The organism is Mycetocola sp. 2940, assembly GCF_040548835.1.
Classification (GTDB): Bacteria; Actinomycetota; Actinomycetes; order Actinomycetales; family Microbacteriaceae; genus Mycetocola_A.
On record NZ_JBEPSK010000016.1, the window covers coordinates 1 to 57,305 of the forward strand.

A 57,305-nucleotide genomic window follows, 5' to 3' on the forward strand; every position below is an offset into this window, starting at 1 on the left:
ACGACATCGCCCAGCATCCGCTCCGAGAACCTCGGACTCATCTCGATCAACACCCTTCAATAATCAGGTGTTGCTCTAACCGTTAGAACCCGCGGCCTGTAAGCGTGCTCTTGCGTCACTGGAACGCAACTGCCGGGCCGTGGCATCCGTTCCGGTGACGCTGAGGCCCCTTATGGCGCCTGAAAGCGTGCGTTTGCGTCACCGGAACGCAACTGCCGGGTCGTGGCATCCGTTCCGGTGACGCTGAGGCCTCCGCTCAGAGGCTGCCGAGCACATCCAGGCGCAACTGGGCGAGCACCGCGATCACGACGTAGCAAGCGAGCGTGAGCACGACGATCCAGCCCGACAGCACAACAGCGACCCGGCGCACACCGCGCGGTGAGGGCAGGATGCCACTGGCGAGGTTCCCCAGGGTGACGACCCAGAAGACGGGGATGGTGACCGCCCAGGTGACGATGCACCACGGGCAGAGCGTTCCGAGCACGAAGATGCTCTGCGAGATGAGCCACACCACGAAGGCGAATGCTGCCGTCACCCCGAGCTGGAACGCCAGCCAGAACCAGCGGTCGAACCGCGCTCCCGCGAGGACCGCGACGCCGACGACGACCGGCGCGACCCAGCCCGTCAGTCCCAGGATCGGGTTCGGGAACCCGAAGACAGAACCCTGCGGCGAGTCGAGGTTCGCGCTGCACTGCACGAGCACGCTCACGTCGCACGACAACGCAGCACCCGGCGACGCGAGTGAGGCGAACTTCTCAAGAGTCAGCGCGAACGCGGCGATCCAGCCCACGACACCGGCGACAACCAGGAAAACTGCGAAGCCGACCGGGCGACTCGGGTTTTCGTGGGAGCTCACCCTCCGGATTATGGCATGGCGGATGCCACAACTGCCGGGTCGGCGCACGGCGACGGCCCGGTCCGTGCGATAATGGCAAGACGAGGACAGGGCCGCGCCCTGGACCCGTGCAACAGAAGGCTTATCGGGTTGGCAGTCGTAACGAAACGGCCGAGACCCGGTGTTCGAAGGAAACAGTGTTTCGTCGGTCACAACGATCGACAGAGAAGGTGTGGGGCTAGAGCCAGAGGGCCGGTCACTCACATACAGGATTTGCGGGGGGAACGCGCAAGCGGCTCACCGCTCGATATTTCCCGAAAGGGCGGCGCGGTCGCCCCGCCGGATGAGGAGTCCACCAGTAATGGTGAATAAAAATTCAGACAGCACCAATGACCAGCTAACCGACGAGACGAGCCAGGACGCGGCGGAGACGCACACGTCCGCGGCGGATCCGACGGCCGAAGCGCCCGTCGAGACGCCCACAGCAGCGGATGTCGCTGCCTCGGTCGCCGAGCCGGCCGACAGCCCTGTCGCAGAAGAGGCGCCGTCCGCACCGGTTTTCACCGGCCCGCCGACGACCGCTCTGTTCTTCCAGGCTCCTGACGTCAAGCCGCTTCCGGCGCGTTCACGCATCGACGATGAGGATGACGAAGACGACGACGAAGACGACGAGCCGTCGACCGTGCGTCGCCGAGCGCGTCGTCGCTCGAACGACGACCGCCGTTCCACTTCGAACGACCCTGCCAACACCGTCGTCAAGGTGCGCCAGCCGCGCGAGGTCCGTGAACCGCGCGAAGCTGAGCTGATCACCGAACCGCAGCGGATCAAGGGCTCCACCCGTCTGGAAGCCAAGAAGCAGCGCCGCCGTGACGGCCGGGATGCCGGTCGCCGCCGGCCCGTCGTCACCGAGGCTGAGTTCCTCGCCCGCCGTGAGTCGGTCGACCGCAAGATGGTCGTGCGCTCCAAAAACGGCCGCATCCAGATCGGCGTGCTCGAGGACGGTGTGCTCGTCGAGCACTACGTTGCGCGCAACCAGGAAGCGTCGCTCATCGGCAACGTGTACCTCGGTCGCGTTCAGAACGTGCTCCCGAGCATGGAAGCCGCCTTCGTCGACATCGGACGCGGCCGCAACGCCGTGCTGTACTCCGGTGAGGTCGACTGGGACGGCGTCGAAACCGGCAACCAGCCGCGTCGCATCGAACTCGCTCTGAAACCCGGCGACCGCGTGCTCGTGCAGGTCACCAAGGACCCGATCGGCCATAAGGGCGCACGCCTCACCAGCCAGGTCTCACTGCCCGGCCGCTACCTCGTCTACGTGCCCAACGGCTCGATGAGCGGCATCTCGCGCAAGCTGCCCGACACCGAGCGCGCCCGGCTCAAGAAGATCCTCAAGGATGTCCTCCCTGACAACGTCGGCGTCATCGTGCGCACCGCCGCCGAAGGCGCGACCGAAGAGCAGCTCACGCTCGACGTGAACCGGCTGATCAGCCAGTGGGCCGAGATCAGCAGGCAGATGGAGACCGTCCAGGCACCCGCCCTGCTCCACAGCGAACCCGACCTGCTGATCAAGATCGTCCGGGACGTCTTCAACGAAGACTTCCAGAAGATGCTCATCGCCGGCGACGAGGCGCAGGAAGTCATCGAGAGCTACCTCCGCGGTGTCGCTCCTGACCTGCTCGAGCGCGTCGAGCGCTACGAAGGAACGAAGGATGCCTTCGACGAGTACCGGATCACCGAGCAGATCGAGAAGGCGCTCGACCGCAAGGTCTGGCTCCCCTCTGGTGGCTCGCTCGTCATCGACCGTACCGAGGCGATGACCGTCGTTGACGTCAACACGGGCAAGTTCGTCGGTTCCGGCGGAAACCTCGAAGAGACCGTCACGAAGAACAACCTCGAGTCGGCGGAAGAGATCGTCCGCCAGCTCCGCCTGCGCGACATCGGCGGGATCATCGTCGTCGACTTCATCGACATGGTGCTCGAGTCGAACCGCGACCTCGTGCTGCGCCGGCTCATCGAGTGCCTCAGCCGTGACCGCACCAAGCACCAGGTCGCCGAGGTCACCTCGCTCGGTCTCGTGCAGATGACGAGAAAGAAGCTCGGCCTTGGGCTGCTCGAGTCCTTCAGCGAGCCGTGCGAGGTCTGCGCCGGCCGCGGCGTGGTCATCCACCACGACCCCATCGTCAAGCACCGCCAGAGCCCCCAGCCCGAGACCAAGCGTCGCGGCAAGGGTTCAGGCGGCGACGCGCGGAGCTCGTCGGGCAACGGGAACGGCAACGGATCCACTGTGAGCAGCGCGCCGAAGGTGCCCACGCACGCCATCACCGACGACGCCAAGAACGCCCTCGCGAAGATTGCAGCATCCACCATCGGGCACCACAGCGAAGAGGAAGCCGCCGTCGAGGCTCCGGCAGTCGAGACTCCCGAACGGCGCACGGACACCCGCAACGAGCCGCGCACCGACACCCGCAACGAGTCGCGGAACGAACGCCGGAACGACCGCCGCAAGTCACAGCAGCGCTCACAGGGCGCCGCTGAGACGACTTCGCCGGCCCAGGATGAGACCGCCGAGAAGCTGACGGATGCCCCGGCACTGGCGATCCTCGACATCCCGATCGAACCGGCCCGCCAGCCGCAGCGCGTCAACGCCCGCGCGGCCGAAGACCTGCTTGGTTCTGTGCTCGACGCCTTGCCGGAACCCAAGCAGCCGGGCAAGGGACGCGCCCGCCGTCGGCGCGTGACCACTGCCGCCCTCACCGGGACGCCGGTCGTGCACGACGCCGACACGGCTCACACCACGGGTGAGTAGGAACCCTGCCGACGAGAACCGCAGTTAGGAGCGGCGGCTGTCTCCCTCGGGGGAGAGCCGCCGTTCCGCACGTTCGCGTGCGGTGATCCGGAGCCCGCTCCCGATCAGCCGGCGAACCAGCTCATGCCCGTCCACGGGCACGGCGCCCGCCTGCACGAGATCATCGTGCCGTGCGGCGGGAACGTCGTAGTGGTCAAGGTCGAAGCCGCGCCGCGGAACGTTGTTCGCGTCGGCGAACGCGTGCAACTCATCGAGCGAATCGTCACTGACCAGGTGGCTCCAGAGCGTGTCGTGGGCAGGCCAGCGTGGAGGATCGATGAGGATGGCCATGGGAGAATTGTAGGAAGTCGCGACACGGCATCCGTTGCATTTGTGGGATTGGGTGCGATGAAGTAAAGTTTCCTGTTGGCGCACGTTGGCTTATCACCCGTTTGCCCATGGTTTTCTGTCAGCTTGACCTCCCTTCCCGCTGGGGTCTACCGCACAGTGAATTTTCCTTTGACAGATTGAGCTCGCGAGCGTGCAGCTCCACAGAGAAGTAGGTACGAGAAGTGGTTTACGCAGTAGTGCGCGCCGGTGGCCGGCAGGAAAAGGTAGAGGTCGGAACCATCGTGACGATGGACCGGGTCAAGAACATCAAGGACGGCAAAGTCGAACTGGCTGCCGTTCTGCTGGTCGATGGTGACAACATCACCACCGACGCCGAGAAGCTTGCCAAGGTCAAGGTCACCGCTGAGTTCCTCGAGAACCTCCGCGGCCCCAAGATCCACATCCAGAAGTTCAAGAACAAGACCGGTTACAAGAAGCGTCAGGGGCACCGTCAGGAGCTCACGCGCGTCAAGATCACCGGCATCAAGTAAAGCCTGAGGGAGAACAGACATGGCACACAAAAAGGGCGCGAGTTCCACTCGCAACGGTCGCGACTCGAACGCACAGCGCCTCGGCGTGAAGCGCTTCGGTGGTCAGGTCGTCTCTGCGGGCGAGATCATCGTCCGCCAGCGCGGCACCCACTTCCACCCCGGCGTTAACGTCGGACGTGGCGGCGACGACACCCTCTTCGCCCTCGCGGCCGGTTCGGTCGAGTTCGGCGCCAAGGGCGGCCGTAAGGTCATCAACATTGTGACGGCAGCAGCCGAATAGGCATCCGTTGGTTTCATCTCAGGGGCGAGCTTCGGCTCGCCCCTGAGTTGTTTCAGACACTGCGTTGTTCAGATACAGCGCTATTTTCGAAGTACTAGGTTTTTTGGAGGGCTCTCGTGGCCACATTCGTTGATCAGGTGACACTGCACCTGCGTGCTGGAAACGGCGGTAACGGATGCGTGTCTGTGCGTCGGGAGAAGTTCAAGCCGCTCGCCGGCCCTGACGGCGGAAACGGCGGGAACGGCGGCGACATCGTCCTCGTCTCCGACCCACAGGTGACGACTCTCCTGGCCTATCACCGTTCGCCGCACCGCAGCTCCCAGAACGGTGGCCCCGGTATGGGTGATCACCGCAGCGGAACGCTGGGCGAAGAACTCGAGCTTCCGGTGCCCGTGGGTACCGTGGTCAAGGATGCCGACGGCAACGAACTCATCGACTTCGACGAGCCAGGAATGCGCTACGTCGTGGCGCAGGCCGGTCAGGGCGGACTGGGCAACGCGGCCCTGTCGACGACGAAGCGCAAGGCACCCGGCTTTGCCCTGCTCGGCACGCTCGGCTGGGAAGGTTCCGTCACCCTCGAGCTCAAGGTCGTCGCCGACGTCGCTCTCGTCGGTTACCCGTCTGCGGGCAAGTCGAGCCTCATCGCGGCGATGTCCGCGGCGAAACCGAAGATCGCCGACTACCCCTTCACCACCCTGCACCCCAACCTCGGCGTCGTGCAGGCCGGTGACAACCGGTACACCGTCGCCGACGTTCCCGGCTTGATCGAGGGCGCCAGCGAAGGCAAGGGGCTTGGTCTTGAGTTCCTGCGCCACGTCGAGCGGTGCTCGGCGCTTGTCCACGTGCTCGACTGTGCCACGCTCGAACCCGGCCGCGACCCGATCAGCGACCTCGACATCATCCTCGGGGAGCTCGGTGCCTATCCGGTTCCCGAAGGCCAGCTGCCGCTGCTCGAGCGCCCGCAGTTCATCGCGCTGAACAAGATCGACGTGCCTGAGGGCCGCGACCTGGCCGACATGGTCAAGCCCGACCTCGAAGCCCGCGGCTACCGTGTGTTCGAGATTTCCACCGTCAGCCACGAAGGGCTCCGTCAGCTCTCCTACGCCCTCGGCGACCTCGTCGCCACCGAGCGTGAGGCGCGCCGGGTCGAAGCCGCCGAGAAGCCGCGTATCGTCATCCGCCCGCGGCCCGTCGATGAGTCCAAGTTCTCCGTGGTCGTCGAGGGCGGGAGCTACGGCGACATCTACCGGGTGCTTGGAGCCAAACCTGAACGCTGGGTGCAGCAGACCGACTTCACCAACGACGAAGCAGTCGGCTTCCTCGCCGACCGGCTCGCGAAACTCGGTGTCGAAGACGGCCTGTTCAAGGCCGGCGCCGTCGGCGGCTCCACGGTCATCATCGGCAAGGGCGACGGCGTCATCTTCGACTGGGAGCCGACCCTGACCTCCTCGGCCGAGATGATCACCACACCCCGCGGGCTCGACGCGCGACTTGACGCGAACAACCGGCCCACGCGCAACCAGCGCCGCGAGGAGTACTTCGAGCGCATGGATGCGAAGAGCGCCGCCCGGGCGGAACTTCTCCGGGAGAAGGCGTCCGGCATGTGGACCGAACAGTATGAGGCCGACGAGCAGGCTGCAGCGGACGCCGCCGCCGCGGCGCGGGCGACAGCCGCGTCCGGTGCTGACGAGGACAAGTAGGACATGGCGTTAACCGGCCGCGACGGCATCCGTTCAGCACGCCGTGTCGTCGTCAAGGTGGGTTCGTCGTCGATCAGCGGCAAGAACGCGGGTCAGATCGCCCACCTTGTCGACGCCCTCGCGGAGGCGCACGGCCGGGGCACCGAGATCATCCTCGTGTCGTCGGGTGCGATCGCGATCGGGATGCCGTTTCTCCAGTTGACGTCGCGGCCCACCGACCTGGCAACCCAGCAGGCCGCCGCGGCGGTCGGCCAGAACGTGCTTATCTACCGCTACCAGGACAGCCTCGACCGCTACGACATCGTCGCGGGGCAGGTTCTGCTGACTGCCGGTGACCTCGAGATCGACTCTCACCGGAGCAACGCCCAACGCGCGATGGAACGCCTGCTTGCCCTGCGCATCCTGCCCATCGTGAACGAGAACGACACCGTGGCGACCCATGAGATCCGGTTCGGCGACAACGATCGGCTCGCCGCCCTCGTCTCGATCCTCGTCACGGCCGACGCACTCGTGCTGCTCAGCGATGTCGACGCCCTCTACACGAGGCCGCCGTCTGAACCGGGGGCCGAACCGATCGGCACGGTTGCCGTGGGCGATTCCCTCGGCGGTGTCACGTTCGGCGACATCGGCGCAGCTGGTGTCGGAACCGGGGGAGCGTCGACGAAGGTCTCCGCGGCGCGACTCGCGGCCGATGCCGGCGCTGGTGTGCTCATCACCTCCACCGCGCAGGTGGCGCAGGCGCTGAACGGCGACGACGTGGGTACGTGGTTCGAACCGACCCCTCGGCGGTAAGGTCGGGCAGCGCCCGCCGTTCCGGCTAAAATCGCAGTATGACCACAACAACTGAGGCTGCACCCGTCGACGCCGGACTGGTGAACGGCGTGCACGACCGGTTGAGGCGAGCGCGAGTAGCCTCCCGCGCCCTGGCCACGGCGAACGGCGACGTCAAGAACCGCGCACTCGAAGCCCTGGCCGTCGGCGTCGTCGAGGGGACCGGCCGCATCCTCGCCGCGAACGCAGTCGACCTGCAGAACGGGGACCGAGCCAAACTCGCCGCCGGACTGCTCGACCGCCTTCGTCTCGACGAAAGCCGCGTCCTGGCCCTCGCCTCCGCCGTGCGTGAGATCGCGGCCCTGACCGACCCGGTCGGTCAGACCCTCCGCGGATCCCGCCTGCCCAACGGCGTGAAGATCGACCAGGTGCGGGTGCCATTCGGCGTCGTCGGCGCGATCTACGAAGCTCGCCCGAACGTCACCATCGACATCGCCGCCCTCGCACTGAAAAGCGGAAACGCTGTCGTCCTGCGGGGTGGAACGGCAGCCGAGAACACGAACCGGGAACTCGTGTCCGTGATCCGGGATGCCCTCACCTCAGCAGGCCTGCCGGCCGACGCGGTGCAGACGGTCGATGACTTCGGTCGCGACGGTGCCACGCAGCTCATGCAGGCGCGTGGACTCGTCGACGTGCTCGTCCCGCGGGGGAGTGCTTCACTGATCCAGGCGGTCGTCACCGAATCGCGCGTGCCGGTCATCGAGACCGGGGCGGGTGTCGTACATATCTACCTCGACGAGACCGCGCGTCTCGACTGGGCGACCGAGATCGTCCACAACGCCAAAGTGCAGCGGCCGAGCGTGTGCAACGCCGTCGAGACGGTGCTTGTACACCGGGCAGCGGCAGAGCGGCTCCTGCCGTCCGTGCTCGACCGGCTGGCGGCATCCGGAGTCACCATCCACGCCGATGAGGCCGTCGCGGCGCTGTTCCCCGGCTCCGTGCCGGCCACCGACGAGGACTGGGCAACCGAACACATGAGCCTCGACATCTCGGTGCGCGTCGTCGACGACCTCGATGACGCACTCGACCACATCCGCCGGTATTCAACAGGGCATACCGAATCCATCCTGACCGAGGACGTCGCGGCGGCGGAGCGATTCCTCGCCGAGGTCGATTCCGCAGTCGTGATGGTGAACGCGTCGACCCGGTTCACCGACGGCGGCGAGTTCGGTTTCGGCGCTGAGGTCGGCATCTCCACGCAAAAGCTGCACGCGAGGGGTCCGATGGGAGTTACCGAGCTGACCAGCACAAAGTGGACGGTCCGGGGTACCGGGCAAGTGCGCGGTTAGTCGGTAGACTGGTTTCCGCGCCGACGCGCGCAGAGAATCGAATGGAGTACAGATGTCGATTGCGACAACCCTGATCGCTGAAGCAGTGCATCACACGGAACTGCCGATGCCGGCCTTCATGTACGGTGTCGTGGCGCTCATCGTCTTCGTGTTCCTTGCTGTCGCGACCTTCAGCTACCGCGATGTCTCCAACCGCCACGGCGGTCGGGTCGCGGCCCGGGAACGCACCGGGTCAAGCCAGGGAACCGGTCACTAGCCAGTAATGGCAGATCTGCCACGCCCACCTCGGGTCGGAGTGATGGGCGGCACCTTTGACCCCATCCACAACGGCCACCTTGTGGCAGCCAGCGAAGTCGCCCAGTCGTTCGACCTGGACGAGGTCATCTTCGTGCCGACGGGTCGGCCCTGGCACAAGAACGTGGTAACCCCGGCAGAACATCGGTACCTGATGACCGTGGTCGCGACGGCATCCAACCCGCGATTCACCGTGAGCCGGGTCGATGTCGATCGGGAAGGCACGACGTACACGATCGATACGCTGCGCGACCTGCACGCGTCGCGGCCGGACGCGGAACTCTTCTTCATCTCGGGAGCCGACGCCATCCAGCAGATTCTGAGCTGGAAGGACGCAGACGAGCTCTGGTCGCTGGCCCACTTCGTGGCTGTGAGTCGCCCGGGACACCCGCTCAATATTTCGGGATTGCCGCAGCAGGACGTAAGCTTGTTGGAAGTTCCGGCCCTGGCGATTTCTTCCACTGACTGTCGGAGCCGGGTGAGCCGGGGATTCCCGGTCTGGTATTTGGTTCCCGACGGTGTCGTTCAGTACATCACCAAACACCACCTATATCGGAGTAATGCATGACCCCGCTGCCCGACGAGCAACCGCTCTCTCGTCGCCAGCTGCGAGAGCAGCAGCGAACGACCGAGACCAGCAGTACCCCTATCGAGACGCCCTCACGCCGGGCGTCGACCACGTCCGCCGTCACCGGCGGCGAGATCTTCGACGGCAATCCCGCACCGGGGGAACCCGAACTGTCCACCGACGAGGTGGCCGAGTTGGAAGAAGCGGAGGCCGCAGGTCTTCCGCTCACCCGCCGCCAGGCGAGAGATCTCGAGCGAGTGCGCACCGCATCGCTCAGTGTGGTTACGCCCGCGCTCGAGGAACCGGAGACTGCGGATGCCGCCGCGTCCGTTCCCGACGCACCTCGCGATGGGGCTGAAGCGTCCGTCGGCGGCAAGGGCAAGAAAGGAACGCCGGCGAAGCAGGTGTCGAAGAAGAACCCCAAGCGGGGACAAACGCCTTCGAGCAAACTGCCGTCCTTCGTTCCGTCATCGGCTCCCGCCACGGTCGCCGAGCCTGACGTCGTCGACGCCGAACTCGTTCCGGCCGACGTCGAGGACGAGGCCCCGTCGAGCAGCGCTCCGGTTGTGCTGCCCTCCCTGCCGTCCGAGTCGGCCTTCGGCCCAGCCGTCACCGCTCAGGTGGCCGGCAAGGGCGACGCGACACCGAAGCTCTCCAGCAGCTTCGGCCAGGCTGTGCTCGCGGAGGACGAGGGCGCCAGCGCTGCAACGGTCGCCCAGCCGTTCGACCAGATCATTGCGCGCGGACTCGAGGAAGCCGGCAACGGTGTCAACACGAGTTCGATCATCCTGCCGTCGATGCCGAATTCGCACCCGCTCACCGGGCCGCTGTCCGCGAACGGAAACGTCGTGATCACGGGATCCATCGACCTTCCCTCCGGCTCCACCGGTGCGAACCCCGACCACTTCGATCGCTCCGACATCGACGCGATGTTCGACGCGGAAGACGAAACCCGACCCGCTACTGCCGGAACGCCGGTTTCGGCGAGCAAGGCGGTCAGCACCCACACGGCAACCCGCGATGTCATCACACCGCCGGCGCCCGCCCGCAGCAACAGGCTGCTCCTCATCCTGGCCATCACCGCCGGCGTCCTCGCCGTTGCAGTGTTGTCGGTCATCATCGTCGGTATCGCGGCCGGCGCATTCCAGTCGCGATAACCACCCGAAAGGTAAACCATCACGTGACAGCACGAGAATCCACCATCGAGCAGCTCGAGATCGCTGCCGCCGCAGCGCTCGACAAGGGTGCCAGTGACCTGGTCGCGCTCGACGTCTCCGGACCCCTTCCGTTCGTCGACGTCTTCCTCATCGCCACTGGTCGCAGCGAGCGTAACGTCGTCGCCGTTGCCGGTGAGATCGAAGACAAGCTCATCGAAGCAGGACACAAGACGCTGCGTCGCGAAGGGCGCTCGGAAGGACGCTGGATCCTCCTGGACTTCGGCGACCTCGTCGTCCACGTTTTCCATGAGGAAGAGCGCCTGTACTACTCGCTCGAGCGCCTCTGGAAGGACTGCCCGGTCGTTCCGATCTCCGTCGCCGCTGCTGCTGCGACGGAATAGGGCCCCGGCTCGCCGGTCGTCGCCTCGATTCGTGACCGCGCGAGTTTTGTAGTAATCTAATCAGGTTGCTCCGAGAGATCAGAGCAACCGAATGGGTCTGTGGCGCAGCTGGTAGCGCACCTGCATGGCATGCAGGGGGTCAGGGGTTCGAATCCCCTCAGATCCACCAAAACCCCTGATGAACGTAGAGTTCTCAGGGGTTTTTCTCGTGAAAAAGGGCCTTTTTGGGGTCTTTTTGGGGTCCGCGATCCACAGCGGTCGACAACGGAGTATGTCAGACAGCGATGAACCAGGGTGTGTGCCGCACTCATAGGGAGTATGAGCGCACCCGTTCCGACGCCGGATACGCCCGCACGCTTCATCGAGGGCCTCGGGGACTATCTCACCGTCGACGAGCTCGGATATTGAGGTCGCCAACGGCGTAGCGCAAGAACGCCGCACGAACCGGTAGGTGAAGACCATGGCTACCACGCCAAACACCAACGTCAAGATCCCGGTGTACTCGTAGAAGTTATGCCCAGACTCTCGAGACCAGAGCTGGAAGACAGTCTCGACCACTGAACGTCGCTTCCTTCTCCGTTGCGTGTGGGCGAACGTTTCCTTAGACTCTGCTGACCGGGATTGCAGGGGAGGCGGGGTGGCTGACGACCAGAGGACTGCGCGGATCTTCGGAGTGCTGTTCATCATCACGTTCCTCACCTCGATTCCTGCGGCGCTTTTGTTTGGGCGGGTTCTCGAAGACCCTGCTGGTTACATCGCGGGTGGCGGTAATGACACGCAGATCTACCTGGCCGCATTCCTGGAGTTGCTGCTGATCATTTCGAACGTCGGCACAGCCGTTGTGCTCTACCCGATCGCAAGGCGTCGCTACGAGACGCTCGCGATCAGTTTCGTCGCCGCTCGAATCATGGAGAGCGTTTTCATTGCAGCTGGGATCATGTTCGTGCTCGCGATCGTCGCCCTGCGCCAGGAGGCTCCCGAGGCAGCCGACGTCGCTGTCTCGTTGGCAGCGTTGAAGGACTTGTCCTTCCTATTCGGCCCAGGACTTATCGTCCCCATCGGCAATGGCCTGATACTCGGCTACATCATGTACCGCTCTGGCCTCGTCCCGCGACGCATGGCCTGGTTCGGTCTCATCGGAGGGCCGCTCCTCCTGATTGGGCAGCTTGGCGTGCTCTTCGACTTGTGGGACGCAGGCGGCGCGGCGTTCATCCTTGTAGTCCCGGAGGCCATCTGGGAGCTGTTCGTCGGGTTCTACTGCGCTATTCGCGGGTTCAGGCGCGATAGTCCGATACTTACCCGCGAGCCATGACTCTGGTACCCACACCGGGTTCAGGCGACCCGTCGGCCCGGTCGACCGATGCTCTCCCCAGACGGTGGCGACAGTTGCTCGCTCTGTCCGGCTTCGCGTTCGCGGTACTCCTCCTCCTCGGTTGGTTCCTGAGCGGTGGCAACACGCCGGACTATATGGCCACCGACGAGGACTGGACGACCTGGGCGGGCGAGGTTGGGCCCAGGAGCGGCATCGGTGCGTCGCTCATCCTTCTTGGAGGAGTCGCGTTCCTGTTCTTCGCGGCGACCATTCGAGGCACACTGGGGAGCGCGGAGCCCACGGTTCGCGGGTCCGGGACGCTGGGTTACGCGGCGTTCGGCGGGGCTCTCGTTGGCATCGCGGGCATCGGGATGGCCCTCGTTAACGTCGCATCGGCGACCAGCGCGGGTGCCGACGCGGATCCAGTCGCCATTAGAGCGGTGGCAACCGCGTCCGCCGGCCCGTACCTGGTTGCCGCGATGGGCTTTGCGGCCTTCCTAGGCGCCGTCGGACTGTCGACGCTGCTGAGTGGTTCCTTCTCCCGTTGGACCGGAGTGGTGGCACTGGTCGGTGCGGTTGCTTTCCTCCTCACCTTTTTTACGGCCGTTGTAGGCCTCGGTGAAGACAGCGCGTTCGGGTATGGCTTTCTGCCTGGCATCCTGGCCCTGGTGATCTGGTCGATGGCTACGAGTATTGCTGAATACCGTGCAGTGGCGACCTCCACGCGCGAGCCCGCCTCAGGAGAAGTCGAGGGGTAGACCGCCGCGAGACGAGAGCGCGCGCGTCCTGTCAGTGCCCGGCGTCGGAGAAGCCGCTCTGCACAAGGTGCTCCTCCATGACAGGGCCAAATCCGCAGGGCATAAACACTGTCTTCTCGGGACACCAGGTAACGGCTCGATCCTCGCGGGTCTCACCTCGTCCATCGAGGCGGTCGATGACAAGACCCAGACCATCACGCTGAAGACGCCGAGTCCGCTGCTGGCCAGCGCGTCAACCGAGACGCCTGTATGTGTTGTGGCCTTTTTGGGTCCTTTTTGATCAACCCACAGAGCCAAGCATCGACACCCAAATTGATGTTCCGAAGCCACGCGATGGTCGTTCCGACCATATGATTGCTGGAATCTACAAAGAAAGACGGCGCAGACCCGCACATCAACGTCTGTTGGGGGTCAGGGGTTCGAATCCCCTCAGATCCACCGAAACCCAGGTTGAACGCATAGTCCCCAGGGGTTTTTCGTTCGAAGAAGCCTCCAAAAGGCCCTGGGGCCTTTTTGGGCCTTTTTGAAATCGCCCTGCGAACCACAGCGATCCACACCGAATCGCGTCGGACAGCGAAGAACCAGGGTTTGTGCACTGATCACGGACCCGACAGTGAAACCAGCGATAGTGAGCCGTCCCTGTGGCCGTTGGGGGCGAAATGCTTCTACGGGACCGAAGCTTACGACGCACCGGGGTGGTGGCCGACCATGAGTCTTCTTGCGGGAATCGCATCGATGGTTGCGGCCATGGCGATCGTCTTCGCTGGTCCGCCGACTCAGCACGGCATGCAGAGCCGTCGAACCGATCGCTCCTGACCGATAGCCTGACCCCGCCAGGACCGATCCGGTGCGTCGTTCATGGCCCTGACGGCTGGGCAATCATCCTGGCTGACCGACATTTCCGGTACCCACTGGCCGACCGGGATCGTCGTTGGGATAGTTGAACATGCTCATCCCACCACGATCACCCTCGGTCGACGACTTTCGCGGGTGCCTGGCCGAAACTCCGCGCACAGTCACGACGTCTTTGGGACGGATCGAGTACGCCGAGCGGGGCGAGGGCGAGCCGATTCTCGCGATACACGGCACGCTCGGTGGGTGGGACCAAGGGCTCGTTGCGGGCGAGTATATGCGAGTGAACGGGTTTCGGATCATCGCCCCGAGCAGGCCCGGCTACCTCGGAACTCCGCTGTCGACTGGCCGCACGTTCAGGCAGCAGGGCGATGCCTTGGCCGCGCTGCTCGATGTGCTCGAGATCGACCGCATCATCGCGCTCGCATTCTCGGGCGGCGGTCCCACCGGCTACGAGCTTGCGGCCCGGCACCCCCATCGCGTGAGCAAGCTCGTTCAAGTCGACGGCGTGTGCATTCCCGGCCCGATACCGAGGGTTCCGGCCGGTATCGCCGCGCGAGATGTCTTCGCCAAGATGCCGCTCTGGTTCCTCAGACACGCCCCGCGGCAAACCCTCACCGCACTATTCCGCCTCTACGGCACCGAAACGAAAGTCGTCGTGTCTGCCCGGGCGAGGACCCTTGCGGCGATCCCCGGCCGAACAGCAGCGCTGGAGGCGACGCTGAGTGCGTCGCTCGGTGCGGCGCGACGACGCCAGGGAATGGAGAACGACTTCACTCTCTTCACTCCGGCACCGCTGGATCGCGTCACCTGTCCAACGCTGATTGTGCACGCCCGCTCGGACAAGATGGTGCCCCCGGCCAGTGCCGCGTACGCCCACGCACACATCGCCCGCTCCGAGCTTCACTGGATCGACGGATCGCACCTCGCCTTCGCCTTGGAGGCCGCCGACACGGCTCCGGCCTACGTCCTGAGTTGGCTGCGCGACACCAGCTGATCACCGAGGATCGGTAGCCGGAAGCCTTCGGCTGCCCGAGTTGAGGGCCCCAGATAGGTTCTGGGTTGAGGTCGAAGGAGGACGAGCCGGTGAGCCTGAGGCGGAGCGCAGACCGGCAGAGAGTTGGTCATCAGGGTCCGTCCAGCGCGACGAACAGGAGTGGCCAGGCGGAGGAGTATCGTGCTCTCATGGCCGACCGGGATTCCTTTCACCACTGGAACGGCCGGAGAACCGGCGGCTGACATGCGTGCGCATCCGAACCGCTCCTGGTCGATCGTGTTCGCCATTCTCGCCGGCGCGTGGGCGCTGTTCCTCCTGCCTCCCCAGTTGCTCGCCTGGTACGACGCTCCAGCGTGGGCGATCGCGCGGGACCGCTCGGATTTCTACCGCGCCGTGCACAAGTTTGTCGTCGGGCTCCGTCTTCACGACGATTACCTGGCGTTCGGCTCGGCGATCAGCATCTCAATGGTGCTGCTGTGGTGGTCCACCGGACCCGCGATGACCTGGCTGGGATGGACGGGCCGCGTCTTCAGCACGATCCTGCTTCTGCTCGCACCGCTGACGTTTCTCAGCTACCTCAATCACGCTGACTCTTCGCCACTGCGTTTCTTGTGGGGGAGTGAGGGGCTTGGCCTGATCGTGCTCGGTGTCGCAGGAATCCTGGCAGCAGTGGTAACTCGGGCGCCGCTGGTCAGGGCGTGGCAGCGGGTCCTCTTAGCGGCGACTCTCCCCATGGAGGTGGCTTTCACCATGCTCCTCGGGTACTGGCCGCACGGGACGGTGGTCGGGCTGGCACTGCAGGCCTGCCTGCTCGCCGCCTTCGCGCCGAGAGCAGCCGACGCTCTCTCCTCGCGCGAAAAGCTGAGGAGGCAGAAGAGCGTATCGCCCCATTGATCACGAGCGACAGACCCGAAACCCACCGGCTGAAGCCGCCCATGGGGCTGTGCCATCAAAGGCGCTCTGAACGCCGAGCACAATCGCAAGGGTGAAGGTCGCGCCCCCGAGCACCCATATTGCGGGCAACGTAACCTCCTGTCCCTGGACGCAGTCAGCCGTCTGTATGAGCTGTCATCAGGATCGACACCAGGATGCCTCGCAAGTTCGGTCCGAGGCGGGCGACGGCGCGGGCCGGAGGAGCCTCAGGGAAGACCTCAGCGTATGCCTCGTTCATACCCGCGAAGTCATCCGGTTGCGCAAGCAACACCGTGACGAGCGTGACGTCAGCAAGAGTGCTTCCGCCCGCGTGAAGGATGGCCTCGCAGTTGCGCAGTGCCTGCAGGGTTTGATCCTGGATCGACGATCCGGCGGGCTCGCCGGTCGCCGGATCGATCCCGACCATTCCCGACACGTAGATCGCCGAACCTGCTCGCACACCTTGGCTGTACAACGGAGAGCGCGGTGCATTCTCAGTGCTGATGATTTGTCTGTTCATGGACCGGAGCATAGGCCGAGAGCAAGTACAACCGAAGGGGGTACACGCCTCCGCACAGGTCCGTTCGAAAAGAATCGCTTGCGGCGCGGACCACGGCGGCAATAATTGGGTGGATCAGGCGTCGATGAAGACGAATCGCGAGGACTATTTTCTGACATGGTCCGGTGAGACGCGCCGCGCGTAGCGAGGAGAGCAACGAGATGAGACCACTTCGATATTCCATCAACGTCACGCTCGACGGCTGCTGTCATCACGAGGCAGGCCTTCCTCCTGACGAGGAAACGATGGGCTATTGGACCGAGGAGATTGCGCGGGCGGATGCGCTGCTATTCGGCCGTACGACCTACGCGATGATGGAGTCGGCGTGGCGGAAGCCTGCCGCGGGTAAGTGGCCTGACTGGATGGATGAATGGGAGATCCCGTTCGCTGAGACCATCGACCAGGCGAAGAAGTACGTCGTGTCGAGCACGCTCAGCGTGGTCGATTGGAACGCCGAGCTGGTGAAAGGAGAGTTGGGGCCAGCGATTGAACGGCTCAAGCAGTCGCCAGGCGAAGGTCTCTTCGTGGGTGGGGTGACGCTCCCGCTGGCGCTGGCAGATCTCGGACTGATCGACGAATACGTGTTCCTTGTGCAGCCTGTCCTCGCCGGACACGGGCCTTCATTGCTCGCCGGTTTGCGCGAGCACATTCTGCTCGAGCTCGTGGATCGCCATGACTTCCGGTCGGGGGTGGTCGCCCTGCGATACCGGCCCCGCGAGTGACGGCTCGACGAAATCTGCCCTGACAGGCCTGACGTATTGGGGGACCTTTGTGGGAATCCCGCCCGTCAGTTGCGCGGGTGTCCTGCCAGCACCCGGCCCAACGTTTTGAGGTTGCCACGGAGGGACCTGCCGAGGAGCCGGTTCACCACCGGATCGGGCAGCTTTCCCAGGAGCCCACTCATCGCCCCGGTCTCAAGCCGCTCCGTTACGCGTGTGCCGCTACCGACCGGTTCCAAGATGAACGTCGCGGTAAGGTCACGTCCTCCACCGACCGAGCGTGACGTCATCCGCCGGGGCGGCTCGAATTCGGTGAGTTCGACCACCCAGTCGAACTGCTGGCCCATGAAGCGGGTCGTTCCGCGGCCTCGCGTTCCCAGCCCCGGAGGGCCGTCCCCGACCTGCCCGGATGCAGTGACAAAGGCATCGTAGACCGAGAGGTTGTCGAACTTTGCCAGGAAATCGAAGACGTCCTGCTGCGGCAGATCGATGACGACGCTTTCCTCCACTACAGGCACCGGATACTCCCTCGAAGCCTCGTGCAGTTCCTGACCCGATGAGGAGACTGTCCCATACACGTCACAGATGCTCCCGTCATAGACACAAGGTACTCCTTCCGCTTCCACTAGTCACTACTTTCGTAGTACCTATCCATGGCCCTAGCCGGACGCTCATCGGCCTCTGACGGTGGCCGCCCCTCACGCTCAACAGGATCATCCGGGCGATGGGAGCGTTCGACAGGATCTTTTGGCCGGTTTGGGCGATGGTCTCCTGTCGTGCGTCAGGCGGCTCTCCCGGAGTGGCCGGGATAATGGAGCCATGCCCTTCGCCGTTCTCACCGATCCCGACCGCTGCCCCTGCCTCAGCGGCGAAACCTACGGGTACTGCTGTGCACCATTCCACCGGGGGCTGGCCAGTGCACCGACCGCTGAGCGGCTTATGCGGTCGAGGTACTCCGCATTCGTGGTCGGCGACGAAAGCTACCTGCTGCTGTCGTGGCATCCGAGCACCCGGCCGGTGTCGCTCGACCTCGATCCCGACGTGCGCTGGTACCGGCTCGACATCCTCGCCACCAGGCAGGGCGGCCTGCTTGACACCGAGGGAACCGTCGAGTTCCGGGCGTTCTACCGCTTGCCGGACGGTCGAGGCGACCAGCACGAGGTGAGCCGGTTCGCCCGCGAAGGCCGAGCCTGGACGTACCTCGACGCGGCCTGATCTACATCGTCAGCGCTGCGGCACCACCGTGAGCACCCGGGTGACAAAGGTGAGGAAGTCTGCCATCCAGTCGCGCAGGAACGTCTCCGTTCCCTCGTTCGTGACGGACCCATCTTCGGCGATGAGGCCGGGCGTCATTTGGATGTACGCCTCCGGCGCAGTCATCTGGCGCGAGTTGCAGAAGCTCAGAATGCTGCGCAGGTCCTGCTGAGCGACCGCGGTGCCGATCGCGCCAGGCGAAGCGCCGATCACCGCAGACGGTTTTCCGGTGAACGCGTTCTCGCCGTACGGCCGTGACGCCCAGTCGATCGCATTTTTCAGCGCACCCGGAATGGAACGGTTGTATTCCGGGGTTACGAAGAGCACGGCATCCACGTCGAGGATGGCCTGCTTGAACTCCCGTGCGACCGGCGGGTAGTCCTCGTCGTAGTCGTAGCTGTACAACGGGAGGTCGCGGATCGGAATCTCGGTGAACTCGAATTCCTTCGGGGCGAGCTTTATCAAGGCCTCGGCGAGTTGTCGGTTGATCGACGCGGTCGCAAGACTTCCGACGAAGTAACCGACGGTATAAGGCGGTTCGTGCTCAAGGATGGTGGGCATGGCAATCCTTCCTGGTCTGGCCACGGAATGATGAGCCTCGGACGGCCCGCCGTGACGCTTTCCACGCTACGACGCACCCTCGAGCATGTCCATGGAAACTCGGGACGAGCGGATGCCGTGGGTCAGGCGGGTGGGCTCGCTTCGTCCCCAGACGCACCCGTCGTCCGCCGTCGGCGCAGCCGGGCGCCGGCGTCGGTGAGCAGCCGCGGCCGGGGGATCCGTATCTCAGTCGGCAAGGTCCAGCCGTACCGGCGGGCGAGGAGCGACAGCCCGGCGCCGCTCGCCATCGCGACCAGTGAACCGATGGTCGGAAGGCCCAGCGAGCTCAGCACCACCATCTCGACGCTGGAGAGGAGAGCGCTCGTGGCGTAGAGGGTGTTTCCGCCGAAGATCCGTGGAATCCGAAGCAGCATCACGTCGCGAACCGCTCCGCCGCCGACAGCGGTGACGACACCCATGGCGACGGCGGCGAGCCAGCCCAGGTCAGCGTCGAGCGTTTTCTGCGCGCCGACCGCTGCCCAGGCACCGAGGGCGAGCGCATCAAGGAGTACGAGCGAGCGCTGCGACCACTGGCCGCGGAACGGGGCGAAAAATGCGATTACCGCACCGGCGACGGCGAGGACAAGATAGGCGGGGTCGGTGAGCGCGACAGGAGGGCCTTGTTGGAGCAGGGTGTCACGGATGATCCCGCCGCCGAGGCCGCTCAGCACCGCGAGGATGACGAAACCGACGAGATCGAGCCGGGCCGAACGGGCGGCGATGCCACCGAGGATTGCGTTCGCGAGAACCCCGCCGAGGTCGACGGAGCGCAGAATATCATCGAAGGTTTCAGCGTTCAGGTCCATTCGAGCCCCTTGGTCCTCGGCACGGTCGCGGAGCTCCGGAAGCCGCGCCGTTCCAGCGTAATGGAGCCCCCGGCCACGCGCCTGCGGGATACTGGGCTGATGCGTGCCGTCGTCTACGAGTCCTTCGGGGGAGTACCCCGTGTCGCCGATGTCGCCCGCCCGAAACCGGGCGACGGTGATGTGCTGGTCCAGGTGCTCGCCACCGGGTTGTGCCGCAGCGACGTGCACGCGTGGGCCGGCCATGACCCGGGAATCCGGCTGCCGCACGTGCCCGGCCACGAGCTGGTGGGGCGGATCGCAGAGCTTGGGCCCGGGGTGAGCGAGCTCCGGCTCGGACAACGTGTCACCGTGCCGTTCGTGTGCGCCTGCGGCCAGTGCCCCGAGTGCGAGAGCGGCAACGGTCAGGTCTGCCGCAACCAGACGCAGCCCGGGTTCACCCACTGGGGCTCGTTTGCGGAATACGTGCTCATCCACAACGCCGACCTCAATGTCATCCCGATCCCCGACGCACTTGATCCGGGGGCTGCCGCGATCCTCGGATGCCGCTTCGCCACGTCATTTCGCGGGCTGGTGGGCCAGGCTCACGTGCGCGCAGACGAATGGGTCGTCATCGTCGGTTGCGGTGGTGTCGGTCTCAGCGCCGTGATGATCGCGGCCGCGATGGGTGCACGGGTCATCGGCGTCGACATTTCGGCCGACGCGCTCGCCCTTGCCACGGCATCCGGCGCGGAGCACGTTCTGGATTCGAGTCAGCTCACCGATGCCGATGTCGTTGCGGCGGTTCGCGACCTGACCGCAGGCGGTGCCGCGGTGTCGGTCGAAGCTCTTGGTCGAGAGAACACGACAGCCGTCGCCATCCGTTCGCTCGCGCGGCGGGGCAGGCACGTTCAGATCGGGCTGTTCTCCACGGACCCGCGCATCCCTATGGGTGACGTCATTGCGGGTGAACTTACGGTCCTCGGCAGCCATGGGATGGCGGCACAGCACTACCCGGCGATGCTCGACATCATCGCGTCGGGCCGGCTCCGCCCCGAAGAACTCATCACGAAACGGATCAGCCTTGACGAGGCACCCGCGGCGATGATCGACCTCGCCAATGCCAGGAGCACAGCTGGGGTGACACTGATCGTTCCCGGATAGTGCAGGAGACGTAGGCTGGAAGGATGATCCGGCACCCGAACCGGCGTCGAGGCCGCGTGGCCGCCGTCGTTCTTGTTCTCCTCACCCTGGCCGGCTGTACCCTCGCCCCGAGCACGCCGACACCGCCTGCGCCGACCCCGACGGCAACCCCGAAGGAAACCACCGTGCCGACAGCGAGCCCCGCAGAAATCGCCGCCCAGGAGCGGCTAGCGCTGATGACCCGAACACAAAAAGTGGCCAGCCTGCTGATGCTCCACCTGCCCGGGACGGATGCCACGGCGCTGCGCTCGTTCGTCGCCACCCACGAAGTGGGCGGGTTGATCTTCATGGGAGACAACATCGGCGGCAGCGCCGAGGAAACGGCGGCGCTGGCGGAGGCCGCGAGCAGCGACACGCGCTTCCCGCTGCTGATCGGAATCGACCAGGAGGGCGGCGACGTCCGGCGGATCCGCTCCGACGACGGCCTCTCCGCACTCACGCTCAAGGACCTGCCGGCGGCAGAGACCCAGCAAGCGTTCACGGTACGGTCCGAACTACTGGTGCGGTCGGGGATGTCGGTCAATTTCGGGATCATCGCTGATGTGACCGACAACCCGCGGTCGTTCATCTACCGCCGCGCGCTCGGCACCACCCCCGCGGCTGCAGGCGAACGCGTCGCCGCCGCAGTGGCAGGGGAGCGGGGCTCTGTCCTCTCGACGATCAAACACTTCCCGGGCCACGGCGCTGCCTCCGGGGACTCGCACACGAGCGTTCCCAGCACCGACATGTCCCTCGAGCAGTGGAGAGCTGAGGATGCCGTTCCGTTCGTTCAGGGCATCGCTGCCGGCGCCCCGGTCGTCATGATCGGCCACCTCAACTACACCGCCGTCGATCCCGTCCCGGCATCCCTCTCACCGGTGTGGCACTCGATCCTCCGGGACGAACTCGGATTTGACGGGATCATCATCACCGATGACATGCTGATGCTGAGGAACACCGGCCTCCCCGAGTTCCAGAACCCGTCCGAGAATGCGATTCGCGCTCTGGCCGCCGGGTCGACGATGCTGCTCTTCGTCCTCGGTTCTTCGCCAGCCGTCGACGGTGTGGACCCCACGGCGTTGATCGCCGACATCGAAGCCGCCGTCGACACAGGGCGCATCACCGAGCAGCAGATCGATGATGCCGCGCTGCGACTGCTGACCGCCAGATTTCACCTCGGCATCGACCGGGACCCGCTACGCTGACCGCGCCGCGAAGAAGTTTGTTCTCGCGGGAATAGCGCTCGAATAACATGCGTTTGCATGGTCATGGCGCGAAAGCGCCGAGACCCCCTCGTACCGCCCCAGAAGGAGCACCAATGACTTTGACCGCCACCTCGATTCCCGGCTACAAGGCTGGAACCTGGACCATCGACCCGACCCACAGCGCCGTCGGCTTCAGCATCCGCCACATCATGATCAGCAAGGTCAAGGGCACGTTCGAGAACTTCTCCGCGACCTTCGTGACCGGTGAGAACCCGCTCGACTCGAGCGTCACGGCATCCGCTGAGGTCGCCTCGATCAACACGAACGAGGCGAACCGCGACGGACACCTCCGCACGGGGGATTTCTTCGACGCTGCGACGTACCCGACGATCGATTTCGTGTCGACGGGCGTTCGCCAGGAAGGCGACGAATTCAAGGTCGACGGCAACCTCACCGTCAAGGGAATCACCAAGCCGTTCACCTTCGACTTCGAGTTCGGCGGCTTCGGTCAGGACCCGTACGGCAACTACAAGGGCGGCGCCACCGCAACGACCGTTATCAACCGCGAAGACTTCGGGCTGAACTACAACGCCGCACTCGAGACCGGCGGTGTCCTCCTCGGTGACAAGGTCACGATCACGCTCGAGCTTCAGGCCGTGCACGCGGGCGAGTAACCTCGACCCACCACCAGACGCTCACGAGATCGTCGGAGACAGTCAGTCTCCGACGATCTCGTCGTGTATCCGGCGAAGGTCCTCCATCAGCGAGCCGATGAGCAGCCAGTGCTCCGGGTGAGGGGTGACGATCGTCAGGGGAGCCGTGAGAACGGGAATCTCCTCCGTCCTGTGCGGTTCATCGGCCGCTTCTGCGCCGGTACGCCGGGCGAGGAGCCGCAGGTCGTGCGCCGCCCGCTTGAGTTCCACCGCGATCGACTGGATCGACGGTTCCACGTGCAGCGAATCGTCGTACCTGTCGTGCAATGCGCGGGTCATCCCGATAGCCCTCGTCACGATGGGGGAAAGCCGTTTCAGCAGATCACTGGTCTCGGTCAGCCTCGTGCGATGGGCGCTCTGGCGCGGATTCAGCGTGAGCGACTCCTCGCCCTGGCGAACGGATGCGTCGGCCGCGTCCTTCATCGGCCGCAACAGTCGAACTTCGATCATGAGTCCGTCGAGCTGCTGCCGCGACTGCCTGCTGGTCAACGCTGCCGCTAGGCGATCGAGGCTTGCGGCGATTTCCGTGGCGAGGAGTGAGACGTCCCGCTCGGCGGGGGCGAGCATCACCGGCGGAACAATGAGCAGGTTGACGATGATCCCCAGCGCAGCGCCGATGAGGGTCTCGATGATCCGGTCGAGGGCGTACCCGGGGGTGGTCGCGCCGAGAACGAGCACGAGCATCGCGCTGATCGGTACCTGGTTCGCGGCGGCTGGCGTGAGCTGGAACGCCCAGGCGACGAAGACCGCGACAACCACGGTCAACAGGATGACCCAGGTTTGATTGCTGAAGACAAGCCCGATGAGGGACGCGATCACGACACCGGCGATCACGCCGATGCTGCGTTCGATGGCCTTTCCGAACGACTGGTTGACGCTGGGCTGAACGACGATAATCGCCGCGATCGCCGCGAAGACCGGCAGTTCGGTCGGAAGCACGAGGACGGCGACGAACCAGGCCGCGACCGCGGCGACCGATGTCTTCACCGCCTGCAGCACTGGTCCCCGTGTCGGCGCGCGCAGTCGCGACGGCAGTCGCAGCTCTCGCAGGCCTCTCACGTTCCCCACGCTACAGCCTGGCGGGGTCCTCTCCGACGGGCGAGAAGATCAGATCTATGGGCTTCTCCTTGAACCGGCCGTAGCGTCGCGCCGCTCCGGCCATCGCCGAACGGGTACCGCTGCCGAGTTCGGCGAACGGCAGGGCCGTCAGGCGGATCGAGGCCGGTTTCTCGACTCTCGTCCACGTGCCGACGATTCGCCCGCCGGCCACGATCGTCGACTTGAACACGCCATTGTTGCCAGGGACGATGAGCGGGGCGTGGGCGGCTGCCAGCGCTGCCGACCGATCGGTGTAACCCAGGAGGTTCTCATCGAAGCCGGGAAGCGCGTGAACGGATCGCGCACCGGGAAGAGGCCGTTCCAGCGAGAGCACATCGGGCGATCCGTGCCATGTCGTTGTTCCGATCGTCATGGAACCCAGTCGGTCTGCCGTCTGGCTGATCGCCGCCCGGACTTCGGTGAGAGTGAGGTTCGCCCACCAGGCGAAATCGGCCGCCGTGGCTGGACCGTGACTGGTGAAGTAGCGAACCGCGAGTTCCACGAGAGCTTCGTCGCGTTCGCGTGGCGCGCGGGCAGGAGGTGCCCAGTCGTCGAGAAGGACGAACGCCTGCTCCTTGCCGACAAACGGCCCCAAACACACGAGCCCCGCCTGCGCGAGCGCGGCGATGAGATAGATGCCCCGCTGTCCAGAGATCGGCTGCCCTGCCGCTTCGAACACGGCCAGGAGCGCTTTGCGAACGAGCGGACCGTTCGACAGTGCCGCCACGCCGGCGTCTGTCGCCGCCGTCACATCCGCGGGTGTGATGCCCAGTTCGCGATGGCGGGTGGCGAATGAGGCGGCAAGCCTGTGCCGGGAGAGGGGCAGGATCAGCCGAAGATCGTCGGGTGTGGTCACGTGCAGGGTTCCCCGCATCGGCCAGCTGCGCACCAGTTCGCCCCGGTCGAACGCCGTCCGCACATCGGATTCCGTGGCATTCGGCGTGCGTAGCCCGATCGACCAGAGAACGCCGGGAAGGTCCTGCCCCTGCATCGCCGTCAGATGTGTCACGGTCTGCAGAGGATCGGCACCGGGCGGCTGGTGGATTCGCTGCGCAACGAGACGTGACCGTGCGATGTCGATCGCGTGCCATTCAGCTGCCATGCATCCAGTCTGGCCGGTCGTACGGTGCAGGCGAAGTCCCCTGAATCGACCCGGGTTCAGGAGCGCACCATTTTCTGACTTCAGATGTTTCTGTACTCTGTGCGCATGACCGCCGCCTCGCTCACTTCCTCCCATCCGGCGCTCGCGCCGCCGGGTCAGCCCGACCGCTGCGACGGATGCGCCTGCCCGTGACGGCCTCGACGCTGGCCGGCTCCCGCCGACGACTGCTAGTCCGTCGCATCCGTTTCATCGTCGCTGGGACGATCCTCTACAACCTGGTCGAGGGGATCGTCGCGATTGCTGCCGGTTCCGCAGCGTCGTCGGCCGCCCTGGTCGGGTTCGGGCTCGACTCGACGATCGAGGTCGTTTCGGCGGCCGCCGTCGCGTGGCAGTTCACCCGGCGCGATCCCGAGCGGTGGGAGACGCCGACCTTGCGGGTGATCGGGATCGCATTCTTCGCCCTCGCGGCGTACGTCACGATCAGTTCTGTTTTCGCGCTGGCAGGCCAGGTCGAGGTCGAGCACAGTACGGTCGGCATCGTCCTCACCGCGGTCAGTGTGGCCGTGATGCCGTTTCTGTCGTACGCCGAGCGACGGGCGGGACGGGAGCTGGGTTCGGAGACGGCCGTCGCTGACTCGAAGCAAACCCTTCTCTGCGCGTACCTGTCAGCGGCAGTCCTTGCCGGTCTCCTGCTCAACAGCCTCCTCGGCTGGTGGTGGGCCGACCCGATCGCCGGCCTGATCATCGCCGCGTTCGCGATCCGTGAGGGCATCGAGGCCTGGAAGGGTGACGCCTGCGCCACGTCAGTCGGAATGATTCTCGATGAGGATGTCGGTGATGAGCAGGGCCACTGATCAGCTCGCGGTGGCCTGTGCGTGTCAGGTCGGGAGTCCGACGAGGCCGGCGCTGACCCGCCACAGTCGGGCCGCCGCTTCGGTGTCGTACGAGGCCTTGTTTGCTTTCTTGGCTTTGCGATTGGCGAAGTACCGGCCGGTCACTCCGTCGACGTCCGGGGACGACGCCAGATAGATCGACGTGGACGCGCCCTGGTCCGGGCTCTTCATGAACGGTTGCCCCAGTCTGTTCATGAATGCGAACCACCGCGACCGATCTTCGGCGCCGAAATTCGTTCGCGTGACGCCGGGATGCAACACGGTCGCGGTCACTCCGGTGCCTTCGAGGCGACGCGCCAGCTCGTACGTGAACATGACGTTGGCAAGCTTCGACTGGTTGTAGGCGCGCTGACCCGAGTATTTACGTTCGCCCTGCAGGTCGTCGAAGTTGAGGCGACCCAGCGACTGTGCGCCGGATGAAACGGTGACGACCCGCGCGGGGGCGCTTGCCTTGAGCCGGTCGAGGAGCAGGTTGGTCAGCAGGAACGATGCGAGGTGGTTGATTGCGAAGGTGCGTTCGAGGTTGTCCACCGTGGTGTGCCTCTTTCCCCAGTACCCACCGACGTTGTTCACGAGCACGTCGAGGTGTGGGTATGCGTCGAGCACCTGCGCCGCGAGGCGGCGGACGTCCGCCTGCGATGACATGTCGGCGGCGAAGACGTCGACCGAGGTGCCCGCTTGTGCCCGAATGTCGCGCGCTGCAGCCTCGGCGCGGGCAGCGTCCCGCCCGACGATCCCCACGCGCGCTCCTCTGCGGGCGAGTTCCATGGCAGTGGCTTTACCGATCCCGCCGGTGCCTCCGGTGACGAGAACGTTCTTGCCGGCCATCCCGGCTGCGTGCTCAGCCATGTGATGCCTCCTGTCGATCTCGATGCGGCTCAGCGGACGGAACAGGTCCATTCACGAGCGAATCTAGAGCCCCGTGTCGATGGTTTCGTCGCCCGTCGAGGGTGACGGTGTCGTTGGTCTGGGGCAGGATGAGAGCATGTGCGGACGATTTGCGATGGACAAGGAAACCGACGACCTCATTCGTGAGTTCATGGCCGAGACCGGCGGAGAGGCATCCGAGTGGACGCCGTCCTGGAACGTCGCTCCGACCGACCAGGTGCCGGTCATCCGTGAGCATCACGGCAAGCGGCTCCTCGAGTCCGTGCGCTGGGGCATCGTGTCGCCGAGCTCACCGACCTTCGGCGGCGGCAAGCCGGTGATCAACGCGCGGATCGAAACGGTGGCGACGAACGGGCTCTTCAAGAGCGCCTTCGCGTCGTCACGCTGCATCGTCAGCGCCGCAGGGTATTACGAATGGCAACTCACCGAGAACGGCAAGCAGCCCTACTTCATCCACCACCCCGGGACCGACGTCGCCATGGCCGGTATCGTGCGCGCCTGGCCTGACCGGTCGAAGGCGTCCGATGACCCAGACCGGTGGCGTCTGTCGATGGCGATCATCACCCGCGACGCCCATGTTGCGCCCGGTGAGGTGCACGACCGGATGCCCGCCTGCCTCACCCCGGACACGTACGACGACTGGCTCAGAGGAGACCTGTCGTCTGAAGACGCCCTGGCGCTGCTCGATTCAAGCTCGTTCGAGGTGGCCCACGACTTTCACTACTACCCCGTCTCGAAAGCCGTGAACAGTGTGAAAAACAACGGGCCGGAGCTCGTCGCCCCGATCGAGCTCGACGGCTAGACCAGGCCGAGTTCTTCCAGCTGCTCGAGGATGCCGGCGCCGTCCGGTGCGTAAATCCACGGGGCCGTCTTCTTGCCTTGTTCCTCGCCCTTTGACCGACCACCGGCGAGCACAGCTTCACCGGGAGACAGCTGGCGGATGGCGACGGCAGCGACGTTGTCGGGATGTTCCTCGGCAAAAGAGCCGTAGATTTCCGGATCGTGCTGTCCGTCGTCGCCGACGAGCAGCCAGCGCACGTCGGGGAATTCGGCCGCCAGACGACGCAGGTTGTCTGCCTTGTGCTGACGCCCGCTCCGGAAGAGCCGGTCGTGGGTCGGACCCCAGTCGGTGAGGAGAAGCGCGCCCGAGGGGTAGAGGTGCCGGCGGAGAAAGCGCGAGAGCGTCGGGGCGACATTCCACGCGCCCGTCGACAGGTAGATGATCGGCGTGCCCTCCTGCCGCCGTACGAGGCGCTCGAGCATCACCGCCATGCCGGGCACCGGGGTACGGGCATGCTCGTCGAGGACGAACGTGTTCCAGGCGGCGAGGAGAGGTCGGGGGAGTGCCGTGACCATGACCGTGTCGTCGATGTCGGAGATGACGCCGACGCGCACGGAGGGATCGGCGATGAAGACGTTCGCCACCACCGGACGGGAATCCTCGCTGCGGAGGGTGATCTGCTGCCAGCCCGGTTCAAGCGACGCGGTGATTTCGGCGTCGATGACTCCGCCCCGGTCTGCCTGGACCTCGAACGACTGGCCGCCGGCGACGATGGTGACAGACGCGGAGACGACCGGGATGCTCGTGAAGCTGCGCCACCCGCGAACCCGCTGTGAGGGAGCGACCGCCGGCGTAGCATCCGGTTTGGTGAGGAGAACCCGGGCGAGGACGCGGATCAGGGTGGTGGATCCGTAGCCGGTGAACGGAATCACCGTGGCGACGAGGCCGCGCTTGCGGCCACGTCGAGCCCGCCAGTCGAGCCACGCATCATCGATGCGCGCTGCTCGATGAAGGGTGAGGGCTGTTTTCGACGCACCTGGGCCGGGCTGCTGACGAGTTCGCATCCTCACAGTCTGGCATGCCGGTATTCCCGTGGAGTGATCTACTCGTCGTCAATCTTGTGGGCGTCGCCCTCGCTCACGTGTTTCATGTGCCGTTCCTGTGAGCGGTGCAGCACTCTCTTGACCACGAAGATCAGGAGAAGGGACCCCGCGATGATGCCCACGAAGAGGTAGCCGGCGTAGTGGAGCTGATCGGCCAGTTCGCGGTAGGTGCCGGCCGCTGCGGAGCCGACCGAGACGTACGTGATCGCCCAAATCACGCAGGCGGGCACGGTCCAGCTGATGAATCTGCGGTAACTCATCGTGCTCATGCCCACCGTCAGAGGGATCAGCGAGTGGAGTACCGGGAGGAACCGGGAGATGAAGACCGCGATTCCGCCGCGCCGGTCGAGGTAATTCTCGGCCTGCTGCCAATGCCGCGGTCCGATCCGACGGCCGACCCTCGAATCGCGGATCCGCGGGCCGAAGTATCGCCCGAGAGCGAAACCGATGCTCTCGCCGATCAACGCGCCGATGATCACGACGACGATCAGCGAGACGAACTGTGCCGGATTCTCAACGCCTGTGCTTGCCACGATGACGACGGTGTCGCCCGGAACGACCAGACCGACCAGAACGGATGTCTCGAGCATGATGGCGAGACCTGCCAGAGCGGTGCGGAGGATCGGGTCGACGCTCTGAACGAGGTCAAGGACCCAGCTCAGAAACTCGTTCATTCGACTGAGCCTAGGGGAATCAGATGATGACGAGAAGGAGGGTAGGGACGAGCAGCAGCGCGAACGAGACGACAAGCACCACGATCCGTGCGGCGACGGAAAGTGGAGGGCGCGGCGAGAGAAGCCGTTGCACCCGGCTGCCGACGAAGGCATCGGTGTCTCCTGTGTGGAGGTGCTCGAGCGTCGAACCGTCCGGTCGATCGGCGCCTTCGGACGCGACCAGCACGATCGCCGTCGCGAGAGTGTTGTCGTCGACGACACGGCGGGCCTGATCGTCAGCGAGCATCTCCACGAGCAGGCCCACGGCAGTCTCGGCCCGGTTTGCGATCGGGAACCATGGCAGGGCGCTGTGCCAGGACTTGAAAGCGACGAGGACGAGGTGGTGCTGCTGGCGGAGGTGGGCCCGTTCGTGAGCGATGACGGCCTGCAACTGGTCGGAGTCGAGCAGCGAGACGAGACCCTCAGACAGCACCGTGACCGACCGGGTCACGCCGGGGAGGCAATACGCGACGGGTGCCGGATGGTCGAGTACCCGGGTGTCGGGGCGGTCGGGCATGGGCGCGCTCAACAGGTTGATCAGGGAGAGGTGCCGGCTTCGCTGCCGTTCGGTCCGGGCGAAAGTCAGGACAAGGTTCAGGAGCAGGTGGCCGGCGAAGAGCACGGCGATACAGAGAGCGAAGATGTGGCCGAGGTTGGCCGACTCTGGCAGGGTTCCTTCGAAAAGGTGGCGGACGAGTTCCGCTAGAGCAGTCAAGAGGTTCGGTCCGAAGGGGATGAGTCCGTAGGTCACGAACGCGCCGATCATCGAGAGTCCGCCGGCAAGCGCGATGGCCTGCCAGAGGACGAGGGCTGTCCCGGGTGCGCGGCTCGGCCACTGCGCGTGGGCGAGGAGGAGCGGCACGGGCCACGCAAGCAGAACGGCGAGGCACAGGAGCACCACTGAGGTGAAGAACATCACGCTCGGAGTTTACTGTCGGCTCTACCGGGCATTCCGTGATGAGGCGCCGAGGAGTTCGCGGAGGGTCTCGGCTTCGGCGGGGGAGACCGCTCCGATGAATCGTGCGAGGGCAGCCTCGCGGTCGGGCGCCGTGCCGAGCACCTCGTGCATGAGCCCGGCGGTGTGCTCCGCCCGGGTTGTCACCGAGCGGTACAGGTGCGGGCGCATCGACCTGTCGCGCGAGACGAATTTCTTGGCCTCGAGGCGGGAGAGGACAGTGAGAACGGTGGTGACGGCGACGTCCCTCGCCCCGTCGCTGACGCTCGCGTGCAGACGGTCACGGAGATCGTTGGCGCTCAGTGCGGTCTCGGTATTCCACAGCACGTCCATGACCGCGCGTTCGAGTTCTCCCAGTGTTACCATGCCTCAACGATACCTCGTCATCGAACAAGTTTCTACGCTAAGTAGAACTAGTTCTACGAGTTGTAGAACTTCTCCCATACACTGGGGGAGAAGATTTCTACGCGGTGTAGAAATGCGCCGTGGAGGTGAAGTGAACGAGTTACTGGATCCGCTGCTGCTGTCACGGTGGCAGTTCGGCCTGACAACGATCTACCACTTCCTGTTCGTCCCGCTCACGATCGGGATGGCATTGACCATCGCCATCTTCCAGACGGCGTGGTACCGCACCGGCAAAGCCCACTACCTGCAGCTGACGCACTTCTTCGGCAAGATCTTCCTGATCAACTTCGCCATGGGTGTCGTCACGGGCATCGTCCAGGAGTTCCAGTTCGGCATGAACTGGTCCGATTACTCGCGCTTCGTTGGCGATGTGTTCGGAGCACCGCTCGCCTTCGAAGGCCTGCTGGCCTTCTTCCTCGAGGCGACTTTCATCGGATTGTGGATCTTCGGCTGGGACAAGCTGCCGGCCAGGCTGCACCTCGCGACCATCTGGATCGTCGCCGTCGCAAGCACCCTTTCGGCCTATTTCATCATCGCGGCGAACGCCTTCATGCAAAATCCTGTCGCGTTTCGGATCAACGAGGAGAAAGGGCGCGCCGAGCTCACCAGCATCTGGGAGCTCCTCACCAACCCGGTCGCCCTTGCTGCGTTCCCGCACACGATCTTCGCCTGCTTCATGGTGTCGGCCGGACTCATCATCACCGTCGCAGCGTGGCACCTCTCGCGGAACCAGCACCTCGAGACCATGCGCCCGGCGTTGACGTTCGGCCTGTGGGCAATGGTGATCTCCGGTGCCCTCACCACCCTTGCCGGCGACCAGCTCAGCCTCGCGATGGTCGCGTCACAGCCGATGAAGATGGCCGCCGCCGAGGCGATGTACGAAACGTCGACAGGCGCCGCGGCGTCGTTCTCGATCTTCACCCTCGGAACCCCGGACGGCGTGCACGAACTCTTCTCGATCCGTATCCCGTACCTCTTGTCGTTCCTCTCCACCCATACCTTCGATGGCACCGTTGAGGGAATCAACAACCTGCAGGCGCAGTACGTCACCCTGTACGGCCCTGGCGATTACACGCCTATCATCTGGGTCACCTACTGGTCGTTCCGCTGGATGATCGGCCTGGGCATCCTGCACATTTTCGTCGCGATGGTCGGGCTGTGGCTCACCCGCAAGGGTCGGATGCCGACGAACAAGTGGGTCTGGAAGGCCGCGATCTGGTCGTTCCCGCTCTCGCTCGGAGCGATGATCGTCGGGTGGGTGTTCACCGAGATGGGCCGACAGCCCTGGCTGGTGTTCGGGCTCCTGAAAACCGAACACGGAGTCTCGCCCGGGGTGACCGGCCTCGAGGTCCTCATCTCCCTCACCCTCTTCACTCTCGTTTACGGTTCACTCGCCGTCGTCGAATTCGGGCTGATCAAGAAGGCTGCCAAGAAGGGCCCTGCCCTTCCAGCCGAACCGGACGCGGAGACCGGCAAACCCCTCGTCCACACGACGGTCTACTAGGAGGACATCATGGATCTTGGAGTTCTCTGGTTCGGTATCATCGCCTTCTTCTTCGTCGGGTACTTCGTCCTCGACGGTTTCGACTTCGGCGTCGGCATGAGCATGCCCTTCGTGTCGAAGGACGACACCGACCGGCGCGTGGTCATCAACGCCATCGGGCCGATCTGGGACCTCAACGAAACCTGGCTGATCGTCGCGGGTGCGTCCTTGTTCGCCGCGTTCCCGGAGTGGTACGCGACCCTGTTCAGCGGCTTCTACCTCCCGTTGTTGATCATTCTTCTCGCGCTCATCCTGCGCGGGGTGTCATTCGAGTACCGCCACCAGCGACCGGAATTGTCCTGGAAGCGCAGATTTGACCGAATGATCGTGTGGGGGTCAGCGGTTCCCGCCTTCCTCTGGGGAGTCGCCTTCGCGAATATCGTGCGGGGCGTGGCGCTCGACGCCAACCACGACTACACCGGCACCGTGTTCGACCTGCTCAATCCGTACGCGCTGCTCGGCGGACTCACCACACTCCTGCTGTTCTTCACCCACGGAGCCTTCTTCCTCGCCCTGAAGACCGAGGGCCAGATCCGGGTCCGGTCGCGAGCGCTCGCCACCCGCGCCGGCGTGCTGACGATCGGCGTCGCTGCGGCGTTCCTCGTCTGGACGGTCGTCGACTTCGGCTCGCTTCCGGCTCTGCTTCTCGCGATTGCGGCGGCCGTCACTCTCATCGCGGCGGTCCTCGCGAACATCCGGGGAAGGGAGGGATTCGCGTTCGGCCTGATGGCCGCTACCATCGCCTTCGCGGTGCTCGCACTCTTCGCCGCACTGTTCCCGAACGTCATGCCCGCCAGTAACGACCCGGCGAACAGCCTCACCATCGCCAATGCATCGTCGAGCCCGTACACGCTGCAGGTGATGAGCTGGACAGCACTGATCGCCCTGCCCCTGATCCTCGCCTACCAGGGCTGGACCTACTGGGTGTTCCGCAAACGGGTGACCCGCGCTCACATCGACGGCAGCTCCGAGCCTGGCGTGGATTCGACTGTCGACGCCGCGCATTAGCCTGTGACTGTGCGTCCTCTCGATCCCCGGCTTCTTCGCTACGCGGTGAGCGCGAGGTGGTTCCTCGTCAGCGGGGCGGCCATCGGGGTCGCCACCACAGCGTGCATTCTCGCGTTCGCGTGGCTTCTCACCGGGTGCATTACCGGTGCAATCGACGGCCGTCCGCTCGGTGAGCTTCTGCCGCAAGTCGGGATACTGGTTGTCGTTGCCCTGGTGCGCGCGGTACTCGTCTACGCCCAGGAGCTGGTGGCCGCACGAGGAGCCGCCAGGGTCAAGAGCGAACTGCGTCTCGGGGTCCTCGACGCCGTCCGGCGTCTCGGGCCGGCCTGGCTGGCGGAACAGAATAGCTCCCGGGTCGCGACGCTGCTCGGGCGGGGAATGGATGCGCTCGACGACTACTTCTCGAAGTACCTGCCGCAGCTGATCCTCACCGTGATCGTGACGCCGGTCATCGTGCTGGTCATCCTGCTGAATGACCCGATCTCCGCGGCCTTCATCCTCGTGACGCTGCCGCTGATCCCGATTTTCATGATCCTCATCGGCCTGGCCACCCAGTCAGTGCAACGACGCCAGTGGACCATCCTCGGCGACCTCTCCTCAGGCTTCGTCGACACGCTCGGCGGCCTTGCGACCCTCAAGATCTTCGGACGGGAACGGCGCCAGGTCGACCGGATGCGGTCGATCACGCGGGACTACCGGACCCAGACGATGCGCGTCCTCCGGGTGTCGTTCCTCTCGAGCTTCGCCCTCGAACTCGCCGCGAGTCTCTCGGTCGCGCTCGTCGCCGTGTCGATCGGCCTGCGGCTCGTGGACGGATCGATGGGGCTCTCGGTCGGGCTCTTCGTTCTGCTCCTCGCCCCTGAAGCCTTCCTCCCGCTGCGCCAGGTCGGCACGAACTTCCACGCGGCGGCCGAGGGTGTCGCTGCCGCCGAGGACGCCTTCGAGGTCCTCGATCTCGCGAAGGAGCGCCCGGCGGATGCCGCGGCGCTGGCCGCCCAGGCGGACGCAGCATCCGGCACCCTCACCCTGACGGCTGTCTCCGTCGACTACGGCAACGGGCCGGTGCTCGCCCCCGTTTCGGGGGAATTCCCCATCGGCACCGTGACGGTCATCGTCGGGGCGAGCGGCGCGGGCAAGTCGAGCCTTCTCGGCGCCATCCTCGGATTCGCGCCGCACACGGGGACCATCGCGCTCGACGGTACGACCATCCTGTCGTCGGCACACGAACGCCCGTGGCTGGCCTGGACCGGCCAGCGGCCTTCGCTCGTCGTCGGCTCCGTCGCGGACAACGTCGCGCTGGGTGCCGAGATGGATCCCGAGCGGGTGCGGTCTGCGCTGGATCTGGCAGCTGCGCCCGAGATCTCGCCCGAGCTGGCGGTCGGCGTGGCAGGGGCCGGTCTTTCCGGCGGGCAGGCGCAGCGAGTGGGCATCGCCAGGGCCATTTACCGAAGCCTCGACCGCGGCTGCTCGGTCGTCCTGCTCGACGAGCCGAGCTCGGCGCTGGACACCCGGACCGAGTCGGCGCTTCTCGACGGGCTCCGCGTACTCGCTGACAGCGGAATCGCTGTTGTCGTCGTCAGCCACCGGCGGGCCGTGATCGAGCGGGCGGATGCCGTTCTCACCGTTGAACCACGCGTCCTGGCGGGTGCACCATGAGGGCCCACGTGCGGCCCGGTGGCGTGAATGCGCGCGAGGTCCGTTCCATCCTCTCCACCGCGCAACCGCGCACCGCGGGATGGGTCTGGGGCGTTGTCTTCGGCGTTCTCGCCGCGCTCTCGACGGTCGCGCTCCTCGCCACGAGCGCCTTCCTGATCACCCGGGCGGCCGAACAGCCCCCAATTCTCTACCTGTCGATGGCCGTCGTCGGCGTTCGGGCGTTCGCGCTCGGACGGGCCTTCTTCCGCTATCTGGAACGCCTCGCCAGCCACGACGCGGCGTTCCGTCAGCTCGAAACGGTCCGTGTCGACCTGTTGAAGCGGTTGATCCCGCTCGCGCCGGACGGCCTCGGTCGCACCCGCCGCGGTTCACTCCTGTCGTCGCTCGTCTCGGATGTCGACGAATTGCAGAACCTGCCGTTGCGCGTCGTCCAGCCGCTGCTCACATCGGTCGGCGTCGCAGCAATCGCCGTCTGGGTGGTCGCGCTCCTATCGCCGACCGCTGCCGTTGGCCTCGCGGTAGCCCTCGTGGCCGCTTTTGGTATCGGGATTGTCGTCGCCGGCAGCGTTGCGGCATCCGCTGAGCGCACCCTCGCACCGAAGCGCGCGGCACTGCTCGACGCGTTGCTCGACTACCTCGGGAGCATCGATGTTCTCATCGCCTACGGCGCCGAGGAGGCCGGACGCGAGAAGGTGACCGCCGCGGATCGGAATCTCACCCGGGCGCTCACCGCCCGGTCACTGGGTGCGGGAATCGCTGCCGCGGCTCTGTCCCTGTTCTCAGGACTGGCCGTCGCGTGGTCGCTTGTCGCCGGCATCCCCGCGCTCTCGGAGACAGGGAGCGGAGGCCTCAGCGGTCCCGGACTCGCGGTGATCGTTCTCGTGCCCCTCGCGGTTTTCGAGGTGGTCGCATCCGTTCCGCTCGCGGTCAGCGCGTGGCGCCAGGTGCGGTCAAGCGCCCAGCGCATCGCCCGGGTCGCACCGAACGAGGCGCCGACCGAGATCGCGTGCCGTGGTGGTTCCAGCGAGCGGATGCCGGACCCGGCGGCGCCTGCCATCGACCTCAGTGCTGTGGCCGCCCGCTGGCCCGGCGCGACAGTGCCGGCGCTGAGCGTTCCGTCCTTCTCGGTGCGGCGCGGCGAGCGGGTGCTCATCGAGGGCGCCAGCGGGGCTGGGAAGACCACGCTCGCCCACGTGCTCGTTCGCTTTCTCGAGTACTCGGGAAGCTATCGCCTGTTCGGGCAGGATGTTCGGGAACTCCCCGTCGAGACCGTCCGCGGCGTCGTCGGACTGTGCGAGCAGATTCCCTACCTTTTCGATGAGAGCGTTCGCCAGAACCTCCTGTTCGCGAGGGAAACAGCCACGGACGCGGATCTCCTCGATGTGCTCGACAGGGTCGGCCTGGGCCGCTGGGTCGCGGACCGGGGCGGCCTCGATGCGCGGGTGGGGGAGCGCGGATCGCTCGTCTCCGGAGGCCAGGCCCAGCGGATCGCGCTGGCCCGGGCCCTGCTTCGCGACTTCCCCGTGATCGTCTTCGACGAACCGACCGCGAACGTCGAAGCCGATCTTGCTGAAGCGTTGCTGGAGGATCTCCTCCGGGCCAGCTCCGACCACACGGTCGTGCTCATCTCGCACGGGGACATCCCCGCGGGCCTCGTCGACCGTCGCGTTTCGGTGATTGACGGCATTCTCGTGGAGGCCGGCTCGCTCCCAGCGTGATCGCGGTGGCCATCCTGGTCAGGCTCCGGTGGTCTGTTCCTCGCAGATGATCACCGGGATGTTGCGGCCGGTCCGGCGGCGGTACCGTTCGTAGCCGGGGTACGCACGCACGATCTCGGGCCACAGGTCCGCTTTCTCCTCGTCGGATGCCGTGCGTGCGGTGAATTTCCGTGTCACGTCGTCGACGGTGAGCTCAACGTCGGGGTGCGCACGAAGGTTGGCGTACCACTCGGGATTGCGGTCGTCTCCGCCTTTCGAGGCGACGAGGACGTACCGGCCGTTCCGGTGGATCGGGGCGGTGAGCATCGTCGAACGCCGACGGCCTGACGAGCGACCGGTCGTATGCAGTTCGACCACGAGCATGCGACCTGCACGCCGGCCGAGGCGGCCGCCCGAGACGGCGAGGAGAGCCCGATGCACGGCGTTCATCGCGCGCATTCCGGCATCCGTCAGTCTCGTCCCGATCGTCATGCTCGCAGTGTACGAGCCCAGTCTGGACGACGACCTTCGGTCAGCTCGATCGGCGAGACCGCCAGAGCAGCCAGACGAAGTAGGGTGCGCCCACGAGCGCGGTCAGCAGGCCGGCCGGAAGCTGAGCCGGCGCGATGACGGTACGCCCGAGCGTGTCGGCGACGCAGACGAGCAGAGCCCCGAGGAGCGCAGCGGTAGGCAGAACGAGGTGATGGCGTCCACCGACCAGCGCGCGCGCAGCGTGCGGGGCGACGAGGCCGACGAAACCGATCACGCCGACGGCAGCGACCGCCGCAGCGGCGAGAACGACGCCGACTGAAAGCAGGAGCAGGCGAGTCCTGCCGAGCCGGATACCCAGAAGTCGTGGGGTGTCATCGTCGTGCGCGAGGATGTCGAGTTCCCGGTGGACGGCTCCGAGCACAGGGATCGCGACGACCAGCGCGACGGCGAGCGGCACGAGCTGCGGGAGCGTCCGGCCATAGGTCGAGCCGGAGAGCCAGGTCAGCGCTTTGGCGCCGTTGTAGGGGTCTGTTGAGATGATGAGCATGCTGACGAGAGCAGCGGCGGCCGCTGACACGCCGATTCCGATCAGGATCAGCCGCTGGCTGTTGAGACCACCGGATGCCGCAAGCCCGAAGACAAGCGCAGAGGCGAGTGCCGCGCCGGTCAGTCCTCCGACGGTGACGAGCCAGAAACTCGCGACCGGCGCGAGGGTGATGACGACGACGGCGCCGAGTCCGGCGCCTCCCGTGACGCCGAGGATGCCCGGTTCGGCCAGGGGGTTCCGGGCGACGGCCTGGACGATCGTGCCCGACAGCGCCAGCGCTGCTCCGGCGAGCACGGCTGCCAGCACGCGAGGAAGGCGGGTGTCCATCACGAAGCTGACGAGGGGGCCGGACTGGCCGGTGACCCAGTTGAGGAGGTCGCCCCCGAGGAGTTTGGTGTCGCCGAACATCAGCGACAGTGCCGACAGTGTGACGAGCGCGACCGCGAGGGCGACGAGAATCATCCGCCGCGTGTGTGTCGACGTCGGGCGGCCCTGGGTCCCACCTGGGGGCTGGTCGACCGCGCCGCTGATCCGGCGGGCCAGGATCACGAGAAAGACGGCTCCGAACAGGGTGGTGACCACACCGGTCGGCACGTCGACGCCGGCCTGGCCGCCGAACAGCATCCGCAGCAGGACATCCGCACCGAGCACGACGATCACACCCATCAGCGCTGACGCGGGGAGCAGCATCCGGTGCCGCTGCAAGCCTGGAGCGCGGGTCGCGAGCAGGCGGACGAGTGCGGGTGCCGCAAGGCCGACGAAGCCGATGGGGCCTGCGATGGTGACGGATGCCGCGGAGAGGAGGACGGCGAGGAGTATCGCCGCCAGTTGCGTGCCGCGAACGCGCAAACCCAGAACGGATGCCGCATCCTCACCGAGCAGAAGAAGGTCGAGTTTGGGGGCGAGGAGAAGCAGGGCAACCACGACGGCCGCGACGACCGGTCCGAAACGGGACACCCCGTCCAGGCCCGTCTGGGCCAGGGACCCGGCGCTCCACGCATACATTCCGGTTGTCTCCTCGGTGAAGAGGAGGATCAGCACGGTGGTGAGGGCGGTGAGGGCGAGGGCGATCGCGGAACCGGCGAGAACCAGCCGGACGGTTCCGCTGCCGCCCCCTGCTGACAGGCCGAGCACGAGCGCGGCCGCCGCGAGGCCACCCACGAAGGCGACGAGCCCCTGCGCGAGCAGGGGAAAGGTGACACCGAAGGCCGCCGCGACGACGATCGCCAGGTATGCGCCGGCGTTCACAGCGAGGGTGTCGGGGGAGGCCAGCACGTTCCGGGCGACGGTCTGCATCACGGCGCCGGCCACACCGAGCGCGACGCCGACGAGAAGGCCGGCGAGCAGCCGGGGCATCCGTGAGGACACGAGCACCGCACCGGACTGTTCGTCACCGGACCCGGTGAGGAATGCGATGAGGTCGGAGCCATCTACTCCGGCCGTGCCCTGGGTCAGGTGCACGGCGGAAAGGACCGCCGCGAGAACGAGCCCAGTGACGAAGAGGACGCCGAGTCGGAGTCGCCGGACTCCCGCTCCGTCCGGCGCCGTGGAACGCCGGACGGATGCAGGAGGGCTACTCAGTGACGGCTGCAACGACCGCGTCGATGTAGTCGTTCATGGACGAGGGGCCGCCGAACATCCAGATGCCGTCGGCCAGGCGATGCACGTTGCCGTTCTGCACAAAGGGCAGCGAGGTCCAGACCGCGTTGTCGGCGAGCTCTTCGGCGTAAGCGTCGACCCCGCCGCCGGCGATGTAGAAGAAGTGCACGTCGCCGAGCGAGGTCAGGCCTTCGACGTCGGTCGAGCCAAGGCCGTAGTCCTTGTCTCCCTCACCGGTCCACGCGTTGACGAGGCCAAGTTCTTCGGTCACCGCTGCGAGGAGGGCGCCTTTCGCAAATGGACGGACCGAGACCTGGCCGCCAGTCGCCCAGGAGTCGGACATGACGAACTCGCTCCCGCTGACGCCGGCATCGGCAAGAGCCGTGGCTCCCTCTTCGACCTTGGCGTCGAACGCTGCGAGGAGCTCCTCAGCCTTGTCCTCCGTGCCTGTGGCGACCGCGATGTTGGTCAGGTTCTTTTCCATCTGGCCGATCGGGTTCGAGGCATCCGCCCCGCGCACAACGAGCACGGGAGCGAACTCCTCGATCTGGGCGATCGCGCTCTCGGAAAGATCCGAGGTCGTGACGACGAGATCCGGCGCCAGCCCCGCGATGGAATCGATGCTGGGTTCGCCGCGCATGCCGACATCCGTCACGGATTCGTCGAGGTTCTCCGCCTTCACCCAGGTGCCGTAGCCCTCGACATCGGCGACGCCGACCGGCATGACTCCGAGGGCGACGAGATTCTCGGCCGTGTTCCACTCGAGAGCGACAACGTCGGTCGCCGGTGAGCTGAGGGAGATCTTCTCGCCGCGGTCATCGGTGATTGTGATTCCGTCTGTGGTCTCTTCCGAGCTGGCCGGGGCTTCGGTCGTTCCGCAGCCGGAGAGGAGCAAGGCTGTGGCAGCCGCGGCAGCGACGAGTGCGATTGGGCGCGAGGTCATGGGTTTCCTTCGTGAGTGTTGGCGCGTTGCAGCGGGCGGGACGACGACCGGGCGGTCAGGCGGGAATGGGGGCGCGGAGGGTCGTCGGTGAGACGGCTGGCAGCGGTGCTGGCTCGTGCCGGCTTCGGGCATTGGTGCGGATTCGCCCGGTTCGGGCGTCGACGTGGACGTCAACGCGGATGCCGTAGACGGAACTGAGAAGCTCGGTGTCGAACACCTCGAGAGGCGTGCCCGCGGCGCGCACACGGCCTGCCTCGAGCAGAACGACGGTGTCCGCGATCGCCGCCGCCTGATCCAGGTCGTGAAGCACGACGCCGATCGTGACGCCGTGAACGGCCGCCAGATCCTGGATGAGGTCGAGCAATTCCACCTGGTAGCGGAGATCGAGGTACGTGGTCGGTTCGTCCAGAAGCAGGACATCGGTGTCCTGGGCGAGGCATCCGGCAAGCCAGACACGCTGGAGTTGGCCGCCGGAGAGCCGGTCGACCGGTCGGTCAGCGAGCGTGTCGATCCCGGTCAGCGTCATCGCCCGGTCCACGATCGCTGTACCCTTCTCATCGGCGCGAGCCCAGCGACCGCGGTGCGGGTGGCGGCCGAATTCGACGACCTCACGCACACTCAGGCCGGTGGGCGTCGGCCGGCTCTGAGCCAGGAGCGTGACACGGCGGGCGAATTCCCGCTTGCCGATAGCGCTGGCATCCGCGCCTGACTCGGCGGTGACTGCTTGAGCGGATTCCGGATCGCGTGGACCGAGGAACAGACCGCCGGCGTCGATCGGGTGCAGCCGTGCGAATGCCCGGAGCAGGGTGGACTTTCCGCTGCCGTTCGGCCCGACGAGTGCGGTGATCCGCCCGGGCTCGAGGGCAAGGGTCGCACCGTGGACAACGGGGGAGCCGTTGTACGAGAGGGTGAGGTCGAGACCGAGCATGATTGAAACTCTATAGGTAAGCCTTACCTAAGTGAAAATTCGGTTGAGACCCAGATTGCCCTGCTTGAGTTATCCACAGTTGTATCGAACATATCTGCGAATGTCGGTGGGTGTTGGGTAGAATGGGGGCATGGCGAAGATGTCCGAGCAGGTCCGTGAGGTCGCACTGCGTGTGTCCGATCGGTTGGCCGTGTTCGAGGGCAGGGTCGCCGAGGAGCTCCAGGCGGCGCCCGGTTCTCTGGGCGCTTCGTCGGCCGGTATCGCGGAGTTCCGCGGTACCGGTTCTTCGTTAACCGGTGCTGCGGTGTCGGGAACTGCGGTGTCGGGAACTGCGGTGTCCGGATCTGCGGTGTCGGGTTCGGCAGGCGCGGTGCCGTTGACGGTGCTGATCGACCGGGCCGACAACGGTGAGGTGCAGGCGCTGCTGACGGAGGCGGCGCGGGCCCGGTCGGAGTTCGACGCGATCCTCGCCGCCGGTGCCGGTGTGATCGCGAAACGGTCCGAGCGGGCGCTGGGTTATGCCGGGTTGGCGCAGTCCACCGGCGATGGGACCGCGGTCGACATGATGCAGCGGCTGACCGGGTCGACCCGGGGTGAGGCGTTCCGTCAGGTGAAGCTCGGCGGGGCGATGGGTGAGGCGGATGCCGCCACCGCCGCCGCTGCCGGGTACCCCACCGGCCCGGGCACAGGCCCGGCTGGTGCTGCACTGTTCGAGACCGACACCGGAACAGACCCCAGTACAGACCCCGGTGCCGACCCCGGTGCCGAACCCGGTGCAGAACCCGGTGCAGAACCCGGTGCCGAACCCGGTACGGAGCCATCGTTGCCGCCGGTCCGGCCGGTGCTGCCGTGGCATGAACCGTTGACCCGGGCCGTCCGGGACGGGGTTCTGCGGACCGAGGCGGTGACGATCGTGATGCGTGTCCTGGGCGAGCCGAACGACCGGGTCGACGCTGAGACGTTACGGGCCGCGGCGGTGGAGATCGTCACGGACGCGGCCGGGGTGAACGCCGACGAGCTGGGCCGGCGGGCCCGGCAGTTGCGCGACGAGATCGACCCGGCCGGGGTGCAGATCCGCTGGGACCAGCGTTACGAGAACCGGAGTTGGCGGTTCAGCCGCACCCGGGAGGGCGCCCGGACGGCGTGGGTGCAGTTCGATGAGGAGTCCGCCGCCTGGGTCGACGCGATCGTCGGTTCCGCGATGCGCCCGCGCCGCGGCGGGCCCCGGTTCGTCGACCCGGACGAAGCCGCGAGGGCGGAGAAACTGCGCACCGACAGCCGCAGCAACGACCAGATCGTGTTCGACCTGATGATCGACCTGCTCAAAGCCGGTTCCGAAGCCGACAGAACCCTCGCCTTCGGTTCCCGCCAGCCCGGCGTCCGGGTGATCGTCACCAAAGACAACCTGCCCAGCAGTACCGCACCCGCATCGACCGACACCAGAACCACCACCGGAACCACCACCGGAACCACCACGGCGACCGGGAACGGCTACTTCGAGGAGACCGGGGACGCCGTCCCCGGCAGTTTCATCGACCGGCAGATCTGCATCAGCGGCATCACCGTGGTCACCGTCGATCAGGCCGGCACCCCGCTGGACGTCGGCCGGGAACAACGCTGCTTCACCACGAAACAACGCATCGCCCTGGCCATCCGCGACGGCGGCTGCGGATTCCTCGACTGCGACCGACCACCGTCCTACACCGAAGCGCACCACATCGACGAATGGGTCGCCGACGACGGCAAAACCGACCTCGCCGACGGGATCCTGATGTGCCGGCGATGCCACATGCTGATCCACAACAACGGCTGGAAAATCATCCGCGACGGCACCACCTACTTCGCCGTGCCACCGCCGACCGTCGACCCGGACCAGAAACCGATCCCGCTACGCAGCAAATCCCCCCTCGACCGCGCCCGACGCCGCGCCGCCGCCGCCGCGAATGGTGCAGAACCCGGGAACGGGGCAGCTGCCGCGGGCACGGCAAACACCGCTGACTCCGAGGTCACCTCGGATGCGGGAACCGATCAAGGGCCGCCGGGCGGGCCAGCCGAGCTCTCGCCGCCCCAGCCCGGTCAGTTGTCACCAGACGTGCCGATGGCCCGCCCGCTGCCAGCTGAACTGGGCCCAATGCCACCGGAACCCGGTCCGCCGTCGCCGGGCAAGCCGATGTCACCCGAGCCCGGTCCGACGTCACCCGGCCGACCACCATCCGAACCCGCTCAGCCTCCACCCGGCCAGCAGCCACCCGGCCAGCCGTCACCCGGCCAGCCGCCACCCGGCCAGCCGCCACCCGGCCAGCCGCCACCCGGTCAGCCTCCACCCGGTCAGCCTCCACCCGGGCCGCCAGCGGCCGCAGCCTCCGATTAAGGCATGCACTACGCCGCCGGATCGCTCAACCAGCACACCTTCCGGACCAAAACAATCTCCGGTGCCGGTATCTCCGGTGCTGGCCCGGGAACCCGATCCAAGACCGTTTCTCGGATCAGGACCATGAAGCGACATATCGACTCACGACCATGAACCGACATATCGACGGATCACCGACGGTCTGCGCAAATCTCAACGGCTGTCCGCACAATCTAAGGTTGAGGGCGTGGAATCCAGCCTGAGGTCGCGAGAACTGAGCAGCTGGGTCGACCCGGAAATCGCCTACCTCGCAGTCTTCGCCTCATCGCCGCGAGCGTTCTGGCTCGACAGTGGCGTCCACGCCTCCACCGGATTCAGCTATCTGGGGGACGGCGCCGAACTCCTCACTGCTTCCGTTATCGAAGGCACTGTCACGCGGTCGACGAGGATTGCCACCTCACGCGACGCCACGCAGACCACTCACTCCACCATCTTCGACGCCCTTCGCGCCGAGCTTGCCGCCGAACGGACGGATACGGCGGGGACCCTGGCGCCGGCGGGGGAGTTCACCGCCGGGTGGGTGGGCTGGATCGGATACGAAGCCGGAGCACACACCAACCGGACCCCGGCTCATCCGTCGCGCTACCCGGATGCTGCATTCCTCCGTCCAGCCCGGATGCTCGTCTTCGACCACGCTGCACGTACTGTCACCGCTGTCGAACGACGTGACGCTGGAGCGACAACGTCGTCCTTCGACTGGCTGGCCGGCCTTCCCGACCAGACGCCCGTCGCACCGCCCGCGCTGACCGAATTCCACTCGGCGCGCTGGAGGCACCCGGCACCGACCTACGCCGCACTCATCGCCGAGGCCCAGGCGGAAATTCGTCGCGGCAACGCGTACCAGTTATGCCTGACCAACGAGGTGCGCGTCGACGGGCACTTCGACCCCCTCGACGTGTACCGGCGGCTGCGGCATGCCAGCCCGAGCCACCACGGCGGGCTGATCGTGATCGACGGAACCGCCCTCGTCAGTTCGTCACCCGAGCAATTCCTCCGCGTCACGCCGGATGGCACCGTGACGACCCGCCCGATCAAGGGCACCCGACCACGCGGAACCACCCCCGAACACGACGCGCAACTGGAGTCCGAACTCCTCGGCAGCGACAAGGAGCGGGCCGAGAACCTGATGATCGTCGACCTCATGCGCAACGACCTCGGCCGGGTGGCCATCACCGGCAGCGTCGCAGTGACACAGCTCCTCTCGGTGGAGAGCTATGCCCAGGTGCATCAGCTGGTCTCAACGGTGACCGCGCGACTCGCCGACGGCGTCAGCGCCATCGACGCCGTCGAGTCTGCCTTCCCCGCAGGTTCGATGACCGGGGCTCCGAAGATCTCCGCCATGACGATCCTCGACCGGCTGGAGGCGGGATCACGCGGCATTTACTCGGGGGCATTCGGTTATCTCGGGGCAGATGGCGCCGTTGATCTCGCCATGGTGATCCGCAGTATCGTGATCGACGCCGACGGGGCATCCGTCGGAACGGGCGGCGGTATCACCGCGCTCTCGGTCGCGGGCGAGGAGATCGAGGAGACACACGTGAAAGCGGCGGCTCTTCTCGCCGCGCTGGGGGCGGCGGAACAGGAAGTAGGCTAGTTCTCTGGACCTCGGGTTCAGGAGCAGAGCCACGCACCCAACAGTCGTCCCCACACCGATGAATGAGAGTTACGTGTCACACGACGAGCAGACCCAGGTCGGACAGAAGTACGATTTCGCCGCCATCCAGGAGAAGTGGCTTCCGGTGTGGGACCGGATGAAGCCCTTCGCGACCGACGACGAGACCGACAAGCGCCCGCGCAAGTACGTGCTCGACATGTTCCCCTACCCGTCCGGTGACCTTCACATGGGCCACGCCGAAGCGTTCGGCCTCGGCGACGTCGTCGCGCGGTACTGGCGCCAGCAGGGCTTCAACGTGCTGCATCCGATCGGCTGGGACTCGTTCGGCCTTCCCGCCGAGAACGCGGCAATCAAACGCGGAGTCGACCCTCGCGGCTGGACCTACGACAACATCGCGCAGCAGAAGTCGAGCTTTCGCACCTATGCGCCGTCGTTCGACTGGGACCGGGAGATTCACACGTCGGATCCCGAGTACTACCGGTGGACGCAGTGGCTCTTCCTCGAGCTGTACAAGAAGGGCCTGGCTTACCGCAAGGACAGCGCGGTCAACTGGTGCCCGTTCGACCAGACCGTCCTCGCGAACGAGCAGGTCGTCGACGGCCACTGCGAGCGTTGCGGCAATCTCGTCACCAAGAAGAAGCTGAACCAGTGGTATTTCCGCATCACGGACTACGCCGACCGCCTCATCGACGACCTCAAGCAACTCGAGGGCGCGTGGCCGTCGAAGGTTCTGAGCATGCAGCGCAACTGGGTGGGCCGCTCGACCGGCGCCGACGTCAACTTCGTCATCGAGGGCAAGGCCGAGCCTGTCCCGGTGTACACAACCCGACCCGACACGCTCTACGGCGTGACCTTCATGGTCGTTGCCGCAGACTCAGACCTCGCCGCTGAGCTCGTCGCCGACGCGCCCGACGCGACCAAGGCTGCCTTCACGGAATACCTCGACCGGGTCAAGGGCGAGACGGACATCGAGCGGCTGAGCACCGAACGGGAGAAGACCGGGGTCTTCCTCGAGCGCTACGCGACCAACCCGCTCAACGGCGAACGCCTGCCGATCTGGGCCTCCGACTACGTGCTCGCCGACTATGGCCACGGCGCGATCATGGCCGTTCCCGCACATGACCAGCGCGACCTCGACTTTGCCCGTGCATTCGACCTGCCCGTCCGCGTCGTCGTCGACACCAGCCAGCCCGTCACCGGGATGATCCCCGTCCTTCCCGACGGCGAACTGCACGAAGACGTGCCGCCGACGGACCCGAAGATCACCGGCGAGGCCCTTGCCGGCCCCGGCCGGCTGATCAACTCCGGACCGTTCAACGGACTGAGCAAGAACACGGCGATCGCGAAGATCACCGACGCCCTGACGGCATCCGGCCTCGGCTCCACCGCAAAGAACTACCGCCTGCGTGACTGGCTGATCTCTCGCCAGCGGTACTGGGGCCCGCCGATCCCGATCATCCACTGTGACGCCTGTGGTGAAGTTCCCGTGCCGGAGGATCAGCTCCCGGTCGAACTTCCCCCGGCTGACGGCCTCGACCTCCGGCCGAAGGGAACGAGCCCGCTCGGTGCCGCTGAGGCGTGGATCAACGTGTCCTGCCCCCGCTGCGGTGCGCCCGCCAAGCGTGACTCCGACACCATGGACACGTTCGTCGACAGTTCCTGGTACTACCTGCGCTACCTCAACCCGAACTCCGACACTGTCGCTTTCGATCCCGCCCAGGCCGACAAGTGGGCTCCCGTTGACCAGTACGTCGGGGGCGTCGAGCACGCCATCCTTCACCTGCTGTACTCGCGCTTCATCACCAAAGTCCTCTACGACCTCGACTACCTGGGCTTCACCGAACCGTTCTCCTCCCTGCTCAATCAGGGCATGGTGCTCATGGACGGCGCCAAAATGTCGAAGAGCCGCGGCAACCTCGTCGAGTTCGCCAGCGAACTCGAACAGTACGGTGCGGATGCCCTCCGCGTGACACTCGTCTTCGCCGGTCCGCCGGAAGACGACATCGACTGGGCGGACGTCTCCCCGGCCGGATCAGCGAAATTCCTCGCCCGGGCCTGGCGCGTCGCCCACGACGTGACGAGCGCGCCCGATGCGCTCTGGAAGAGCGGCGACCCTGCTCTTCGCCGCGTCACTCACCGCTTCCTCGCCGACGCGCCCGGACTCGTCGAGTCGTTCAAATTCAACGTCGTCATCGCCCGCCTGATGGAGCTCGTCAACGCGACGAGGAAAGCCATCGACACCGGCGCCGGGCCCGCGGATGCCGCGGTGCGCGAAGCCGCGGAGGTGACCGCTGTTGCGCTTAACCTGTTCGCCCCGTACACGTCCGAGGACATGTGGGAGATGCTCGGCTATGAGCCCACCGTCTCTCATGTCACCTGGCGGAAGGCCGACCCGACCCTCCTCGTCGAGGAATCGGTCACCTGTGTCGTGCAGGTCGACGGCAAGGTCCGCGACCGCCTCGAGGTGTCGCCGAAGGTATCCTCCGACGAGCTGGAGTCGCTCGCGCGTTCGTCAGCAGCAGTTCAGCGTGCTGTCGGCGACCGGACCATCGTGAACGTCGTCGTCCGTGCGCCGAAGATCGTGAGCATCGCGACCAAGCCGTAGGTCCCGCCTGCCCGTCCCTGCACCAGTGCGGGCGGGCAACTGGTTCTCCACCGTCTCGCCAGCGGCCCTGCCCGTCGACGACGTGCGGGCTTGACTGGACCACATGGCCAGGCACGTTTCCGCGCGGTCGCCGGGAGCGGCATCCGTCCTTCCCCTGACCCTCGCGACCCGTCGCCCGACGGGCGTCCGGGTCGGTGTCGGTGCCCTGCTCGTGCTGCTTCTCGGCGGGCTCGTCACCGCGGTCGTCGTCAGCCTGCTCGGGGCGAGCGGGCAGGCCCGGCCCCTGCCTCCCGAGGCCAGCGCAAGGGTCGAGGAGGCGGCTGGCGGGGCGCTGTACGTCCACATCCTCGGTGCTGTCGGCAGCCCGGGCGTGTACCAGTTCCGCGACGGCGACCGAGTGGTCGATGCGATCGCAGCGGCCGGCGGGTTCGCCCCGGCCGCTGATCAGCAGGCAGTGAACCTCGCCCGATTCCTCAGTGACGGTGAGCAGATCCTGGTGCCGGTGCAGGGTGCGGCGCCGCCGGTAGCCGGACCCACGGCATCCGACCCCAGCGCCAAAGTGAATCTCAACACCGCCTCGAGCTCCGAACTCGAGACGCTGCCGCGCATCGGCCCGGCCACTGCGGAGCGCATCATCGCGTGGCGCGAGACCAACGGCCGCTTCGGCGCGGTCGATGACCTTCTGAACGTGCCGGGCATCGGCGACAAGACCTTCGAGTCCCTGAAGGACCTGGTGACCGTATGACACCGGCGCATCGTCTGTTGCCGCCCGCTGTCGCGGCCTGGATCACCGCAGCTTTCGTCGTCGGTATCCCGGATGCTGCCTGGCTCGTCGCCGGTGCGGGATTTCTCGCGACCATCGGAACCGCAGTCGTCGCGGTCACCCGCCCGCGAAGGCGCACGGCAGGTCCGCCGTCTCGATCCGCGTGGTGGGGAATCGTCGCCCTGACACTGCTCGCGACGTCGCTCGCCGCCACCGCGGTCGCCGCCCGGGTGGAGGCGCGTACTCCGGCTGCGCTGATCGAGGCTGCGGATGCCGGGCGTTCGGTGGCCGTTCGGCTCACCGTGGGGGAGAAATCTGCTCTCGACGACAGCCGCAGTCGCTCCGCCTGGGACCGCGGGGCCGCGGCAAAGTCGACGTCTGAGGAAACAGCTCAGCGGATCCGGGGAACCGTGACCCGGGTGGACCTCGGCGGTTCGACTCTGCTCGTATCGGTGCCGGTCGTCCTCTTCGCCACCGTGACCCAGCAGGATCTCGTTCCGATCGGATCGGTGCTGGAGGTGGACGCGGCGCTACAGCGGACACCGCCAGGCGACGCCGCCGCGTTCCTGCTGTTCGCGAGACAGCCGGCGGAGGTCTCGAACTCCCCGCCGGGGTTCCTCGCCTGGGCGAACGACATGCGGGCCGGACTGGTGGATCGCGCCGCCGAGCTGCCTGGCGCCGGAGGCGAACTGCTTCCCGGGCTCTCCACCGGGGAAACGACAGCGGTGAGCGCCGACCTCGATCAGGCGATGAAGAGCAGTTCGCTCAGCCACCTCACGGCGGTATCCGGCGCCAACTGTGCGGTCATCGTTGCCGTGGTCACGGCGACCCTCGCCGCCCTGCGGGCCCCCCGAGCTTTGCGGATTGGCGGCGCCCTGGCCGGGCTCGGCCTCTTCGTCGTCCTCGTCACGCCCGAACCGAGCGTGGTGCGCGCAGCGCTCATGGCGTTGGTCGTGCTGCTCGCGCTCGGTGCCGGCCGGCCCACCGCAGGGCTGCCGGTCCTCAGCCTCGTCGTCATCGTCGTCGTGATTGCCGACCCGTGGCTCTCCCGCAGCTATGGCTTCGTCCTCTCGGCACTGGCGACGGGGGGCCTGCTCACCCTCACCCGCCCGCTCACCAGACTCCTGTCGGCGTGGGTGCCACGTCCGCTCGCCGTCGCATTCGCTCTTCCGATTGCTGCACAACTGGCGTGCCAGCCGGTCCTGATTCTCCTCACGCCGACCCTTCCGCTGCTCGGCGTGCCGGCCAATCTCCTCGCCGCTCCCGCTGCGCCGATCGCCACCCTGCTCGGCCTCGCGGCGTGCATCCTTGCTCCTCTTCTTCCCCCGGTCGGGGTCGCCCTGCTCTGGCTCGGCTGGATCCCGGCCACATGGATCGGCGCGATCGCCACCACCGTGCACAGCCTCCCGATCAACCGGCTGCCGTGGCTGCCGGACGGCGGGGGCGCGCTCCTGCTCGCCGGGCTGACGGCGGTTCTGATCCTCGCCGTCCGGGCGACCCTCAGCGGCCGGCGGACGGTGGCGGCGTGCTGCGCCGGGGTGCTCCTGGTCGCGGGAGGCGCCTATGCGGGAAGCCTGGCCGGGGCACGCCTCGCGCCCGCCCTGTCGATGCCGGCGAACTGGAGCCATGCCGCCTGCGACGTCGGGCAGGGTGACGCCATCATTCTTCGAAACGCCGGAGCGGTGGCGCTCATCGACACCGGGCCGGAGCCTGAGCCTCTCTCCGCCTGTCTCGATGCGCTGTCGATCCGCCGGCTCGACCTGCTCGTCCTCACCCACTTCGACCTCGACCATGTCGGCGGAGTCTCGGCGGTGGTCGGCCGCGCGGACCTCGTGCTCGTCGGTGAACCGCAGAACGCCGCCGACGAGCGGATCCTCAGCGACCTGGCCGCGAGCGGTGCCGGCATCCGGCGGGCGACCGCAGGGCTCACCGGTACCCTGGGGTCCGCACACTGGCGGGCGCTCTGGCCCCCTCCCCGCGCCGGACCGGTGTGGCAGGGGAACGCGGGGAGTGTCACCCTTCTCGTCGAGGCCCCCGGCGGCCTGCGGTCCTTGTTCCTCGGCGACCTCGACGAGGCCGCGCAGGCCCGCATCCTCGCCGGTCGTTCCCTCGGCGGTCCGGTCGACCTGGTCAAGATGGCACATCACGGATCGGCGGACCAGAGCAGTGAGCTGTACGTGCAGGCCGACGCCCGCATCGCACTCATCCCTGTCGGCGCCGACAACGACTACGGCCATCCCACCCGCGCCGCACTCGACCTGCTCGAGGCAGTGGGGACAACCTCTTTCCGCACCGACACCTGCGGGCTGATCGTCGTCGGCGGATCGGCGACGGAGCCCGACGTCTGGACGGAACGTCGCTGCTGACGCGGGCTCGCGTCGGCCGTCGCCGGTAGGCTGGGTGAGGAAGGACGGTGGACTGTGGCAGTTGCACGGAGCACGACGTCGGCGAAAGCGACGGCAAAGGTCGCGATCCCGCAACTGAGCTGGAACGCGATCCGGCCTGCGCCGGTCGTGCTTGTCTCCGGCACGCAGGGATTCCTCGCCGACCGTGCCATCCGCATGCTGCGCGACTACCTCCGGGTCGAGGACCCGAGCCTCGAAGTGAATGACATCGAAGCCGACAGCTATGCCCCCGGCGAGCTGATCACCCTCGCGAGCCCGTCGCTGTTCGGCGAACCGCGGCTGATCCGCGTCACCAACGTGGAAAAGTGCTCGGACCAGTTCCTGACGGAAGCATTGGCGTACCTGGAATCCCCGGCCGAGGGCGCGTACATCGTGCTTCGCCATGCCGGGGGAGTGCGGGGCAAGAAGCTCCTCGACGCCGTCCGCGCCAACAAGGCATCCGCGATCGAAGTGGTCTGTGCCGAGCTCAAGAAGGAGAGCGACAAGTACGACTTCGCCGCTGCGGAGTTCAAAACGGCGGGCAAGTCGATCCGCCCGGCCGCCCTCCGTGCCGTGGTGGCGGCGTTCGCCGATGACCTCGCCGAACTTGCCGGGGCCTGCGCCCAGCTGATCGCCGACAGCGGCACCGAGATCACCGAGGCCACCGTCACCCGGTACTACGGCGGCCGGGTCGAGACCAACGCGTTCGCCGTCGCCGACGCCGCGATCGCCGGCCGGTATGGGGAGGCGCTCGTCGGCCTGCGCCACGCCCTCGACTCCGGTGCCGATCCGGTGCCGATCGTCGCCGCCTTCGCCAGCAAACTGCGCACGATGGCGAAAGTGCAGGGCGGCAGGGGATCGTCAGCGGACCTCGCCCGTCAGTTCGGGCTGGCTCCCTGGCAGGTCGACCGGGCTCGGCGCGACCTGGCCGGCTGGACCGACCAGGGACTCGGCCGTTGCATCCAGGTTCTCGCTGACACCGATGCCAACGTCAAGGGCGGTGGCCGTGACCCCGTCTACGCCCTCGAACGAATGATCCACACGATCGCCGGCCGCGGCCGCTGAGCGCGGGTCAGTGCTGGAGCAACTACGCAGAGGGTGTGCATAACTCCGCCAGTTCGTCGTGCGGGCGTTCGTCTTGCTCCGTGTTGCCGCGGACGTCGCTGCCGATTCGAGGAGGATGGCGGAGTTATGCGCAAATCGGCGTTCAGTCCCGAGCGCGGGTCAGTGCTGCGGCGGCCAGCGCAGAGGGTGTGCATAACTCCGCCAGTTCGTCGTGCGGGCGTTCGTCTTGCTCCGTGTTGCCGCGGACGTCGCTGCCGATTCGAGGAGGATGGCGGAGTTATGCGCGACGTGGCGCGAGATGTTTCGCTCAGACCGGCCACCCTCGTGCGCCACCATGCCCGTCAGCGACGACAGGCCCCGGCGGAACCACGACAGGCCCGCGCCAGACATCAGGCCCTTAACCACGGCAGGCCCCGCCGAAGCGGAGCCTGTCGTGAAAAGTAGGAAGCTGCTTAGAGCGACGCGACCTTCTTGGCGAGAGCCGACTTGCGGTTCGCTGCCTGGTTCTTGTGGATGACGCCCTTGGTGACGGCCTTGTCGAGCTTCTTCGCGGCGGTCTTCAGGGTGGACTCAGCCTTCGCCTTGTCGCCGGAGAGGATGGCCTCGCGGGTCTGGCGGACGAGGGTCCGGAGCTGGCTCTTGATCGCCTTGTTGCGCTCCGTTGCCTTCTTGTTGGTGCCGATTCGCTTGATCTGCGACTTAATGTTTGCCACGTTTGATAGCTTTCCGTTGTATTCGAATGGGATGTGCCACTGGGCGAGAGAGGGCGCTTCGCGGCGAAAATCGTGCGGGGTAACCCACACGCAAGTCAAGGAGTAACGATACCAGTCCCGGTGCCATTCTCGGAAATCTGCCGGGAGTTGCCCGCGAGCGTCGTCGCGGCATCCGTCACCGCCTGCGTGAACTCGGCCGGTTTGACGAGACTGACGAGGTGCGTCGCCCGTGGCACGACGACGACGGATGCGTCCGGTCGCGTCGCGAGGAACGCCCGCTGCGACAGTCGGAAGTGATCGTAAGCGCCCATCACGAACCAGACGGGGCCCCGGTACCGGCGCAGCCCGTCGAGGGGATCGAGCGTGCCGACTGCGGCGAGCGTATCGTCCATCACATCGAGTGCCACCCCGCCCGCCGACATGTCGGCCACTCCGGCCGGCGGAAGGAACCGGCGCGCCATAGCGTCGTTCAGCCAGGCCCCGCGGTCCGGGAGTCGGTGGATGGCACGGGCAAGGGCGCGGTAGCCCCACAATCCGGCCCCGCGAGGCAGGGTCTGGCAACTCGCCGCGACCAGTCCGGCCACCCGTCCGGGATGCGAGCCGGCGTAGTGGATCGACAAATAGCCGCCGAGCGACAACCCGACCAGAAGAACCGGCCCGGGGTGGCGGGAGACGGCCTCGTCGATCGCCGCCATCGCGGCCTCGACCGTGAACGTCTCGCCGATCCGGGTGCCGTGCCCGGGAAGGTCGGGCGCATCCACCTCAAAACCCGCTGCGCTGAGATCCTCGACCTGGCGCCGCCACATCGTTCCAGACGTGCGGATGCCGTGGACGAGCACGATCGCGGGCGGGCGGGTCATGCTGTCATTGTGCCACCGGCATCCGGGGGCGTCGACAGGCGAACTCACGCCCGGGTGGTTCATGGGACAATAGGGAGTTGATCCAATCCCACCCAGCTACAGACCCCTGAGGAACGCGTGAGCCCCAAAGCTGTGAAGGCACTCGAGCCTGCCGCTACCGACCCGTCGTTCATCCGCAACTTCTGCATCATCGCGCACATCGACCACGGCAAGTCGACCCTCGCCGACCGGATGCTGGGGGTGACCGGTGCTGTCGCCGATCGCGACATGCGCGCCCAGTACCTCGACCGGATGGACATCGAGCGCGAACGCGGCATCACCATCAAGAGCCAGGCTGTGCGGATGCCGTGGGAGCTGGATGGACAGACCTACGCGCTGAACATGATCGACACGCCCGGTCACGTCGACTTCACCTATGAGGTGTCCCGTTCGCTCGCCGCATGTGAGGGCGCAATCCTCCTCGTCGACGCAGCCCAGGGGATCGAGGCGCAGACCCTTGCGAACCTGTACCTTGCGATGGAGAACGACCTCGAGATCATCCCCGTCCTCAACAAGATAGACCTCCCTGCGGCCGACCCGGAGAAGTACGCGAAGGAGCTCGCCAACCTCATCGGCGGTTCACCCGAGGATGTGCTCAAGGTGTCGGGCAAGACCGGCGTCGGGGTCGAGGAACTGCTTGACCGCGTCGTCCAGAAGATCCCGAACCCGGTCGGCGACCCGAACGCGCCTACCCGCGCGATGATCTTCGACTCGGTGTACGACACCTATCGCGGCGTCATCACCTACGTGCGGATGATCGACGGGCACCTCAGCCCCCGTGAGCGCATCCAGATGATGTCGACCCGGGCCGTGCACGAACTCCTCGAGATCGGCGTCAGCTCTCCGGAGCCCACGCCCACCCAGGGGCTCGGCGTCGGTGAGGTCGGTTACCTCATCACCGGCGTGAAGGACGTGCGCCAGTCGAAGGTCGGCGACACCGTCACCACCGCGATGAAGCCGGCCACTGTGGCGCTTGCCGGTTACACGGACCCGAAGCCGATGGTGTTCTCCGGCCTGTACCCGATCGACGGGAGCGACTACCCGGTGCTCCGGGATGCCCTCGACAAGCTCAAGCTCTCCGACGCCTCCCTCAATTACGAACCGGAGACTTCCGTCGCCCTCGGCTTCGGGTTCCGCTGCGGGTTCCTCGGCCTGCTCCACCTTGAAATCGTCACCGAGCGGCTGGAGCGGGAGTTCAACCTCGACCTCATCGCGACGGCGCCGAGCGTGACCTACGAGGTGACGACAGACGACAAGAAGACCGTCACCGTCACCAACCCCAGCGAATTCCCCGGCGGCAAGATCGCCTCCGTCGAAGAACCGATGGTGAAGGTCGGCATCCTCGCCCCGAAGGATTACGTCGGTACGATCATGGAGCTCTGCCAGGGTCGCCGAGGCGCCCTCCTCGGCATGGAGTACTTCGGTGAGGACCGGGTCGAGCTGCGCTACACGATGCCGCTCGGTGAGATCGTCTTCGACTTCTTCGACCACCTCAAGAGCCGCACGCAGGGCTACGCCTCGCTCGACTATGAACCCTCCGGCTCGCAGACGGCCGACCTCGTCAAGGTCGACATCCTGCTGCAGGGTGAACAGGTCGACGCGTTCAGCGCCATCGTGCACCGCGACAAGGCGTACGCCTACGGCCTGCTGATGACCGAACGGCTGAAGAAACTCATTCCCCGCCAGCAGTTCGAGGTGCCGATCCAGGCCGCGATCGGCGCACGGATCATCGCCCGCGAGTCGGTTCGCGCGATGCGCAAGGACGTCCTCGCCAAGTGCTACGGCGGCGACATCAGCCGCAAGCGCAAACTGCTCGAGAAGCAGAAAGAGGGCAAGAAGCGCATGAAGATGGTCGGCAGGGTCGAGGTCCCGCAGGAGGCGTTCATCGCGGCGCTGAGCGGTGACACCGAGGTCGCGAAAGAGAAGAAGTAGCGGATGCGCCGATCGAACTTCGAGGACCAGCCGGTCGACTACGCGGCCGTCGGTGCCACGCTGGCGCACGATCTGCTGCAATACCCGCCGCGTGGCTTTGCGCCGTTTGAAGCATCCATCCGGCTGGGAAGCGGTGAGGAGCGATTTGACGCGGCATCCGCTTCGCTGCTCAGCTGGGACATCCAGCACGGCTCCGGCATCGACGTTCTCGATGTGAAAGCGGATGCCAGCCAGCGCTACGGCGGCATCCGCTACGACGACGACGGCACCGCCCTCGAGCCGATCGCGGTGTCGACCGAACAGCGTTTCGCCGCTGACGGCACACCTTACGTCGCCGCAGGCTCGTCCGCCCGCCTGCGCGGACGGGTCGGGTCGTTCCGGATCGACGAACGCGTTCGGATCGTGCTCCTGATCGAGGAGCCCACCGTCGTCGCGTTCGCCTACGGCACCGTGGGCGCCCACCGCGTCAGCGGTGAGGAACTCTTCCGTGTCGAACGTCGGGACGACGACTCGGTCTGGTTCACGGTTCGCTCGTTCACCCGGCCCGTGTCGCTCGCCTATCGCCTGTTTCCTCCGCTCGCGAAGATGCGCAGGAAGACGTTCACGACCGCCTACCTGCGCTCGCTCTCACCCCTGTGGTCGACCCCGACGACCTGACGTGACTCTTCTCTCACGCCGGCAGCGCTGATGGCCGGTCCCCAGCCGATCGCCGACCCGGCACCGCTCGACGGCGTCCTTCCGGCATCCGTCCGGGACGGGGCCGACGAGCGGATGCTGTCGGTCTACCTCCACGTCCCGTTCTGCCGCGTCCGCTGCGGCTACTGCGATTTCAATACATACACCGCGACGGAACTGCGGGGCGCGAAACAATCCGACTACGCCGACGAGGCCGCAACCGAGGTTGCCTTCGCCGGTGCCACCCTCCGCGCCGCCGGGCTGCCTGAGCGCCCCGCGTCGACGGTCTTCTTCGGCGGCGGCACCCCGACCCTGCTCCCGGCGCGGGACCTCGTCCGGATGCTCGACGCCGTTCGCGGGTCGATCGGGCTCACGCCCGATGCCGAAATCACCACTGAAGCCAACCCCGACTCGGTCGACGCCGATTACCTCGCGACCCTCGCGGATGCCGGGTTCACGCGCGTCTCGTTCGGCATGCAGTCCGCGGTGCCGCACGTGCTGGCGACGCTCGAGCGCACGCACGACCCTGATCGGGTGCCGCTCGTCGTCGACTGGGCACGGCGGGCCGGCCTGCAGGTGAGCGTCGACCTCATCTACGGCACGCCCGGGGAGAGCCTCGCCGACTGGACCCGTTCCGTCGACGCCGCCCTGGCAACGAACCCCGACCACCTGTCGGCCTACTCACTGATCGTCGAAGCCGGAACGAAACTCGCCCGGCAGATCAAGTCCGGTGTCGTGGCCCAGCCCGACGAGGATCTCCAGGCGGACATGTACGAGCTCGTCGACGCGAAACTCCAGGCGGCCGGGTTCTCCTGGTACGAAGTCAGCAACTGGTCGACGAGTCCGGAGTCCCGATCACGGCACAATCTCGCGTATTGGCGCAGCCAGGACTGGTGGGGCATCGGCCCGGGCGCACACAGCCACATCGGCGGCGTCCGCTGGTGGAACGTCAAACATCCGGCCGCCTATGCCTCCCGGATGAGCGAAGGTCTCTCGCCGGGGGCCGGCAGGGAGACGCTGTCGGCCG

At 66.3% G+C, this 57,305-nt stretch carries 53 protein-coding genes and 1 tRNA gene (1 of these 54 running past the window's edge); 35 read left to right on the forward strand and 19 right to left on the reverse strand.

Going from position 1 to position 57,305, the window contains the following annotated elements:
* Window positions 1-256 precede the first annotated feature (256 nt).
* On the reverse strand, window positions 257-856 hold the full coding sequence (locus ABIE24_RS15410) for a vitamin K epoxide reductase family protein (protein ID WP_354501230.1): 600 nt from the start codon (window positions 854-856) through the stop codon (window positions 257-259).
* A 250-nt stretch (window positions 857-1,106) separates the two neighbouring features.
* Between ABIE24_RS15410 and ABIE24_RS15415 the strand changes: the two genes are divergently transcribed.
* A complete protein-coding gene (locus tag ABIE24_RS15415; protein WP_502916291.1) occupies window positions 1,107-3,641 on the forward strand; it encodes an Rne/Rng family ribonuclease in 2,535 nt (844 codons plus the stop codon).
* Window positions 3,642-3,665: 24 nt separating this feature from the next.
* On the opposite strand, the gene ABIE24_RS15420 is transcribed toward ABIE24_RS15415, so the two are convergent.
* Window positions 3,666-3,971 carry a DUF4031 domain-containing protein gene (locus ABIE24_RS15420; protein ID WP_354501234.1) on the reverse strand — a complete coding sequence of 102 codons (306 nt, stop codon included), beginning with the start codon at window positions 3,969-3,971 and terminating at the stop codon, window positions 3,666-3,668.
* 221 nt (window positions 3,972-4,192) lie between these two features.
* Here ABIE24_RS15420 and rplU point away from each other — a divergent pair, with 221 nt between their 5' ends.
* From rplU to ABIE24_RS15490, 14 genes are all read left to right on the forward strand, one after another.
* Window positions 4,193-4,501 carry a 50S ribosomal protein L21 gene (gene rplU / locus ABIE24_RS15425; protein WP_354501236.1) on the forward strand — a complete coding sequence of 103 codons (309 nt, stop codon included), beginning with the start codon at window positions 4,193-4,195 and terminating at the stop codon, window positions 4,499-4,501.
* 19 nt (window positions 4,502-4,520) lie between these two features.
* Window positions 4,521-4,781, forward strand: coding sequence for a 50S ribosomal protein L27 (gene rpmA / locus ABIE24_RS15430; RefSeq protein ID WP_354501238.1), 261 nt, complete (start codon window positions 4,521-4,523; stop codon window positions 4,779-4,781).
* 116 nt (window positions 4,782-4,897) lie between these two features.
* The gene (obgE, locus tag ABIE24_RS15435; RefSeq protein ID WP_354501240.1) at window positions 4,898-6,481 is read left to right on the forward strand and encodes a GTPase ObgE; all 1,584 of its coding nucleotides are present in this window, start codon (window positions 4,898-4,900) and stop codon (window positions 6,479-6,481) included.
* 3 nt (window positions 6,482-6,484) lie between these two features.
* The gene (gene proB, locus ABIE24_RS15440) at window positions 6,485-7,273 is read left to right on the forward strand and encodes a glutamate 5-kinase (protein WP_354501242.1); all 789 of its coding nucleotides are present in this window, start codon (window positions 6,485-6,487) and stop codon (window positions 7,271-7,273) included.
* Between the two features lie 38 nt (window positions 7,274-7,311).
* Window positions 7,312-8,601 (forward strand): glutamate-5-semialdehyde dehydrogenase, encoded by a 1,290-nt coding sequence (locus ABIE24_RS15445; protein WP_354501244.1) that lies wholly within the window; start codon window positions 7,312-7,314, stop codon window positions 8,599-8,601.
* Between the two features lie 52 nt (window positions 8,602-8,653).
* Entirely contained in the window at window positions 8,654-8,857 is a 204-nt protein-coding gene (locus ABIE24_RS15450; protein WP_354501245.1) for a hypothetical protein, read from the forward strand.
* A gap of 6 nt (window positions 8,858-8,863) precedes the next feature.
* Window positions 8,864-9,463 (forward strand): nicotinate-nucleotide adenylyltransferase, encoded by a 600-nt coding sequence (gene nadD, locus ABIE24_RS15455; RefSeq protein WP_354501246.1) that lies wholly within the window; start codon window positions 8,864-8,866, stop codon window positions 9,461-9,463.
* Window positions 9,460-10,620 (forward strand): hypothetical protein, encoded by a 1,161-nt coding sequence (locus ABIE24_RS15460; protein ID WP_354501247.1) that lies wholly within the window; start codon window positions 9,460-9,462, stop codon window positions 10,618-10,620. The genes nadD and ABIE24_RS15460 overlap by 4 nt, the downstream gene beginning before the upstream one ends.
* A gap of 23 nt (window positions 10,621-10,643) precedes the next feature.
* A complete protein-coding gene (gene rsfS, locus ABIE24_RS15465) occupies window positions 10,644-11,021 on the forward strand; it encodes a ribosome silencing factor (protein ID WP_354501249.1) in 378 nt (125 codons plus the stop codon).
* Between the two features lie 93 nt (window positions 11,022-11,114).
* Window positions 11,115-11,190, forward strand: a tRNA-Ala gene (locus ABIE24_RS15470).
* A gap of 468 nt (window positions 11,191-11,658) precedes the next feature.
* Window positions 11,659-12,333, forward strand: a complete 675-nt coding sequence (locus ABIE24_RS15475; protein WP_354501251.1) for a DUF4386 domain-containing protein — start codon at window positions 11,659-11,661, stop codon at window positions 12,331-12,333.
* Complete coding sequence (locus ABIE24_RS15480; RefSeq protein ID WP_354501253.1) at window positions 12,330-13,091, forward strand: hypothetical protein; 762 nt, start codon at window positions 12,330-12,332, stop codon at window positions 13,089-13,091. The genes ABIE24_RS15475 and ABIE24_RS15480 overlap by 4 nt, the downstream gene beginning before the upstream one ends.
* Before the next feature lie 946 nt (window positions 13,092-14,037).
* Window positions 14,038-14,940 carry an alpha/beta fold hydrolase gene (locus ABIE24_RS15485; protein ID WP_354501255.1) on the forward strand — a complete coding sequence of 301 codons (903 nt, stop codon included), beginning with the start codon at window positions 14,038-14,040 and terminating at the stop codon, window positions 14,938-14,940.
* Window positions 14,941-15,120: 180 nt separating this feature from the next.
* Window positions 15,121-15,834 carry a hypothetical protein gene (locus ABIE24_RS15490; RefSeq protein ID WP_354501256.1) on the forward strand — a complete coding sequence of 238 codons (714 nt, stop codon included), beginning with the start codon at window positions 15,121-15,123 and terminating at the stop codon, window positions 15,832-15,834.
* Between the two features lie 154 nt (window positions 15,835-15,988).
* Here ABIE24_RS15490 and ABIE24_RS15495 read toward each other — a convergent pair whose 3' ends face one another.
* On the reverse strand, window positions 15,989-16,372 hold the full coding sequence (locus ABIE24_RS15495) for a RidA family protein (protein WP_354501258.1): 384 nt from the start codon (window positions 16,370-16,372) through the stop codon (window positions 15,989-15,991).
* Between the two features lie 200 nt (window positions 16,373-16,572).
* Between ABIE24_RS15495 and ABIE24_RS15500 the strand changes: the two genes are divergently transcribed.
* On the forward strand, window positions 16,573-17,133 hold the full coding sequence (locus ABIE24_RS15500) for a dihydrofolate reductase family protein (protein ID WP_354501260.1): 561 nt from the start codon (window positions 16,573-16,575) through the stop codon (window positions 17,131-17,133).
* A gap of 65 nt (window positions 17,134-17,198) precedes the next feature.
* On the opposite strand, the gene ABIE24_RS15505 is transcribed toward ABIE24_RS15500, so the two are convergent.
* Window positions 17,199-17,648: an SRPBCC family protein gene (locus ABIE24_RS15505; RefSeq protein WP_354501262.1), complete on the reverse strand. Its 450-nt coding sequence runs from the start codon at window positions 17,646-17,648 to the stop codon at window positions 17,199-17,201.
* Between the two features lie 301 nt (window positions 17,649-17,949).
* Between ABIE24_RS15505 and ABIE24_RS15510 the strand changes: the two genes are divergently transcribed.
* Window positions 17,950-18,345, forward strand: a complete 396-nt coding sequence (locus tag ABIE24_RS15510) for a YchJ family protein (protein ID WP_354501263.1) — start codon at window positions 17,950-17,952, stop codon at window positions 18,343-18,345.
* A gap of 9 nt (window positions 18,346-18,354) precedes the next feature.
* Here ABIE24_RS15510 and ABIE24_RS15515 read toward each other — a convergent pair whose 3' ends face one another.
* Entirely contained in the window at window positions 18,355-18,945 is a 591-nt protein-coding gene (locus tag ABIE24_RS15515; RefSeq protein WP_354501264.1) for an NADPH-dependent FMN reductase, read from the reverse strand.
* Between the two features lie 122 nt (window positions 18,946-19,067).
* Complete coding sequence (locus ABIE24_RS15520; protein WP_354501266.1) at window positions 19,068-19,790, reverse strand: trimeric intracellular cation channel family protein; 723 nt, start codon at window positions 19,788-19,790, stop codon at window positions 19,068-19,070.
* Between the two features lie 99 nt (window positions 19,791-19,889).
* Between ABIE24_RS15520 and ABIE24_RS15525 the strand changes: the two genes are divergently transcribed.
* The 3 genes from ABIE24_RS15525 (at window position 19,890) to ABIE24_RS15535 (ending at window position 22,827) form a co-directional block, all read left to right on the forward strand.
* Window positions 19,890-20,930 carry an alcohol dehydrogenase catalytic domain-containing protein gene (locus tag ABIE24_RS15525; protein ID WP_354501268.1) on the forward strand — a complete coding sequence of 347 codons (1,041 nt, stop codon included), beginning with the start codon at window positions 19,890-19,892 and terminating at the stop codon, window positions 20,928-20,930.
* Window positions 20,931-20,953: 23 nt separating this feature from the next.
* Window positions 20,954-22,153 (forward strand): glycoside hydrolase family 3 N-terminal domain-containing protein, encoded by a 1,200-nt coding sequence (locus ABIE24_RS15530; protein ID WP_354501269.1) that lies wholly within the window; start codon window positions 20,954-20,956, stop codon window positions 22,151-22,153.
* Window positions 22,154-22,266: 113 nt separating this feature from the next.
* Window positions 22,267-22,827, forward strand: coding sequence for a YceI family protein (locus ABIE24_RS15535; RefSeq protein WP_354501271.1), 561 nt, complete (start codon window positions 22,267-22,269; stop codon window positions 22,825-22,827).
* A 42-nt stretch (window positions 22,828-22,869) separates the two neighbouring features.
* On the opposite strand, the gene ABIE24_RS15540 is transcribed toward ABIE24_RS15535, so the two are convergent.
* Window positions 22,870-23,925 (reverse strand): FUSC family protein, encoded by a 1,056-nt coding sequence (locus ABIE24_RS15540; RefSeq protein WP_354501272.1) that lies wholly within the window; start codon window positions 23,923-23,925, stop codon window positions 22,870-22,872.
* Between the two features lie 10 nt (window positions 23,926-23,935).
* Entirely contained in the window at window positions 23,936-25,066 is a 1,131-nt protein-coding gene (locus tag ABIE24_RS15545; protein WP_354501274.1) for a winged helix DNA-binding domain-containing protein, read from the reverse strand.
* Window positions 25,067-25,242: 176 nt separating this feature from the next.
* Between ABIE24_RS15545 and ABIE24_RS15550 the strand changes: the two genes are divergently transcribed.
* Entirely contained in the window at window positions 25,243-25,920 is a 678-nt protein-coding gene (locus tag ABIE24_RS15550; protein ID WP_502916290.1) for a cation efflux transmembrane domain-containing protein, read from the forward strand.
* Window positions 25,921-25,944: 24 nt separating this feature from the next.
* On the opposite strand, the gene ABIE24_RS15555 is transcribed toward ABIE24_RS15550, so the two are convergent.
* On the reverse strand, window positions 25,945-26,808 hold the full coding sequence (locus ABIE24_RS15555) for an SDR family oxidoreductase (protein ID WP_354501278.1): 864 nt from the start codon (window positions 26,806-26,808) through the stop codon (window positions 25,945-25,947).
* 136 nt (window positions 26,809-26,944) lie between these two features.
* Between ABIE24_RS15555 and ABIE24_RS15560 the strand changes: the two genes are divergently transcribed.
* Window positions 26,945-27,649 (forward strand): SOS response-associated peptidase, encoded by a 705-nt coding sequence (locus ABIE24_RS15560; RefSeq protein ID WP_354501280.1) that lies wholly within the window; start codon window positions 26,945-26,947, stop codon window positions 27,647-27,649.
* Here the strand turns inward: ABIE24_RS15560 and ABIE24_RS15565 are convergent.
* From ABIE24_RS15565 to ABIE24_RS15580, 4 genes are read right to left on the reverse strand one after another with little or no spacing between them, the layout of a single operon-like run.
* The gene (locus ABIE24_RS15565; RefSeq protein ID WP_354501282.1) at window positions 27,646-28,692 is read right to left on the reverse strand and encodes an App1 family protein phosphatidate phosphatase; all 1,047 of its coding nucleotides are present in this window, start codon (window positions 28,690-28,692) and stop codon (window positions 27,646-27,648) included. The two genes, ABIE24_RS15560 and ABIE24_RS15565, sit on opposite strands and share 4 nt — an antisense overlap.
* Window positions 28,693-28,730: 38 nt before the next feature.
* The gene (locus ABIE24_RS15570) at window positions 28,731-29,405 is read right to left on the reverse strand and encodes a DedA family protein (protein ID WP_354501284.1); all 675 of its coding nucleotides are present in this window, start codon (window positions 29,403-29,405) and stop codon (window positions 28,731-28,733) included.
* A gap of 19 nt (window positions 29,406-29,424) precedes the next feature.
* A complete protein-coding gene (locus tag ABIE24_RS15575) occupies window positions 29,425-30,360 on the reverse strand; it encodes a M56 family metallopeptidase (protein ID WP_354501347.1) in 936 nt (311 codons plus the stop codon).
* Between the two features lie 24 nt (window positions 30,361-30,384).
* A complete protein-coding gene (locus tag ABIE24_RS15580) occupies window positions 30,385-30,765 on the reverse strand; it encodes a BlaI/MecI/CopY family transcriptional regulator (protein ID WP_354501286.1) in 381 nt (126 codons plus the stop codon).
* A 130-nt stretch (window positions 30,766-30,895) separates the two neighbouring features.
* Between ABIE24_RS15580 and ABIE24_RS15585 the strand changes: the two genes are divergently transcribed.
* From ABIE24_RS15585 to cydC, 4 genes are read left to right on the forward strand one after another with little or no spacing between them, the layout of a single operon-like run.
* The gene (locus ABIE24_RS15585) at window positions 30,896-32,308 is read left to right on the forward strand and encodes a cytochrome ubiquinol oxidase subunit I (protein ID WP_354501288.1); all 1,413 of its coding nucleotides are present in this window, start codon (window positions 30,896-30,898) and stop codon (window positions 32,306-32,308) included.
* A 9-nt stretch (window positions 32,309-32,317) separates the two neighbouring features.
* A complete protein-coding gene (gene cydB / locus ABIE24_RS15590; protein WP_354501290.1) occupies window positions 32,318-33,355 on the forward strand; it encodes a cytochrome d ubiquinol oxidase subunit II in 1,038 nt (345 codons plus the stop codon).
* A 9-nt stretch (window positions 33,356-33,364) separates the two neighbouring features.
* On the forward strand, window positions 33,365-35,011 hold the full coding sequence (gene cydD, locus ABIE24_RS15595) for a thiol reductant ABC exporter subunit CydD (protein ID WP_354501291.1): 1,647 nt from the start codon (window positions 33,365-33,367) through the stop codon (window positions 35,009-35,011).
* The gene (gene cydC, locus ABIE24_RS15600; protein WP_354501293.1) at window positions 35,008-36,729 is read left to right on the forward strand and encodes a thiol reductant ABC exporter subunit CydC; all 1,722 of its coding nucleotides are present in this window, start codon (window positions 35,008-35,010) and stop codon (window positions 36,727-36,729) included. Before cydD ends, cydC begins: the two co-directional genes overlap by 4 nt.
* Before the next feature lie 18 nt (window positions 36,730-36,747).
* Here the strand turns inward: cydC and ABIE24_RS15605 are convergent, their stop codons facing one another.
* The 4 genes from ABIE24_RS15605 to ABIE24_RS15620 are packed head-to-tail and all read right to left on the reverse strand — an operon-like array spanning window position 36,748 to window position 41,217.
* Window positions 36,748-37,200, reverse strand: a complete 453-nt coding sequence (locus ABIE24_RS15605; RefSeq protein WP_354501295.1) for a nitroreductase/quinone reductase family protein — start codon at window positions 37,198-37,200, stop codon at window positions 36,748-36,750.
* A gap of 40 nt (window positions 37,201-37,240) precedes the next feature.
* Window positions 37,241-39,340: an iron ABC transporter permease gene (locus tag ABIE24_RS15610; RefSeq protein WP_354501297.1), complete on the reverse strand. Its 2,100-nt coding sequence runs from the start codon at window positions 39,338-39,340 to the stop codon at window positions 37,241-37,243.
* Window positions 39,321-40,289 (reverse strand): iron-siderophore ABC transporter substrate-binding protein, encoded by a 969-nt coding sequence (locus tag ABIE24_RS15615; RefSeq protein ID WP_354501298.1) that lies wholly within the window; start codon window positions 40,287-40,289, stop codon window positions 39,321-39,323. Before ABIE24_RS15615 ends, ABIE24_RS15610 begins: the two co-directional genes overlap by 20 nt.
* Before the next feature lie 55 nt (window positions 40,290-40,344).
* The gene (locus ABIE24_RS15620; RefSeq protein WP_354501300.1) at window positions 40,345-41,217 is read right to left on the reverse strand and encodes an ABC transporter ATP-binding protein; all 873 of its coding nucleotides are present in this window, start codon (window positions 41,215-41,217) and stop codon (window positions 40,345-40,347) included.
* Between the two features lie 130 nt (window positions 41,218-41,347).
* On the opposite strand from ABIE24_RS15620, the gene ABIE24_RS15625 reads away from it, so the two are divergent.
* The 6 genes from ABIE24_RS15625 (at window position 41,348) to holA (ending at window position 52,059) form a co-directional block, all read left to right on the forward strand.
* The gene (locus tag ABIE24_RS15625; protein WP_354501302.1) at window positions 41,348-43,588 is read left to right on the forward strand and encodes an HNH endonuclease signature motif containing protein; all 2,241 of its coding nucleotides are present in this window, start codon (window positions 41,348-41,350) and stop codon (window positions 43,586-43,588) included.
* A gap of 226 nt (window positions 43,589-43,814) precedes the next feature.
* Window positions 43,815-45,221 carry an anthranilate synthase component I family protein gene (locus ABIE24_RS15630; RefSeq protein ID WP_354501304.1) on the forward strand — a complete coding sequence of 469 codons (1,407 nt, stop codon included), beginning with the start codon at window positions 43,815-43,817 and terminating at the stop codon, window positions 45,219-45,221.
* A gap of 73 nt (window positions 45,222-45,294) precedes the next feature.
* Window positions 45,295-47,847: a leucine--tRNA ligase gene (leuS, locus tag ABIE24_RS15635; protein WP_502916292.1), complete on the forward strand. Its 2,553-nt coding sequence runs from the start codon at window positions 45,295-45,297 to the stop codon at window positions 47,845-47,847.
* 103 nt (window positions 47,848-47,950) lie between these two features.
* On the forward strand, window positions 47,951-48,592 hold the full coding sequence (locus ABIE24_RS15640) for a helix-hairpin-helix domain-containing protein (RefSeq protein ID WP_354501308.1): 642 nt from the start codon (window positions 47,951-47,953) through the stop codon (window positions 48,590-48,592).
* Window positions 48,589-50,976: a ComEC/Rec2 family competence protein gene (locus ABIE24_RS15645; RefSeq protein WP_354501310.1), complete on the forward strand. Its 2,388-nt coding sequence runs from the start codon at window positions 48,589-48,591 to the stop codon at window positions 50,974-50,976. Before ABIE24_RS15640 ends, ABIE24_RS15645 begins: the two co-directional genes overlap by 4 nt.
* A gap of 54 nt (window positions 50,977-51,030) precedes the next feature.
* The gene (holA, locus tag ABIE24_RS15650; protein ID WP_354501312.1) at window positions 51,031-52,059 is read left to right on the forward strand and encodes a DNA polymerase III subunit delta; all 1,029 of its coding nucleotides are present in this window, start codon (window positions 51,031-51,033) and stop codon (window positions 52,057-52,059) included.
* Window positions 52,060-52,511: 452 nt separating this feature from the next.
* Here holA and rpsT read toward each other — a convergent pair whose 3' ends face one another.
* The gene (gene rpsT / locus ABIE24_RS15655) at window positions 52,512-52,772 is read right to left on the reverse strand and encodes a 30S ribosomal protein S20 (RefSeq protein WP_354501314.1); all 261 of its coding nucleotides are present in this window, start codon (window positions 52,770-52,772) and stop codon (window positions 52,512-52,514) included.
* Between the two features lie 95 nt (window positions 52,773-52,867).
* Window positions 52,868-53,632, reverse strand: coding sequence for an alpha/beta fold hydrolase (locus tag ABIE24_RS15660; RefSeq protein WP_354501316.1), 765 nt, complete (start codon window positions 53,630-53,632; stop codon window positions 52,868-52,870).
* Window positions 53,633-53,749: 117 nt separating this feature from the next.
* Here ABIE24_RS15660 and lepA point away from each other — a divergent pair, with 117 nt between their 5' ends.
* The 3 genes in view from lepA to hemW are tightly spaced (at most 30 nt apart) and all read left to right on the forward strand, a layout consistent with a single transcriptional unit that may run on beyond the window.
* Window positions 53,750-55,603, forward strand: a complete 1,854-nt coding sequence (gene lepA, locus ABIE24_RS15665) for a translation elongation factor 4 (RefSeq protein WP_354501318.1) — start codon at window positions 53,750-53,752, stop codon at window positions 55,601-55,603.
* A gap of 3 nt (window positions 55,604-55,606) precedes the next feature.
* Window positions 55,607-56,260, forward strand: a complete 654-nt coding sequence (locus ABIE24_RS15670) for a DUF1990 domain-containing protein (protein WP_354501320.1) — start codon at window positions 55,607-55,609, stop codon at window positions 56,258-56,260.
* Window positions 56,261-56,290: 30 nt separating this feature from the next.
* A protein-coding gene (gene hemW, locus ABIE24_RS15675; protein WP_354501321.1) for a radical SAM family heme chaperone HemW crosses the window boundary here: on the forward strand, window positions 56,291-57,305 show its 5' portion. Its footprint extends 209 nt past the window's final position; only the first 1,015 of its 1,224 coding nucleotides appear in the window; its start codon is at window positions 56,291-56,293; its stop codon lies off the right edge, out of view.

Bases quoted from the DNA above. Each gene is read 5' to 3' on its own strand.
- nadD (WP_354501246.1), top strand. From the start codon at position 8,864: ATGGCAGATCTGCCACGCCCACCTCGGGTCGGAGTGATGGGCGGCACC.
- ABIE24_RS15530 (WP_354501269.1), top strand. From the start codon at position 20,954: ATGATCCGGCACCCGAACCGGCGTCGAGGCCGCGTGGCCGCCGTCGTT.
- rpmA (WP_354501238.1), top strand. From the start codon at position 4,521: ATGGCACACAAAAAGGGCGCGAGTTCCACTCGCAACGGTCGCGACTCG.
- ABIE24_RS15670 (WP_354501320.1), top strand. From the start codon at position 55,607: ATGCGCCGATCGAACTTCGAGGACCAGCCGGTCGACTACGCGGCCGTC.
- ABIE24_RS15560 (WP_354501280.1), top strand. From the start codon at position 26,945: ATGTGCGGACGATTTGCGATGGACAAGGAAACCGACGACCTCATTCGT.
- ABIE24_RS15660 (WP_354501316.1), bottom strand. From the start codon at position 53,632: ATGACCCGCCCGCCCGCGATCGTGCTCGTCCACGGCATCCGCACGTCT.
- ABIE24_RS15625 (WP_354501302.1), top strand. From the start codon at position 41,348: ATGGCGAAGATGTCCGAGCAGGTCCGTGAGGTCGCACTGCGTGTGTCC.
- ABIE24_RS15515 (WP_354501264.1), bottom strand. From the start codon at position 18,945: ATGCCCACCATCCTTGAGCACGAACCGCCTTATACCGTCGGTTACTTC.
- ABIE24_RS15485 (WP_354501255.1), top strand. From the start codon at position 14,038: ATGCTCATCCCACCACGATCACCCTCGGTCGACGACTTTCGCGGGTGC.
- ABIE24_RS15570 (WP_354501284.1), bottom strand. From the start codon at position 29,405: ATGAACGAGTTTCTGAGCTGGGTCCTTGACCTCGTTCAGAGCGTCGAC.
- ABIE24_RS15450 (WP_354501245.1), top strand. From the start codon at position 8,654: ATGTCGATTGCGACAACCCTGATCGCTGAAGCAGTGCATCACACGGAA.
- ABIE24_RS15480 (WP_354501253.1), top strand. From the start codon at position 12,330: ATGACTCTGGTACCCACACCGGGTTCAGGCGACCCGTCGGCCCGGTCG.
- ABIE24_RS15535 (WP_354501271.1), top strand. From the start codon at position 22,267: ATGACTTTGACCGCCACCTCGATTCCCGGCTACAAGGCTGGAACCTGG.
- ABIE24_RS15525 (WP_354501268.1), top strand. From the start codon at position 19,890: ATGCGTGCCGTCGTCTACGAGTCCTTCGGGGGAGTACCCCGTGTCGCC.
- ABIE24_RS15615 (WP_354501298.1), bottom strand. From the start codon at position 40,289: ATGACCTCGCGCCCAATCGCACTCGTCGCTGCCGCGGCTGCCACAGCC.
- ABIE24_RS15420 (WP_354501234.1), bottom strand. From the start codon at position 3,971: ATGGCCATCCTCATCGATCCTCCACGCTGGCCTGCCCACGACACGCTC.
- ABIE24_RS15605 (WP_354501295.1), bottom strand. From the start codon at position 37,200: ATGACGATCGGGACGAGACTGACGGATGCCGGAATGCGCGCGATGAAC.
- proB (WP_354501242.1), top strand. From the start codon at position 6,485: ATGGCGTTAACCGGCCGCGACGGCATCCGTTCAGCACGCCGTGTCGTC.
- ABIE24_RS15545 (WP_354501274.1), bottom strand. From the start codon at position 25,066: ATGGCAGCTGAATGGCACGCGATCGACATCGCACGGTCACGTCTCGTT.
- ABIE24_RS15575 (WP_354501347.1), bottom strand. From the start codon at position 30,360: ATGTTCTTCACCTCAGTGGTGCTCCTGTGCCTCGCCGTTCTGCTTGCG.
- ABIE24_RS15495 (WP_354501258.1), bottom strand. From the start codon at position 16,372: ATGAACAGACAAATCATCAGCACTGAGAATGCACCGCGCTCTCCGTTG.
- ABIE24_RS15500 (WP_354501260.1), top strand. From the start codon at position 16,573: ATGAGACCACTTCGATATTCCATCAACGTCACGCTCGACGGCTGCTGT.
- ABIE24_RS15445 (WP_354501244.1), top strand. From the start codon at position 7,312: ATGACCACAACAACTGAGGCTGCACCCGTCGACGCCGGACTGGTGAAC.
- cydC (WP_354501293.1), top strand. From the start codon at position 35,008: ATGAGGGCCCACGTGCGGCCCGGTGGCGTGAATGCGCGCGAGGTCCGT.
- ABIE24_RS15640 (WP_354501308.1), top strand. From the start codon at position 47,951: ATGGCCAGGCACGTTTCCGCGCGGTCGCCGGGAGCGGCATCCGTCCTT.
- ABIE24_RS15645 (WP_354501310.1), top strand. From the start codon at position 48,589: ATGACACCGGCGCATCGTCTGTTGCCGCCCGCTGTCGCGGCCTGGATC.
- ABIE24_RS15580 (WP_354501286.1), bottom strand. From the start codon at position 30,765: ATGGTAACACTGGGAGAACTCGAACGCGCGGTCATGGACGTGCTGTGG.
- ABIE24_RS15555 (WP_354501278.1), bottom strand. From the start codon at position 26,808: ATGGCTGAGCACGCAGCCGGGATGGCCGGCAAGAACGTTCTCGTCACC.
- ABIE24_RS15520 (WP_354501266.1), bottom strand. From the start codon at position 19,790: ATGGACCTGAACGCTGAAACCTTCGATGATATTCTGCGCTCCGTCGAC.
- ABIE24_RS15550 (WP_502916290.1), top strand. From the start codon at position 25,243: ATGCGCCTGCCCGTGACGGCCTCGACGCTGGCCGGCTCCCGCCGACGA.
- ABIE24_RS15565 (WP_354501282.1), bottom strand. From the start codon at position 28,692: ATGCGAACTCGTCAGCAGCCCGGCCCAGGTGCGTCGAAAACAGCCCTC.
- ABIE24_RS15460 (WP_354501247.1), top strand. From the start codon at position 9,460: ATGACCCCGCTGCCCGACGAGCAACCGCTCTCTCGTCGCCAGCTGCGA.
- ABIE24_RS15510 (WP_354501263.1), top strand. From the start codon at position 17,950: ATGCCCTTCGCCGTTCTCACCGATCCCGACCGCTGCCCCTGCCTCAGC.
- cydB (WP_354501290.1), top strand. From the start codon at position 32,318: ATGGATCTTGGAGTTCTCTGGTTCGGTATCATCGCCTTCTTCTTCGTC.
- ABIE24_RS15620 (WP_354501300.1), bottom strand. From the start codon at position 41,217: ATGCTCGGTCTCGACCTCACCCTCTCGTACAACGGCTCCCCCGTTGTC.